Below are 57671 nucleotides of genomic sequence, written 5' to 3' on the forward strand. Positions count from 1 at the left end.
GCATGCCTTGTACTGGCATTGTCCTTCATGCCGGGCATGGTCTTCTGTTAAACCTATTCGTGGACTCGACGGCCAGTGATGGCCGCTTTTATTTTTTAACTCACATGATAGTTACAACATACAACAAGGTTTGAACTTAAATATCACCTCAGCGATTGTGCAGTCATCAGTCAATCAACGCCTAATCGTCGTAGTGTGATTGTCCTGCCCGGTATGCGCGGGTAGAATGCTTGCCGTTTGTCCATCGCGCCTGCGGGTGCCTGCCTCTGAGGAAACGTTATGCCTGTTACCACTTCACCTATTCTGGTGGCACTCGACTATCATGATCTCGACAGCGCGCTGCACTTTGTTGACCGAATTGACCCTAGCCAATGCCGCCTGAAAGTGGGTAAAGAGATGTTCACACTCTTTGGCCCCTCCTTGGTGAAAACCCTGCAAGCACGTGGGTTTGACGTCTTCCTGGACCTGAAGTTTCATGACATCCCTAACACCACCGCTCATGCTGTTGCGGCAGCAGCCGATCTCGGCGTGTGGATGGTGAATGTGCACGCCAGCGGTGGGGCACGCATGATGAATGCGGCACGTGAAGCCTTAGTGCCGTTTGGCAAAGATGCGCCATTGTTAATTGCTGTCACCGTGCTAACCAGTATGGATGAAGACGATCTTAAAGGACTGGGTATCACACTTTCACCGGCACAGCAGGCGGAGCGTTTGGCACGCTTAACTCGAGATTGTGGCCTGCATGGCGTAGTGTGTTCAGCACAGGAAGCAGCTCATTTCAAACAGGCCATCGGTCAAGACTTCGCTTTAGTGACGCCGGGCATTCGTCCTGCGGGCAGTGATGCTGGCGATCAGCGCCGTATCATGACGCCACAGCAGGCAAAACAAGCCGGTGTCGACTATATGGTGATTGGCCGTCCCATCACTCAATCTGCCGATCCGGCAGCGACATTAAGCACTATCCTGCAAAGCTTACAGGAGGCCTAATGGCTCAGGATAATCGACTGGTTTACTCCACTGATAGTGGCCGTATCACGCACGAAGAGGAAAAAGCGACACGTCCGAAAGGTGATGGCATCGTGCGTATCCAGCGGCAGACCAGCGGCCGTAAAGGCAAGGGCGTCTGTCTGATCACGGGCATTGACCTTGATGATGAAGCGTTAATCAAGCTGGCTGCAGAACTGAAGAAAAAATGTGGCTGTGGCGGTGCATTAAAGGATGGCGTCATCGAGATCCAGGGCGACAAACGTGATTTGTTGAAAACGTTACTCGAAGCGAAAGGTATGAAGGTCAAGCTGGCGGGTGGTTAAATTAGAGCGGGCCACACCCTGTGCGGCCCGTGATAAGTAGATGCGCTGCGTAGCCTGAATCAATATTGTTATTTAGTGGACTTGATGGCCGATAATACCGCCCACGGCTGCACCACCCACGGTGCCCAAAGCACTACCATTGGTCAGTACAGACCCACCAATAGCACCGGCACCCGCACCGATAGCGGTATTACGGTCTCGTTTTGACCAGTTAGAGCAGCCGCTCAGCGCGATAACCAGAGTGGTCGCCAGTACAGCCACGGTCAGACGTTTCATTGTTATTGTCATTACTTTCTCCTTGATTGTATGCACAGAGGCAACCCTCTAAGTATAGATGTTGCGCAACGAAGTACGTCATCCTGAGAAATTAAACGGTCCTTATTCTTGCCTACGTCATATGGCGTTCCGGCCCGCATCCGGCTTGAGACAAGCCTAAACAACGCGCACAGTTCCAAAAAGAGAAAACTCCGAATTCACGCCACACTTTTGGTGCCTCAGCGACTTTCCGCCTCTTTTACAGCGATTCACTCCATAACGTTTTTTCTCAGCGATCAGCACAATTCTGGTATGACTGTTTTTAGGAGAAGAATCATGCTGGAGTTGCTGAAACAGCAGGTGCTGGAAGCTAATCTCGATTTACCTCGTTATAACCTCGTGACGTTTACGTGGGGCAATGTGAGCGCAGTTGATCGCGAGCGGGGCTTAGTGGTGATCAAGCCATCGGGTGTGAAATATGAAAATATGAAACGCGACGATATGGTGGTAGTGGAACTGGAGAGCGGGAAGGTGGTGGAGGGAAGTTTGCGACCTTCTTCGGATACCGCCACACATCGCGCTCTCTATCTCGCTTGGCCTGAGATCGGCGGCATTGTCCATACTCATTCACGTCATGCCACCATTTGGGCACAAGCAGGGCGAGACATTATCGCCCTCGGCACCACGCATGCGGATGACTTTTACGGCACGATCCCCTGCACACGTGCGATGAAGCGTGAGGAGATTCAGCAGGATTATGAATGGAACACGGGGCAAGTCATCATCGAGGCCTTTGCTCAACGGCGTATCCAGCCCACTGCGGTTCCGGCTGCTCTCATCCATTCCCATGGCCCGTTCTCATGGGGTAAAGATGCGGAAGCCGCAGTTCACAGTGCAGTTGTATTGGAAGAAGTGGCTTATATGGCGCTGCATACTGAGCAACTGCGTGATGAACTCCCCCCGATATCGCAGAACCTACTTGATTTACACTATCTGCGCAAACATGGAAAGAACGCCTGGTACGGGCAAAACTAACACTTCTAGCTTGTCTTAGGCGCCTGTGGGCGCCTTTATTTTTTCTACATTAAAACTGGTATGGCGAGGTGCATCATAAAAGCAAAATGATCGACCGATAAAAATAAAACAACGTTTCATAAATAGTGCTGCGATCACTTTTTCCCCGACAGTCAGTGGTTATCTTGCTTGCCATGCCATCCGGCACATTGCAATGCACCTCCTTCTGGCTCAGTTAAGGTGACACTATTATGCATATCAAACGTGCAATCGATAAAATCCCTGGCGGCATGATGCTGATTCCGCTGTTTCTGGGGGCGCTTTGCCATACTTTTTCACCTGGCGCAGGTAAATACTTCGGCTCTTTTACCAATGGATTAATGACAGGCACCGTCCCCATTTTAGCGGTGTGGTTCTTCTGTATGGGCGCTTCAATTAAGCTCAGTGCTACGGGAACGGTATTACGCAAGTCGGGCACCCTGGTGCTGACGAAAATTGCGGTCGCGTGGATTATCGCGGCAGTTGCCTCGCGCGTGATGCCTGAAAATGGCGTGGAAGTCGGTATGTTTGCCGGATTATCGACGCTGGCATTAGTGGCAGCGATGGATATGACGAATGGCGGATTATATGCCTCCATCATGCAGCAATATGGCTCGAAAGAAGAGGCGGGGGCTTTTGTACTGATGTCACTGGAGTCTGGCCCGCTGATGACCATGGTGATCCTCGGAACGGCGGGAATTGCCTCCTTCGAACCGCATGTTTTTGTCGGGGCGGTATTACCGTTTATTATCGGCTTCGCACTCGGCAACCTCGACCCTGAGTTACGCGAGTTTTTTGGCAAAGCGGTACACACCTTGATTCCCTTCTTTGCCTTCGCGTTAGGTAACACCATCGACCTCGCGGTGATTGCTCAGACTGGGCTGCTAGGGATTCTATTGGGTGTGGCGGTGATCATCATCACTGGCATTCCGCTGATCGTGGCAGACCGTCTGATTGGGGGCGGAGATGGCACGGCTGGGATTGCTGCGTCAAGCACCGCAGGTGCGGCGGTGGCGACCCCCGTATTGATTGCGGAAATGCTGCCGCAGTTTAAACCGGTCGCCCCTGCTGCCACTGCACTGGTGGCAACATCGGTTATTGTGACTTCTGTATTGGTACCTATTATCACCGCAATCTATTCACGACGCGTTAAGCGTTCTCATGTTGCCGTAGGTCAACGCGCCGCAATAAAGTAAGCTTACTAATCTTTCCCCGGCCCTATGGTCGGGGATATCTCTGGATTTTACTTTATAAATCAATCTCTCATTTGGTCTGGCCTCACTCTGGATTACGCTGATGTTGCGTTTAACGCATCACATAACTAGAGGATGAAACTATGACAGTCATTAACCAACCAACTTGCAGATTGTTCACCGAAGTCGGACAAACCACCCAGCTTGCGGCCTACTATGAAGAGGGGCGACACACCATGTGGATGATGCTGCGTGCGCAACCGCGCCCGAGTTTCAACCACGAATTAATCGAGGAGATCATGAACCTGAGCTATGCCGCACAGCGCTCTGGCCTACCGATTGATTTTTGGGTAACGGGCTCGTTAGTACCGCAGATGTTCAATGCGGGTGGTGACCTGCGCTTCTTTGTGGAGTGCATTCGCAACAACCGTCGTGAAGCGCTGCGTGCTTATGCACGTGCTTGTGTGGACTGCATCCATTCCGCGGCGCGTGGCTTCGATACGGGAGCCGTCACGCTGGCCATGATCGAAGGCAGTGCGCTGGGAGGCGGATTTGAAGCGGCGCTGGCGCACCATTTCATTCTGGCACAGAACAGCGCTCGCATGGGCTTCCCAGAGATAGCCTTTAACCTGTTCCCCGGTATGGGAGGATACTCGCTGGTGGCGCGCCGCTCAGGCATGAAGTTAGCTGAAGAGCTGATTTGCGAAGGGGAGTCGCACAGTGCTGAGTGGTATGAGACGCGCGGCTTGGTCGACAAAGTCTTCCAGCCGGGTGACGCTTATCGTACCACGCGCACCTTTATCGATACCCTGCGTCCAAAGTTGAATGGCGTACGTGCCATGCTGAAGGCACGTCAGCGCGTGCTACAGCTTTCACGAGCAGAGCTGATGGATATTACAGAAGATTGGGTGGATTACGCCTTTACACTGGAGCCTAAAGACATTGCATACATGGAACGACTGGTACAGCTGCAGAACCGTCACAGCGCATCCCTGCGCAAAGCCGGATAATCGAGACCAGCGTTAAACGCGGGCAGGATGCTTAGCCAGCCAATGCCCGAGCTGTTCTGCGGGCATTGGTTTTGCATAATAATAACCCTGACGCCCATCGACACCGTTTGTCAGTACGAATTTTTCTTCGGCTTTAGTTTCAATACCTTCAGCAATCACCTGTAGCTCAAGAGCTTTAGCCACCGCAACAATGGCGCGCACCAGAGACTGCGCAACCGGTTGTTTATTGATATTACGCACAAAACTTTGATCCAGCTTAATGGCATCAATGGGCACACGAGCGAGTTGGGAAAGCGAAGAGTAACCCGTTCCAAAATCGTCGAGATGTACCTGAGCGCCCAACTCCTGAAACTGCTTCATCAACGTCAATGCGCCTGCTTCGTTCTCAATTAAGCAGCTTTCGGTGAGTTCGATATCAATCGGACATTCCGTTAAACCCGCTTCGCTCAGCGCCTGCTTCAGGTCGCTGTAAATACTCTGGTCAATGAGCTGTTTCGCCGAAACATTTACCGCCACGCGCAGATAGATGCCTTCGCTGCGCCATTTGATAATTTGTTGCAGTACATTCAACATCACCCAGCGTCCGAGAGGCACAATCAGCCCAGACTCTTCAGCGTAGGAGATAAAGTCACCTGGCGGGACCAGCCCGCGTTCGGGGGAGTTCCAGCGTACCAAGGCTTCAGCGCTGCGCACTTCGCCATCACCATCCAGTTTAGGTTGGTAGTAGACCACCAGCTGTTCCAGTTCCAGTGCTTTACGCAGGTTAGTATCAAGCCAGAGATACTCGAAAACGCGTTGGTTCATCTCATTGGCAAACACGCAGAATTTGCCGCGCCCATTCTCCTTGGCGTGGTACATCGCGGTATCGGCATTGCGAATCAAGCTTTCTCGATCTTCGCCATGCAATGGGGCGAGGGCGATACCGATTGAGCAACCGCTGTAAACTTCGATCAGGCCGATTCTGAACGGCTGGCGCAAACGCTCCAGAATACGAGAAGCCATGGCTTCCAGTGCGGCTTGGCTGGTGTGCTCCGCCAGCACCACGAATTCGTCACCGCCCAAACGAGCCAGCGTTTGATCTTTGCCCAGACAGCTAAGTATCGCCAACGACACGGCCTGTAACAGCTGGTCGCCGAACATATGGCCGTAGGCGTCATTGACCTTCTTGAAATTGTCTAAATCGAGATAAACGACACCGGTTTGACTACCATTTGCCAGTTCCAGTGCCAGACTAATCTGCTGGTGGATGGCGTTGCGGTTAGGTAAACCGGTGACGGTATCGGTATTGGCCAGGACTCTCAGACGTTCCTGAGCGCGTCGTTCCTCGGTAATATCCGTTCCTGAACAGATGAGGAAAATTTCATTTTTCCCACTACCACTGTGAACAAACTTATTACGAAACAGAAACAGTCGCTGGCCTTTTCTGGTTTTGATCCAGCGCTCCACTTCGTACGAATTACCGTCACGAAAGAACCCGGCAATGTTGCGCCGTGAAGCTTGCGCTTCTTGCTTGGTCATAAACAGTTGGAACACGTTACGTCCGATAACTTCCTGTTCTTTCAGGCCGGTATACTCTTCGCTTAACCGATTAAAACGCTGGATATTGCCGCGTTGGTCAAGGATTACAATCACGGAGTTGGCTTCAGACACAACCTGTTCGGCAAAGGACAAACCCAGCGTCAAATCACGCGCCACCGAAGAGGTGTCGCCCCATGCGGAAGAGGTGCCCGCCCAGGTGGACTGGTTGACTTTACGGCCGACGAAGTGCATCGGCACCGGCGAGCCATGCAGGGAAAGCGTCAGGTTGATGCTAGAGGTGATCACAGTCATCGCGCGTAGAAGACTGGCTTGCGCGGGAGTAAGGGGGACCGCCAGATTGGTATTGGCGTTCTCATCTTCGGCAAAATGCAGAGCATCGCTATCTGAAGTTAATCGCCAATGAGGGCTGGTTGTGCCAAACAAGGTGTATAGCAACGTTTGCCCTTGTTCATCGGTCATGGAAACTTCCTCCGGGGAAATGCTCAGCAGGCGGTATCTCATTATTTTAGCAACAGTATTCAACCTCCTGCGCCAGCACAAGATGCAAATCGAATATATTTTTGTTTTCACTAAAGAATGGCACGAAAAAGCCCCGAAAATCGGGGCTCAAAAGTTTAGCACGGACACTTGCCAAGTTTGCCTGCCTGGCTCGGAAAACGCGCTTCAAGGCAGTGGCGATGGAAAGCACGTTCATCCATTGGCGGCTGCTCTGGATGATGTTCACGCATATGTTTCAGATAAGTTTGATAGTCGTGAACACCAACCATTAAGCGAAAACTTTGCTGTAATCCCTGCCAGATACGCTGCCAGCGATTAAGAGTTTGCCCAGCCGCCTCGGTTACGATCGGTAAGCAGTGCTTGATATGCCAGTCACCAATGGGTTTTCTCCAGCGTAAAATGGACTCAGACATTTCGCACCTCCTTACGCAGCGAAACCTCAGACTCATGTGTGGTCGGCAGGTCACTGCGCAGCGCTCGGCGGATCACAAAGAAGGCAGAAATCAGCATGGTGACGGCCACCAGCATAAAGAAGCCGCACAGGGCCGCGTTTATTTGATTGCTAAACACGATAGTTTGCATATCCGCGACGGTCTTGGCCGGGGCAATGATCACACCCTCATCAATACCCTTACGGAACTTGTTGGCTTGTGCAAGAAAACCAATGGACGGCTTTTCATGGAAAATCTTCTGCCAGCCGGCGGTCATGGATGTCACGAACAGCCAGGCTGTCGGTAAAATTGTCACCCACGCGTAACGCTGTTTTTTCATTTTGAACAGCACGACTGTACCCAGAATCAGCGCCATTGAAGCCAGCATCTGGTTACCGATACCAAACAGCGGCCAGAGGGTGTTGATGCCGCCCAGAGGGTCGACCACGCCCTGATACACAAAGAATCCCCAACCTGCCACAGCCACGGTAGTACCGGCCATATTCCCTAACCAGGAACGGTTGTTGGCCATAGAGGGGACGACAGTACCGACAAGGTCTTGCACCATAAAACGACAGGCGCGAGTACCCGCATCTACCGCTGTCAAAATGAACAGCGCTTCAAACAGAATGGCGAAGTGATACCAAAAGGCCATCATCACGCGGCTGTTAAACACTTCGGTAATGATGTGTGCCATGCCCACCGCAAAGGTCGGTGCGCCCCCGGCGCGTGACAACACCGTGCTTTCACCCACATCACGGGCAATGCCGCTCAGCATCTCTGGCGTCACTACAAAGCCCCAACCGTTAATGACCTGTGAGGCGCTCTCCACGGTTGTTCCGATCAGCGCGGCGGGTGAGTTCATGGCGAAGTAGACGCCGGGGTCAAGCACCGATGCACAAATCAGCGCCATAATCGCCACGAAGGACTCCATCAGCATGGCGCCATAGCCGATAAAGCGAATGTGGCTCTCGCGTTCAACCAGTTTTGGCGTGGTTCCGCTGGAAACCAGCGCATGGAAACCGGAGATCGCGCCACAGGCGATGGTGATAAACAGGAACGGGAACAACGCGCCAGAGAATACCGGTCCGCTGCCGTCAATGAATTTGGTGACGGCGGGCATCTTCAGCTCTGGCATGGCGAACAGAATACCCACCGCGAGACCAATAATGACGCCGATTTTCAGGAAGGTTGAGAGGTAGTCACGTGGGGCCAGCAGCAGCCATACCGGCAATGAAGAGGCGACAAAGCCGTAGATCACCAGCACCCACGTCAGTTCCGTGCCCTTCAGCGTGAAAAGAGGGCCCCAGTAAGGATCGGCAGCGACATCACCACCATAAATAATCGCCGCCATCATCAGGACAAAACCAATAATCGAGACTTCAGCAATTTTTCCGGGGCGTAGGTAACGCATATACACGCCCATAAACAGCGCGATCGGAATCGTGGCGGCGATAGTAAACAGGCCCCACGGGCTGTTAGCCAGCGCTTTTACTACCACCAGCGCCAGCGCAGACAGAATGATGATCATCACGCCAAGCGCCCCCAGCATGGTGACCACGCCGGCAAAAGAACCGAGTTCCTGACGTGCCATTTCACCCAGTGAACGACCGTCGCGGCGAGTCGAGATGAACAGAATAAGGAAATCCTGCACGGCACCCGCCAGCATCACACCCACCAATATCCAGATAGTGCCAGGCAGAAAACCCATCTGTGCGGCGAGGATGGGCCCCACCAGCGGGCCAGCGCCGGCTATTGCGGCAAAGTGGTGACCAAACAGCACCCATTTGTTAGTGGGAACATAGTCGAGGCCGTCATTCAGGCGCTCAGCGGGGGTACGGCGACGATCATCCAGCTCGAAAATACGTTCTGCGATAAACAGGCTGTAAAAGCGATAGGCAATGCTGTAGCAGGCAACGGATGCAATCACCAACCAGATGGCGTTGACGTGTTCGCCTCGGCTCAGCGCCAGCATGGCAAACGCACCCGCACCAATTAACGCCACCGCTAACCAGATTAAACCGGTTTTGACGTTGTTCATGAGTTAACTCCTTGTAGAGACCGGGAAAATAAGCGATCGGATACAACAAGTTAAAAGTAATGTAATGAATTGTTAACGACAGGGATTCGGATCAGAAGTGTGAAGCAGAAGACAAATTTAACATTTGCTATGAGGGACAGGAGAAATTGCGGGATAACAGAGGTTATCCGCCGGGTTTCATGCTCAGGCAGCAGGGCGCGCCACGACACTACGGGTTTCCATGCGCACTTCAGCAAGGGTTACATCGATAATGTCAGTGACGCGGTAGGCCACTTCACCTTTAATCTGCACCGTGCCGCTCTCTTGTGAGCACACCAGCTCATCACGCACCGCGTGAATAAACGGAGCAGGGATAAAGGCAACAGCACCATTTTCCAACAGACGCACACGCATACCACCACGAGACACATCCATGATCTCCGCGCTGAACTTGCGGTCGGTGCCCGCAAAGGGAGAGAGAAAGCGTGCATACAGCCAGTCGCCGACGTCACGCTCAGCCATGCGGTTCAGGCGACGGCGCTCACTCATAATGGTGGTGACATCGTCATTTGGACGCGCAATGCTATCGCCACGCACAATCGCCTTAAGCAGACGGTGGTTGATCATGTCGCCGAACTTACGAATAGGCGAAGTCCAGGTAGCGTAAGCGTCGAGGCCAAGACCAAAGTGTGGTCCAGGCTCGGTGCCGACTTCGGCGAAACTCTGGAAGCGGCGGATACGGCTGTCGAGGTATTGCGTTGGCTGTGCATCGAGTTCACGACGCAACTGACGGAAACCTTCCAGCGTGGTGATCGCCTGCGGGTCAACGGTAATACCGTGTCCGGCCAGCACGCCAGCAGCCTGCTCAGCGTTCGCCAGATCAAAACCGCTGTGCAGGTTGTAGATACCGAAGCCCAGCTTTTCCTGCAGCACTTTGGCCGCACAGATGTTCGCCAGAATCATCGATTCTTCAACGATGCGGTTGGCAATGCGACGCGGCTCGGAAATGATATCCAGCACTTCGCCTTTTTCACCCAATACAAAGCGGTAATCAGGACGATCTTTGAATACCAGCGCGTGAGTTTGACGCCACTCGCTGCGCGCCAGACAAACACGATGCAACAGACGAATCTGCTCGGCAATCGCCTCGTTCTCTGGCTGCCAGCTTCCTGCGTTTTCCAGCCAGTCCGACACTTCGTCATAAACCAGCTTGGCTTTAGATTCGATCCAGGCTGCGAAGAAGTGAATTTCGCCTGTTACGCTGCCATCTGGCGTCAGTGTGACGCGGCAAGCCAGCGCCGGACGACGAACATGTGGGCGCAACGAACAAATATCATCGGACAGTTCGCGCGGCAGCATCGGGATATTGAAGCCCGGCAGATAGTTGGTGAAGGCGCGTTTCGACGCTAACTTATCCAGCTCACTGCCTTCTGCCACGTAAGCGGTGGGATCCGCAATGGCAATCGTCAGTAATAAGTTGCCGTCGGTTTTTTCTTCAACATACAACGCATCATCCATATCTTCAGTGCTGGCACTGTCGATGGTCACGAAGTTGAGAGCCGTCAGATCTTCACGCTGCAGGTGTTCGTCCAGCATTTCGCCGAAGCCCACTTCTGGCGCTTCGCGTTCCAGATTATGGCGTGACAGCGTGACCCACCACGGCGCGAGGTGATCGTCCGCGGTGACAATAAATTCGGTGAGTTCAGCATAGAAACCACGATCGCCTTTCAGCGGATGGCGGCGCATCTCTGCGACTGCCCAGTCGCCGTTCTGGAAATCATGCGTCACATCACGCGCCGCACGGCACTGAATGGCATCTTTAAGCAAAGGATGATCCGGCACAATCGACAGACGGTCGTCTTTTTTTTGCACCCGGCCAACAAAGCGGGTCAGGAAAGGCTCAATCAGGGTTTCCGGCTCAGCGCTCTCGCGATCTTTATCAGTGTGGATCACCGCAGAAATACGGTCACCGTGCATCACTTTTTTCATCTGCGGAGGGGGAATGAAGTAGCTTTTTTGACCATCGACTTCAAGGAAGCCAAAGCCTTTTTCCGTGCCTTTCACAACACCTTCGGCGCGCGGGGTTTGCGCGTGAAGCTTCTCTTTAAGCTGCGCGAGCAGCGGGTTATCCTGGAACATAATTTATTTAGTTTCGTGGCCTAAGAGCGGTGGACAGTTTTACGCGAATCAGGCCCGCGCGGCAAGGCCAAAACAGGCTAAAAAGCCGCTTTACGCGGCTTTTTACCTTCTAATAACGCTGAGGACTTAGGCGATGCGCTGCGTAGGAAGAGCCGCAGTTAATGCCAGCTTCACCGGCACCGATTTCGAGGTCGGTGTCCCGCTGCCGTCACCGTAGCTGGAGAGCGGCACCAGCGGGTTGGTTTCCGGATAATAGGCCGCGAGGTTACCGCGCGGAATGTTATACGGCACCAGCTTGAAGCCACTCACCCGACGCGTCAGGCCATCATTCCACAGCGTTTCAATATCCACCAACTGGCCTTCGCTGAAGCCGAGTGACGCCATATCATCCGGATGGATAAACACCACTTCACGCTGGCCATATACGCCGCGATAACGGTCATCGAGGCCGTAAATCGTGGTGTTGTATTGGTCATGCGAACGCAACGTCTGCAGCGTGAACGGCACTTCAACATCATTGCCCAGCTGCGGGAACAGCGAGGTTGGCAGGGCTGCCGCGCTGAACTCCGCCAGTTTGCTTGGCGTGTTGAAACGCAACTCTGCGGCAGCACTACCGAGGTAGAATCCGCCAGGAATATCACATTTGATATTGAAGTCGGCAAAGCCTGGAATGGTGGCGCCGATGTGATCGCGGATCACATTGTAATCATCCGCCATGCCCAACCAGTCAATCTTGTCACTGCCCAGCGTGGCGTGGGCAATACCGGCAACAATCGCGGTTTCGGAGCGCTGCGTGTCTGCCAGTGGGATTCCCACGCCTTCTGAGGCGTGCACCATGCTGAAAGAGTCTTCAACGGTGATGAACTGATTACCGCTGGCCTGACGATCGCGTTCCGTACGGCCCAGCGTCGGCAGAATCAATCCTTCGTGGCCTGGCACCAAATGGCTGCGGTTCAGTTTGGTGCTGATGTGCACCGTTAAACCGCAGTGCTGCAGCGCTTCTTCTGTTACCGGTGAATCCGGCGCAGCCGCTGCCAGATTACCCCCCAGGGCAATCAGCACTTTGACTTCATCACGCAGCATCGCACCCAGCGCTTCAACGGTGTTGTGGCCGTGTTCACGCGGCGGTTCGAAATCGAAATGCGCGCCCAGTGCATCAAGGAACGGCTTATTGGGTTTCTCGTCGATCCCCATGGTGCGGTTGCCCTGCACATTACTGTGACCGCGTACCGGACACAGGCCAGCCCCTTTTTTGCCCAGCTGACCAAACAGCAGCTGCAGGTTGGTGATTTCACGGACGGTATCAACCGAATGCTTATGCTGAGTCACCCCCATCGCCCAGGTGATGATGATGCGCTCAGCGCTCTGGTAGATTGCCGCCGCTTCTCGGATCTGTGCTTCGCTCAGACCGGATTGACGCACGATATCGTCCCAGCGAGTGTTATCTACGGCAGTCAGGTAACGCTCAATGCCATGGGTGTTGGCATCAATAAATGCCTGATCAAAAATACCCGGTTCACCCGCGGCTAAACGTTCACGCTGCACTTCCAGCAGGGTTTTCACCATGCCGCGAATCGCCGCCATGTCACCGCCAAGATTTGGCTGGTAATAGGCAGAGCTAATCGTACCCGCTTTGGAGGTGACGATTTCCAGCGGTTTTTGCGGATCGGCAAAACGCTCCAGCCCGCGCTCGCGCAGCGTATTAAACGTGACAATTTTGGCACCGTGATCGGCCGCGTGGCGCAGGCTGTGCAGCATGCGTGGATGGTTAGTCCCTGGATTCTGGCCGATAACGAAAATCGCATCTGCGTGGTCAAAGTCATCCAGGCGGATGGTGCCTTTACCAACGCCAATACTGCGTTTCAAGCCGGTGCCGCTGGCTTCATGGCACATGTTGGAACAGTCAGGGAAGTTATTGGTGCCCATCACGCGGCCAAACAGCTGGTAAAGCCATGAGGCTTCGTTACTGGCGCGACCGGAAGTATAAAGCTCCATCTGGTCGGGATGATCCATTGCCTTAAGATGTCGGGCAATCATCGCCAACGCATCATCCCAGCTAATCGGTTCATAGTGATCGGTGGCGCTGTTGTAGCGCATCGGATGCGTCAGGCGTCCCTGATACTCAAGGAAATAGTCGCTCTGTTGGTAAAGTGTACTCACGCTGTGTTGAGCAAAAAATTCAGGCTCAACCACGCGGCGGGTGGCTTCCCAGGTCACGGCTTTCGCGCCGTTCTCACAGAAACTAAACGTACTTTTGTTGTCGTCGCCCCATGCACAACCTGGGCAGTCAAAGCCGCGAGCTTTATTCATGCGCATCAAGTTACGCATATTTTTCAGGGCAGCTTTACTATCAAGGACAAAACGGGTGGTGGCTTCCAAAGAACCCCAGCCGCCAGCAGCGGCACGGTAGGGCTGAATTTTACGTTTAAATTTCATAGTCATTGCAGGCTTATTGTTTATGAATTGTTATCAGAATATGACTTCTGTTGGGGGAAAGTGTGCGACTGACAGCAAAAGTTGTCTAATTGAATGGTTTAATGGTGCGATAGACAGCGTTTATCGCTCAGAAGGATGCTGAAGCGTGACGCAGTTAAAATTTTATTGGCTGATTGACCGCCCAAAGACGTGCAATGCCGATAACTGACTAATAATTGCTCTTTCAATTGAGGAAAGGGCGCACCTCCATGAAGAATCTGGCCAGCCAAATTCATGCCTTCGGTAAAGCCTTAATGATGCCGATCTCCGTTATCGCCGCCGCCGGGATTTTTCTCGGGCTGGCTGCGGCGATGCAAAACCCTGCGGTCACTGGCGATGCCTTTGCCAATATGCAGGTACCGCAGTTGATCATCGGTTTTATCCGCAAAGTTGCTGCGGCGTTGTTTGCCAATCTGCCCGTCTTCTTTGCCGTGGCCAGTGCGATCGGCTTAGCAAGAGCAGAAAAGCCGACCGCTGCATTTGCTGCCGTCATTGGCTATATCTCGATGAACGTGGGCATTAACGCCACGCTGGCTGCGAAAGGATTGAACGCGCTAACCACCACGCCCGCAGCCTTGCAGCAGGCGGGTTTGGATCAAACCACCGCGATGATGACCTCCGCCGAGTACATCAATATGCTGGGGATTTTTACCTACAACATGAGTGTGTTAGGCGGGGTGATTGCGGGATTGATCACTGTGGCGCTGCATAACCGCTTTTATACCCAGCAACTGCCTACCGCGATCAGTTTTTTTGGCGGACGCCGCTTTGTGCCGATTGTAACCGTCGTGGTATTGCCACTAATTGGAGTGCTGCTGGCGCTGATTTGGCCCACTATTGGCCAAGGCATTGCGTGGGTGGGGCAGATGATTGGTAAAAGCGGTCAATATGGCGCATTTCTCTTAGGCACCGGTGAACGTCTGCTGATACCCACTGGTTTGCATCATATCCTCAACGAGACAGTGCGATTCACGCCGATTGGTGGCATGGCAACGGTGGATGGACAAACCGTTGTCGGTGCTCTGAATATCTTTAACAGTTCACTGACCCATCCCGGCGCTATTCCCGATGATACGGTGCGCAGTGCTACGCAGTTCCTTGCGCAAGGGAAAATTCCGGTCATGATGTTTGGCTTGCCCGCAGCGGCGCTGGCGATCTACCACACTGCGCGTCCAGAACATAAGCAGCGGGTTAAAGCGCTGGTACTGGCAGGTGCGCTCACCTCATTCACTACGGGCATCACCGAACCGCTGGAATTCTGTTTTATCTTTGTTTCACCGGTGCTCTATATCCTGCACGCTCTGTTAACCGGTTTGTCTTTTATGCTGATGTCAATGCTGCATCTGATGATCGGCAACGTACAGGGCGGCGCAATTGACTTGGTCGTTTTCGGTATCTTGGGCGGTAGTAAAACGCACTGGTGGTGGACGGTAGCCTTAGGCGTCATCTATGTACCTATTTACTACTATGGCTTCCGCTTTGTGATTACCCGGATGCGGGTAGAAACGCCGGGACGTGAATCGGATGAAGAGCCGCAGACGGCGCAGGTGGCGGCTGACGAGCGCACCCGAGTGATTATCAGCGGCCTCGGCGGTGAAGCGAATATCGAGGACGTCGATTGCTGCTTTACGCGTTTGCGGGTGCGTGTCAAAAAGATGAATGAAGTGGTGGATCAGACGCTGCTCACCACCGGCGCCAATGGCGTCAACCGGGTGAGCGACCACGATGTGCAGGTGATCTATGGCCCGCAGGTGGAAAAGATTGCTAATGAGGTAAAAAGTGCGTTAGGCGTGGCATAACACATTTAGTTACCACGCTAATAATAAAATTCGCAATCAATGTTAAATCTGCAGGCCCGATATTTGCGATGATGACTTCGCCCCTTCAAGAGCTAAGCCATTGCGAGTGCCGGAGATAAGCGCCGGGTGGGGCATTACATTTGTTACCCAAAGGCTGCCGTGAGGCGGCCTTTGTGCTTTTTAGGGCATGAGTTTGTTACCATAGCGCAACTGTGACTTCAGGGTGGATGCGGAAATCGACATCAAGCAATTGATTTATCTTTGCAATTTAGAGCGTGAACGCCATTTTGGTCGCGCCGCTGAGGCCAGTTTTGTCAGCCAGCCGACGCTATCGATGCGGCTGAAAAATCTTGAGCGCGAACTGGGATTATCGCTGATCAATCGCAGCAATAACTTCGACGGCTTCACGCCAGAAGGTGAGCGCGTGCTGACCTGGGCCCGCGAGATCGTGTCGGTGTATCAGGGCCTGAAGCTGGAGGTGGAATCCCTGAAGCATGGCGTGAACGGTACGCTGCGCCTCGGCGTCATGCCTCAATGCAGCGTCGCACTGCCCGCATTACTGAAAGCGGTGGAAGCGCGCTATCCCCAGCTCGATTATCGTGTGGCGGCAATGAGCGCCGACCAGCTATTAGAAGCTTTGAATAGCCACACGGTTGACGGTGGAATCGGATTTTTTGAGCTCACGTCGCTGCGTGAGTTACATTTTCAGACCGCGCTGTTGAAGGACCGTGGTGTGGAAGCCATCTTCAATCCAAACCATTTCCCAGCACTGCTTGAACAGGAAAGGCTGTCACTGGCGACACTGGCCGCGCAGCCTCTGTGCCTTGCGGAACCCACGCGCTACTTCCGCCGTTATCTTGATGGCCAGTTGCGTGAAACCGGCGTGCTTCCGCGCGTGATTGTTGAAAGTGCCTCGATCATGCAATTGATACAGAGCGCACAGGTGGGACTGGGGGTGATGGTGTCGCCCTGCGGCCATCTCTTACCCGAGATGTTGCAAAATCTGGCGCGTCGACCCATCGATATGGCACCCATGGGACGCCAGGCGGCGCTAGTGATCGCTGAGCCGGGTAGGGCATCACCACTGGCTCAGCATTTCTTCGATGAAGCACGGCGTCATTTGCTGGATTAACGCGCCTCGCCTAGCGCCATAAATAAACGATCCTGCCAGCTGGCAAATGCGACGGCCTGTAACAGCGTGAAAATGAGCTCGGTTCCCCAGCCTGCGTTCAGTAAGGGTTGCAGGTGAGCCGCACTAAAACGCTCTGGCAGACGAACCAGCTGCGCGCTGACATGAATGAGCGGTGTGTCCTCGCCGGCCTTATCGACGTCATGGAGTAGCGCTTCGCGCTGATCACCCGCCCTTTGATTGAATTGGCGATAGCAGCCCAGAATGCGCGCACTCACCGCCTGTGCCAGCGCTGCTTCATCCGTAAAATGGTCTTCCAGGCGTTGCTGCAATGTCGCCAAGCCATACAGTGCCTGTGCATCATGCACCAGCAACCACACGGCCTCGTCTAAATCTGCAAACCCTTGGCAAAATGTAATGGCAGCCAGCTGCTCGGCACTGGCATAGCGCAACTCAACCGGTTTCAGCGCGTGTAGCCACTCCGCTTGATGCGTCAACAATTTAACGTCGGCATCTGCCGGGGGAGAGACGCCAGGTATCCAGCGTACCGGCAAGCCCATCATCGCCTGTAACCCGGCCACCACGCGCGCCTGATAGCTGACAAAGCCCACCAGCTGATTGAGCGTCACGATATCTGGCTCAGTAAGTCCCACCGCGTCCAGTGCGCTAATGCTGGCTGCGTTAATTAATGCAGGCTGCATCGCCAGTTGGCGTGCATATTGCGTAATTTGCGTGAGCCGATTATTACTCTCCCGCGAAGAGTCGGGTCCTGGCAGCGGGTTGAGCCGCGCCGAGTAGTGATTACACAAACGCTGAACGCCAGCAACCTGCGCTACGGTAAGCGCGGTGCTGAGGCGATCATAAAGCGTCAAGGTATGTGTGAGTGAGGTACTCAGCGTGTCGGGCAGCAGGAGTTGGCTGAGGTCACGCGCCGCCAGTAAAGCGGGCTGAAAATGGTTCAATAAGGGTTGCAGCGCAGTGGCTTCCTGCTGCAAACCCAATAAAAAGCGATCTTCAACATAAGCAGCTTCGGGCACCAAGGGTGCGGTAGCTTGCGATTGCGGGCGAGTCTGGCTTTCATAAAACCAGTGATCATGGCCGGGAGAACGGCGTTGTTCCATGGTCATTCCTTGCGCGAAAAACGGACTTGGCATGCGACGGGCAAATCTGAAAAGCGCATCGCCACCAAAGGGCTAGCTTATCGTCGCTGAAGCACTGTCTGCGGCAAAAGAATGATGGGGAATAATTTATAGCGGGTGAGTATAAGGGGGATGTGTAGGGGCGCACCGGGGTACGCCCAAGGGCGGCTGGATAGCCGCCGCTACATTATTTCAGTTCCAGCTCGTTCATTGCGGCAATGCTGAAGCCGCCATCAACGTGTACCACTTCACCGGTGATACCACCCGCCAGATCGGAACACAGGAAGGCCGCAGAGTTACCCACGTCTTCAATAGTTACGGTACGACGAATTGGGGTAACGGCTTCACAGTGAGCCAGCATCTTACGGAAATCTTTGATGCCAGACGCCGCCAGAGTACGGATTGGACCCGCAGAAACGGCGTTCACACGCGTACCTTCTGGACCCATCGCGTTTGCCATATAGCGTACGTTAGCTTCCAGAGACGCTTTAGCCAGACCCATTACGTTGTAGTTAGGGATAGCACGCTCTGCACCCAGGTAAGACAGGGTCAGCAGGGCTGAATTCGGGTTCAGCATCGCACGGCACTCTTTCGCCATTGCCACAAAGCTGTAGGCAGAGATGTCATGAGCGATTTTAAAGCCTTCACGGGTAACGGCGTTCACGTAGTCACCATCCAGCTGATCGCCAGGTGCGAAACCGATTGAGTGAACGAAACCGTCAAATTTCGGCCAGGTTTTTGCCAGTTCGGTGAACAGCGCAGTGATGCTCTCGTCTTCTGCCACATCGCACGGCAGAACAATGTCTGAACCCAGATCTTTAGCAAACTCTTCCACACGACTTTTCAATTTGTCGTTCTGGTAGGTGAAAGCCAGTTCTGCGCCCTGTTTGTGCATCGCCTGTGCAATACCGTAGGCAATGGAGAGTTTACTGGCAACGCCAGTAATCAGAATGCGCTTACCGGAAAGAAAACCCATAGCTGTAATCCTTATGGTCATTGTTGTTGGCGGTCGCAATGATTAAAAAGTAGGCGACCGACGTTAATCGACGTGCGGATTCTAGCACGTCTCTCTCAAATGCGGTAAACCGCACCGCGTTTTCCGCGATGCGGTGAACAATCAACGTACTCTGCGCCAGGCCTCTGCGGTCAGTGCTTCACCAAAATGGCTGGAGATGAGACGTTTCGTCAGATCGTGCAACGGCGAGGCCAGCACATCGGCCGTACCACCACGCTCAACCACTTCACCCTGATGCATTACCAGCACCTGATCGCTGATGTGTTTCATCATGCCCAGGTGCTGAGTCACATAAATATAAGCGATACCGTGTTTTTCCTGCAGTTCCAGCATCAGATTCACCAGCTGCGAGCGCATGGTCATATCCAGCGAGGCGAGGGCCTCGTCGGCGACAATGACTTTGGGCTGCAAGATTAAGGCGCGCGCCAGCGCCAGACGCTGTTTTTGTCCGGGGGCCAGCATATGTGGATAATACCCGGCGTGGTCGCGTAGCAACCCGACCTGGCGCAGCGTGGCAATAATGCGTTTTTCCCGCTCCTCATCGTCGAAATCGGAGTTCAGACGCAGTGGAAAATCGAGGATTTGACTAACACGTTGTCGTGGGTTCAGGGACGTTGACGGGTCCTGAAAAATCATGCGAATGCGCTGGCTGCGATAGCCGTAATCGCCATACTCCAGCGGATGATCGTCGATCAGCATTTCGCCTTCGGTGGGTTCCACCATGCCGCTCAGCATTTTGGCGAGCGTCGATTTTCCAGAGCCGTTCTCGCCTATCACCGCCAGCGTTTGCTTCTCACGCAAAGTGAAACTCACCCCCTTCACCGCTTCAACGTGTTGGCGGCGAAACAGCCCGGTGCGATAGCGGTAAGTTTTACTCAGATTACGCACTTCAAGCAGGGTTTCCATGCTTACTGGCCCTCCGTATTTAACGGGAAGTGACAGGCAAACAGGTGCGTTTTATTTCCGGTAAGACGCGGTGTCTCTATACATTTGCGCTGCGCATAGGGGCAGCGCGGGCCGAGACGGCAACCAATTGGCAAATGTTCCAGCGAAGGAATTGCACCCGACAGGGTATTCAGTCGACTTTTGTGCGGTAACGCACTGCCGAAATCGGGCATCGCACGGATCAGCGCTTGAGTATAAGGGTGATGCGGTGTGTCCATTAAATCTTCGCTTTGAGCTGTTTCAACGGTCTGGCCGCAATACATCACATTAATCCGATCCGCCCACTGGCTCATGGTGCGCAGGTCATGGCTGATCAGCAGAATCGTGGTGTTGTTGTTCTGATTCAGACGGCTCAACAAACGAAATATCTGTGCCTGAGTCGTTGGCTCCATGGCGTTGGTCGGTTCATCCGCAATCAGCAAGCGTGGCTGATTGGCCAGCGCGATGGCAATCATCACTTTCTGGCACTCCCCATCCGTTAGCTCGTAAGGAAAGCTGCGCATGATGTCTTTGTGATCTTTAATGCCGACGCGGTGCAACAACTCAATCGCGCGGGCCTTGCGCCAGAACCACAGACGTTGATACCAGTGACCTTTGAACGTCCAACGTGGGATTGCCTGCATTAACTGGCGACCAATGCTTTCGGAGGGATCAAGACAAGCCTGCGGTTCCTGGAAAATCATCGACACGTTATGGCCGACAATGCGGCGTCGCTCACGCGGCGAGAGGCGCAGCAGATCGATATCGTCAAACACCATGCGGTCGGCGGTTACGCGCCAGTTATCCTTAGTGACGCCGCAAATCGCTTTCGCAATCAGGCTTTTGCCCGATCCGGATTCACCCACCAGTCCGCGCACTTCCCCTTCACTCAGCGTGAGGTTGATCCGGTCTACGGCTTTCACCGGGCCTTCTGAAGTCATGAATTCGATAGTGAGATTACGAATATCAAGTAGCGGCATTATTCAGCTCCCGCTTCTACGGCGCGACGGACGCCGTCGCCCAGCAGGTTAACAATTAATACGCTGACCATCAGCGCCACACCCGGCAGCATCACGGTCCAGGGGGCCACATAGATCAACTCCAGTGCGTCGCCCAGCATCGCGCCCCATTCGGGCGAGGGCAGTTGCGCACCCAGATCGAGGAAACCGAGCGCTGCGATATCCAGAATCGCCATCGACAGCGAGCGTGTGAACTCACTCACCAGCAGCGGCAACACATTAGGCAGCACCGCGTTCCAGAGAATATTCAGGTTACGTGCGCCATCAAGACGTAGAGCCACCACGTACTCTTTTTCCATCTCATCATGCACTGCAGTATAGATCTCACGCACCAGACGCGGAATGATGGCGAGAAACACCGCCAGCATTGCATGTTCCAATCGCGGGCCTAAAAACGCCACCACAATGATCGCCAGTAACAGCGAAGGTATCGACAGTAAGGTATCCAAAACGTGATTCATCACCGCGGAGCGCAATCCGTGGGTAATTCCTGCCAGCACGCCAAGCACCAGCGCGCAAATGGCCGCCAATGTGGTGACTAGAGTGGCCGAGCCGACAGTCGGTGCTACACCGCTCAACAGGCGGCTGAGCACGTCACGCCCTAAATCGTCGGTGCCAAGAAAGAAGGAGACATCACCATAGCGCGACCACGACGGCGGGAGTAACTGATAACCGAGGAATTGCTGGTCAATGCCATAAGGCGACAACAGGCCACCAAACAGGCACAGGAACAGCAGAGTGCCGAATCCGTACAAGCCAATCATGCCGCTGGTATCGCGATAAAAACGCTGCCAAAACAGACGAAACGGACTGGGTAACCGTTTCTCTGCATAAATATCATCGTAAGGCATACCATTCCTTGTGTTTCAGCGGATTGAGTGCCGCACCGAGAATATCTGACAGTACACTGACCAGAATCACCAGGCCGCCGACCACCATTACGCCAGCAGAAATGGCCGCATAATCCTGTTGGCGAATCGCATTAATTAGCCAGCGCCCAATGCCAGGCCAGTTGAACACCACTTCGGTGATCATCGCTAGCGTCAGCATAGTGGAGAATTGTAAGCCGAGGCGTGGGATAACGGGTGGCAATGCGTTGTGCAGCACATGTCGACGGATGACGGTGAACCGTGATAATCCGCGAGTGGCCGCTGCTTTAACATAGTTTTTATCCATCACGTCGCTGGTGCTGCTGCGAAGCAGACGGATGACTTCGGTGGTGGGTGCCACCGCCAGCACAATCACCGGTAAAATCATATGCGTGAGCACGCTGATCAACATTTCATGACGCCAGGGAGAAGGGCTCAGCCAGGCATCTATAAGTGCAAAGCCGGTGATGTTTTGTACCGGATAGAGTAAATCGAAGCGTCCTGAAACCGGGAGCCAGCCGAGGGTCAGAGAGAAGAACAGGGTAAACAGCAGCGCCAGCCAGAAAACCGGCATAGAGAAGCCGAGCAAGGCCAGTGCGCTAATGGCCTTATCCTGCCATTTTTTGCGCATCACGCCCGCACAGATCCCCAGCGGAATGCCCACCAGCAGCGCCAGCATAAAGGCCAGCACGCACAGCTCCAGTGTGGCGGGGAAGACTTCACGCAGCTGCACGTCAATTGACTGGCCGTTAGTACTGGAGACACCAAAGTCGAATTGCAGCAGTCCTTTAAACCAGAACCACCAGGCATCGAACAACGAAGCGCCTTCCAGCGGGGCATTGGGCGTAAAATAGCTGAGGCTAAAACTCACCAGTGACAGTAAAAACAGCGTGATGAGCAGCAGCAATAGCCGGCGCAATATGTAGATGATCATGCTTACTCCTCGCTGCTTTCATCGCGGTAAACCCCGGCAAACGAGGCATTACCAAAGGGACTCAGCACTAAACCTTTAATATCATGACGATAGGCTTGCAAGCGCAACGATGAAGCCAGCGGCAATACAGGCAATTCCTGCGCCAAAATTTGCTGTGCCTGATCGTAACTATCGATACGGGCTGACAGTTGCTGCGACAGCAGGGCACGCTGCAGCGCTTCATCAAAGGCGGGTGAACACCAGTGCGCGAAGTTGGTTTGCGAGCGGATAGCCGCGCAGCTGAGCAACGGCCGGAAGAAACTGTCTGGATCGTTACTGTCGGTTGCCCAGCCGGTCAGGGTTAAATCATGGTTCATCGCCATCAGCTGCGCTTCCTGGAAGCGGCCTTCAACCGGTGCGATAGTGACGCGAACGCCGATCTGCGCCAAATCTGCTTGCAGCAGTTCGGCGGTTTTTAACGGGCTGGGGTTCCATGATTGTGACGTGGTCGGCACCACTAAACGCAGGTGCAAATCTTCAATACCCAACGCTTTCAGCTCTTCACGCGCTTTAGCCGGATTGTACTCCGTGACGCGGGCATCATTGTCGTAGGCCCAAGACGCCCGTGGCAGAATCGATGCGGCGGTCTCAGCGGTGCCGTAATAGATCGATTCCATCAGGCGCTCATTATTGATTGCTAATGCCAGCGCATGGCGCACTTCAGGACGATCCAGCGGGGGTTTACGGGTGTTAAATGCCAGATAAGCGATGTTCATGCCTGGGCGTAAGGTCATGCGCAGACGTGGGTCATCACGCAGAATCGACAGTTGGCTGGCGGCGGGATAGGCCAGAACATCGCATTCGCCGGTCAGCAGTTTCGATAGACGCCCAGTGCCACCCACACCCAGATCGATCACGACTTGCTGCAAACGGGGTACGCCTCGCCAGTACTGTGGATTACGCGCCAGCCGCAGGTACTGCCCAGTACGATACTCACTTAACTGGAACGGACCGGTGCCCACCGGTTCACGGTCCAATCTTTCCTGCTGGCCTTTTGCCGTGAGTTTATCGGCATATTCCTGCGACAGAATCGGAGCGTAATGTGTGGCGATATGCCAAAGGAATGAGGCATCAGGGCTATTTAGGCGGATTTCCACCGTATCGTTATCCAGCTTCTTCACACTTTGCACAGAATCGGAAAACTGCAGGCTATCAAAATACGGATAACTGCCGCCGTTCACGTTATGCCACGGGTGCTGACGGTCAAACATGCGCGCAAAACTGAACACCACATCATCAGCGTTCATTTTACGCGTGGGTTTGAACCAGTTGGTATGCTGGAACGACACATCTTTTCGCAGATGGAAACGGTAAGTCGCACCGTTATCGCGGACTTCCCAACTTTGTGCCAGGTCAGGAATTAAGCGATAGGTATAAGGGTCAACATCCAGCAGGCGGTCGTATAACTGCGCTGCAAGGGTATCGACCACCAGACCGCTGCTCACCATCTGCGGATTGAAGGTGTTCACCGTGCCATTCACGCAATAGACAAAGCCGCTGTTACGGATGTTATCCGTTGGCGCGGCCAGCGCAGACGCACTCAATACGCTGAGACTTAGCAGCAGCGAAGTTAGTAATTTGGGCATAGAACTCAACGATTCTGAGGCAATAGCGAGAGTGTATCGCAAAGGTCACACACTCCCCAAATCCACGATCAATCTGCGCTGTTTTTCACCGAATTGGTGGCGGGATAATCACAACGTTAGTGTGGAAATGAGAAAAATTCTCAATTAGGGCTTTACAGATGATAATAAGAATGATTATTATTCTTCTGCGCTTCGACGGTGGCTCTACCGAAGAAGAGCACGACATTGCTCACATTGCTTCCAGTATTAAGTTGCCCGTACTTTATAGTACGGGCTTTTTTTTCTTCCTGATTTGCACTGCTGCTGCGTTGGCTACGCTCAGCCACACCGGTCACATACTGATGTATGCTCTCGGGGATGTCTTCACTTGCCGCCTTGCATCAGCACAAATCAGTTTGAAAAAACACCTCTGCGGTTTTTGTAAAATCAAAAGCCGCACAATCTGTAGCGGCGCGATTTATCGCGCGTTTTTGACTTAACGCCGCTCACTCCTCTTCACGCACCTGAATGCCGTGCTTCTTCATCATTGCGCGCAGTTGGTGGTAGGTCACGCGCAGTAACTCTGCGGCGCGGCGCTGGTTATATTTCGCCTGCTGCAAGCTGGCCTCCACTAACTCACGCTCCTGCTGGTTTTGCCACTGGCGAAGATCGAGCGGCAGGGTGGGTAAGCCGCTGACGCTGGGTTCGGCGATAATATCGGGTGGCGCGCTGCGGGGGGCAAACGGGTTGATGATGATGTTATCCAATTGCTCGTCAACGCTATGATGGCGATACACCGAACGCTCCACCACATTTTTCAACTCACGCACGTTGCCCGGCCAGTTGTGACTGAGCAGCGCCAGTTGCGCGCGTTCACTAAAGCCGGGGAAGAGTGGCATGCTCAGCTCACGACACATCTGAATGGCAAAATGTTCAGCCATCACCAAAATGTCGCTGCGACGTTCACGCAGCGGAGGCAGTTGCACCACATCGAAGGCGAGGCGATCGAGTAAATCGGCACGAAACTTTCCGGCCGCCGCGAGCGCGGGCAAGTCTTCATTGGTGGCGCACACCAAACGCACATTGACCTGCAAGGATTGATTACCGCCAACGCGTTCTAACTGACCGTACTCGATCACGCGCAGCAACTTCTCCTGAACCAGCATCGGTGCGGTTGCCAGTTCATCAAGAAATAAGGTTCCGGTATCGGCGCGTTCAAAACGGCCCAGGTGGCGTTTCTGTGCGCCAGTGAACGCGCCGGCTTCATGGCCGAAAAGTTCGGAATCCAGCAGATTTTCATTTAAGGCTGCGCAGTTCAGGGAGATGAAGGGGCCTTGCCAGCGATCGGAAAGATAGTGCAGGCGGCTGGCAATCAGCTCTTTACCGGTGCCACGCTCACCAATCACCAGCACCGGTTTTTCCAGCGGTGCGAGGCGGGAAACCTGCTCCAGCACTTCCAAAAAGTTATTGGATTCACCTAAAAGATTGTCGTTACCTGATGCCATGATGAATTTCGCCACGAGTTAATCAATTTCACTACCATAGTGGATGATCCAGCGAATGTAAAATCTGCAATCCTCTAAAAATCAAGGCATTAAAAGTTGGCATGGTCTTTGTATTAAGTAACCCTGTATTGCACAACCACATGACAAACAGAGGAACATCATTATGGGTATTTTTTCTCGTTTCGCCGACATCGTGAACGCTAACATCAATTCCCTGCTGGAGCGCGCCGAAGATCCGCAGAAACTGGTACGCCTGATGATTCAGGAAATGGAGGACACGCTGGTGGAAGTTCGATCCACCTCCGCACGCGCACTCGCTGAGAAAAAACAGCTGTCGCGCCGCATTGAGCAGGCGGAAATCCAACAGGCTGAATGGCAGGAAAAAGCCGAACTGGCGATTAATAAAGGTAAAGAAGATTTAGCGCGCGCCGCCTTAATCGAAAAACAGAAACTGACTGATTTGATTGCCTCGCTGCAGCAGGAATCGACGCAAGTTGAAGAAACACTGGAACGCATGAAGGGTGAGATTGGTGAGTTAGAGAAAAAGCTCACAGAAACCCGCGCTCGTCAGCAAGCACTGACGCTGCGTCATCAAGCGGCTTCCTCTTCTCGCGATGTACGTCGCCAACTTGATAGCGGCAAACTGGATGATGCGATGGCACGTTTTGAATCGTTTGAACGCCGCATCGATCACATGGAAGCTGAAGCGGAAAGTCAGCGCTTCGGTAAGCCTAAAGGTTTAGATCAGGAATTCGCCGAGCTGAAAGCTGATGATGAAATCAGCCAGCAGCTGGCTGCGCTGAAAGCCAAAATGAACCGCAGTGAGTAAGTAAGACGGGCCTGCCATCAGGCCCGTGCATAAAGGTGTACCTGAAAAAGGAAAATCAATGAGCGCACTATTTTTAGCCATACCCTTAACGATCTTTGTGCTGTTTGTCGCACCGATATGGTTATGGCTGCATTACAGCAACAAACGCAACGGTGGCGCGGAACTGTCATCCAGCGATATGCAGCGTCTACAACAGCTGACGCAAGAAGCACGCCGTATGCGTGAACGCGTTGATGCACTGGAAGCCATTCTTGATGCCGAGCATCCAAACTGGAGGCAACCATGATGAATGGCCGCAAGCTGTGGCGTATCCCGCAACAGGGGAAAATTCGCGGCGTCTGCGCCGGTCTGGCGGAGTACCTCGATATACCGGTGCGACTATTGCGCGTGATTGTGGTGCTGTCGCTATTTTTCGGTCTGTTCATGTTTACCGTCGTGGCGTACTTCATTCTTGGCTTCGTTCTGGATGAAAAGCCGTTAGATGCGCCTGACCAGCGAACGCCCACGGCACGTGACCTGCTGGATGAGCTGGATTCCGCGTTGAAAAGCGACGAACGCAACGTGCGAGAGATTGAACGCTACGTCACCTCTGAAACCTTCAGCGTGCGTAGCCGCTTTCGCCAGATCTGATTTATTCTCCGGGCCCGTGTGCGGGTCCGCTTCCCCGCATATTCTTAGAGGTGGACATGTATAATCAGCGTTTTACTGCTCTGCGCCGCCACGCAACACCTGCGTTGAAGTCGGCGGGGAAATTCATCATCATCAGTGCAGTAACCTATGGGCCCGGCGGCTTGGCTGGCTGGGCAGTAAAATCGGTGGCGCGTCGCCCGTTGCGCCTGTTACTGGCGGCCGCCCTGGAACCGTTGCTGAGCAAGGCGTTTAAACGCCTGTCAGCACGTTTCATCAGGGAGAGCGATGAAAAGACTGCAAAATGAACTGACGGCGTTGATGAACCGCGGTGTTGACCGCCATCTGCGCCTTGCGGTAACTGGCCTCAGCCGCAGCGGTAAAACCGCCTTCATCACTTCGCTGGTCAACCAGCTTCTCAATGTCCACAGCGGTGCGCGTTTGCCGCTGTTCTCTGTGGTGCGCGAAGAGCGCCTGCTCGGCGTAAAGCGCGTACCGCAGCGCGAACTCGGCACGCCACGCTTTACCTATGATGAAGGCTTAGCCCAGTTGTACGGCACACCTCCGGTTTGGCCAACGCCCACGCGCGGTGTGAGCGAAATGCGGCTGGCGCTGCGTTACCGCCCTCAACAATCGTTGCTGCGCCATTTTAAAGACACCGCTACGCTTTATCTGGAGATCGTCGATTATCCCGGCGAATGGCTGCTCGATCTGCCGATGCTGGCACAGGATTATCTGAGCTGGTCGCGTCAGATGATGGGACTGCTGCAGGGCGACCGCCAGCAGTGGTCGGCACACTGGCTCAGCCTTTGTCAGGATCTCGACCCGTTTGCACCGGCTGATGAAAATCGTCTGGCAGCCATTGCCACGGCCTGGACCGATTATTTGCACCAGTGCAAACGTGAAGGACTGCATTTTATTCAGCCGGGCCGTTTTGTCTTACCGGGTGATATGGCGGGCGCTCCGGCACTGCAATTCTTCCCGTGGCCGCAAGTGGAGGAAATGCACGCCAGCAAATTGCTACAGGCACCAGCTGGCAGCAACTTTGCCATGCTGCAACAGCGCTTCAATTATTACTGCCAGCATGTGGTAAAAGGCTTCTACAAAAATTATTTCCTGCGCTTTGACCGCCAAATCGTATTGGTGGATTGCCTGCAACCGCTGAACAGCGGCCCGCAAGCCTTTAATGACATGCGACTGGCGCTCACCCAACTGATGCAAAGCTTCCATTACGGTCAGCGTACGTTGTTCCGCCGGCTGTTTTCACCGGTGATTGATAAGCTGTTATTTGCCGCCACCAAAGCCGACCATATTACCGCCGACCAGCACGCCAATATGGTGTCGCTGTTACAACAGTTGGTGCAGGATGCGTGGCAAAACGCTGCGTTTGAAGGCATCAGCATGGATTGTATGGGGCTGGCATCCGTGCAGGCCACGGAAAGCGGCTTGGTGGATCATCGCGGCGAAAAATTGCCAGCACTGCGTGGTCATCGGCTCAACGATGGCGAAGCGCTGACCTTCTATCCTGGCGAAGTGCCCCCGCGTTTGCCGGGCCATCAATTCTGGCAACAGCAGGGCTTTCAATTTGAACAGTTCCGGCCGCAGCAGCTCGATGTTGATCGGCCGCTGCCGCACATTCGCATGGATGCCGCGCTGGAATTTTTACTTGGAGATAAATTGCGATGAGCGACGAAACCCCACTCAAACCTCGGATTGATTTTGCGCGCCCGCTTGAAGATGAAGCACAACAACCGCTGCGTCCGGCACAGACGTTCAGTGCAGAAACGGAGCGGGCATTTTTGGCTACCGCAGAAACCGAACCCCTGGAAGAAGGTGAGGGCGAAAAGGTGGTTGAAGCGGCGCTGCGTCCGAAGCGTAGTGTTTGGCGTAAAATGGTCGGTGTTGGGCTGGCAATTTTCGGCGTCAGCGTTGTCGCGCAGGGTGTTCAGTGGTTGCATGATGCGTGGATAACGCGTGACTGGTTCTCTCTGGGCACGGGTGTCGCCGGTGGATTAATTGTGGTCGCCGGCGCGGGTGCGTTGATTGGCGAATGGCGACGTCTTTATCGCTTACGTCAGCGGGCAGAAGAGCGCGATATTGGACGCGAATTGCTGCACAGTCACGGTATTGGCAAGGGCCGCGCATTTTGTGAGAAGTTGGCGCAGCAGGCGCAACTGGATCAGGCTCATCCTGCGTTACAACGCTGGCATGCCGCGCTGCATGAAACTCATAATGACCGCGAAATCGTGCTGCTCTATGCGCAATTGGTGCAACCGGTGTTGGATCGCCAGGCACATCGCGAAATCAGCCGTCACGCGGCGGAATCCACCTTAATGATCGCGGTCAGTCCGCTGGCGCTGGTGGACATGGCGTTTATTGCCTGGCGTAACCTACGACTGGTCAATCGCATCGCCGCGATTTACGGCATCGAACTCGGTTACTTCAGCCGCATCCGCCTGTTCCGTTTGGTGCTTCTCAATATGGCCTTTGCCGGGGCATCAGAACTGGTACGCGAAGTGGGGATGGACTGGATGTCACAGGACATTGCGGCACGGCTATCAGCTCGCGCCGCACAAGGGATTGGTGCGGGGTTGCTCACCGCACGTCTCGGCATCAAAGCGATGGAATTATGCCGGCCACTGCCTTGGCTGGAAGATGATAAACCCCGCCTGGGTGACTTCCGCCGTGAACTCCTGACGCAGTTGAAAGAATCCCTGATTAAAAACGGGGATAAAGCAGGCAAGCCTGCTAAATAATTCGCTGACGTTCACCTTTCACGCTGCTGATGGCGTGAAAGGTGAAATTATCTGTGTTAATTGTGATTTTCGACGGGATTATTGAGGGTTGTTCCGTTACACTTCTTCGCGTCACCTGCCTCAAGCTGTCAACTTTTCATGACAGCCCCCTTCTGAGGCGCTGCAAGTTAGCGTATTATCTCTAAAATCAAAACCTGACTAAGGCTCATCGCAATGCGTTTGGAAGTTTTCTGCCAGGACCGCATCGGTCTGGCGCGCGAGCTACTCGACCTGCTGGTTGCGCGCAACATCGACTTGCGCGGTATTGAAATTGCGCCCTTTGGTCGCATCTATCTCAATTTTTCCGCTCTGGAATTTGAACCCTTCAGTAATCTGATGGCGGAAATTCGTCGTACACCAGGCGTGACAGATGTGCGCACTGTGAGCTACATGCCTTCTGAACGCGAGCATCGCGCCTTGAGCGCATTACTGATTGCGATGCCAGAGCCGGTGCTCTCTATCGATCTAAAGTGCAAAATCGAACTGGCCAACCCGGCAGCGCAGAGTCTGTTTAATCTCGATGAACAGAAGTTACGTAATCAGAATGCCGCCACGCTAATCACCGGTTTTAACTTCCAACGCTGGATTGAGAACGAACGCGTGGAGGCACAGGCACAGCACGTGGTGATTCAGGGGCGTGATTTCCTGATGGAAGCGCGACCGATCTATCTGACGGAAGAGGAAGGGCAAAGCGATCAGCCAGTGGGCGCGATGATTACGTTGAAATCTACCGCGCGCATGGGTCAGCAACTGCAAAATCTTACCGTCACCGATGAATCTGAATTTGATCATATCGTTGCGGTCACGCCGAAAATGCGCCAGGTAATCGATCAGGCACGTAAACTGGCGATGCATGATGCGCCGCTGCTTATCGTCGGCGATACCGGTACGGGTAAAGACATGCTGGCGCGAGCCTGCCATCTGCGTAGCGCTCGCGGTAAAAAACCCTTCCTCGCGCTGAACTGTGCATCGCTGCCAGATGATGTCGCAGAGAGCGAACTGTTTGGTCACGCTGCAGGCGCTTACCCTAATGCACTGGAAGGCAAAAAAGGCTTCTTTGAACAGGCTAACGGCGGCTCAGTTTTGCTCGACGAAATCGGCGAAATGTCACCGCGCATGCAGACCAAACTGCTGCGTTTCCTCAACGATGGCACGTTCCGTCGGGTGGGCGAAGAGCATGAAGTGCATGTCGATGTCCGCGTGATTTGTGCCACGCAAAAGAATCTGATTGAGCTGGTGCAGCGTGGTGAATTCCGTGAAGACCTGTTCTATCGTCTGAACGTGCTGACGCTGAATTTGCCACCGCTGCGCGAACGTCCGCTGGATATTTTGCCGCTAACCGAGATGTTTGTGGCACGTTTCTCTGATGAGCAGGGTTTACCTCGGCCTCGTCTCTCACCGCAGCTGGTGCCATTCCTGACGCGTTATAACTGGCCAGGCAATGTGCGTCAGCTGAAGAACGCACTGTATCGCGCATTGACCCAGTTGGAAGGCTACGAACTGCGTCCGCAGGATATTGTGTTGCCGGAGCAGGCGTTAGATGTGTCGCTGGGTGAAGAAGCTATGGAGGGCTCACTGGATGATATTACCAGTCGTTTTGAACGCTCAGTGCTGACGCGCCTTTATCTCTCTTATCCCAGCACGCGCAAACTGGCGAAGCGACTTGGTGTATCGCATACCGCGATTGCTAACAAACTGCGTGAATACGGGTTGGGGCAGAAGCGTAACGAAAGCGAGTAAGTGCACATTCCGTAGCTACCGCTTGACGTGCAAGACGGTAGCTACGATACCTGCGATCTGGCATCCCGGTTTGCAAATGTGCACTCATCCAGGCATTCAGATGTCTACCTGACTTCCTTCTCGCTTAAACACCGGAATCTCACTGAGCATTGCGGAAACGTTGATGCGTTGCCCGCCTTGATAGCATTCACCATTGCGGTCAATCCATTGCTCACCAGCTGGCAGCCACACTCCACGTTCACGCTGACCCGCATGCAGTACCGGTGCCACCAGAATGTCGCGGCCCAGCAGATATTGATCTTCCACTTGCCAGCTCTCTGGCTGCCGCGGGTAGTGATAGAACAGCGGGCGCATAACCGGATCGCCATGCTCGTGGGCCTCGCGCATCAGGCCATCAATATAAGGGCGCAGCCGCTCACGTTGCATCAGGCAACTTTTCATCAGCGCGTAATTCTCCTCACCGTAACTCCATACCTCATTGGGTGAGCCACTGTTGCATTGGGCAATACCGTCGCGCCAGGCTTCTGCTGGCGCAATCTGCGGTTCTCGATAACCATGGAGACGCATCACCGGACAGAATACCGCCCACTGGAACCAACGGATCAACAGTTCATGAAAGGCCGGGTCATGGATGTTACCGCCCTGAAAACCGCCAATGTCAGTGGTCCACCACGGAATACCTGCCATCGCCATATTGAGTCCAGCAGTGAACTGGTTGCGTAAGGAATGGAACGAGGAGTGAACGTCACCTGACCAGGCAAGCACGCCGTAACGCTGGCTACCCGCCCAGGCGCAGCGCACCAGATTGACAATCTCGCTCTCACCCTGCTGTTGCAGCCCTTCATAAAATCCGCGGGCAAACAGCTGCGGATAAATGTTTCCCACTTCCTGTACCGGTCCCAGGTGATAGCGGTAGTTATCAAAATCGTAGGCACGATACTCCGGCTCCGCTTCATCGAGCCAGAAAGTACGGATGCCATGGTCATAATAATTGCGCTTAACTTCCTGCCAGACGAACTCGCGTGCGGCGGGATGCGTGGCGTCAAAAAAGGTGGTATTGCCCAGAAAATCGAGATTCACTGATACGCCGCGCTCGCTGTTAACCAGCAATCCTTTGGATTTCATCACACGATAGTTATCACTGCGACTGTCGACCGTGGGCCACACCGACACCATGGTTTCGATACCCATTTCCTTGAGTTCCTGAACCATGGCACGCGGATCCGGCCAGTCTCGTGCGTCGAAACACCAGGTTCCCTGATTTGGCCAGTGGAAAAAATCGATGACAATGACCGAGAGCGGCAACTGCAGGCGGCGATACTCGCGCGCCACCTCCAGCACTTCCTGCTGAGTGCGATAGCGCAGTTTGCACTGCCAGAAGCCGGTGGCGAAGGTAGGCATCATCGGTGCTGTACCGGTAGCGCGGCCATACTGGCGCACGATTTCAGCCGGTGTATCGCCTGCGGTGATCCAGTAATCCATCTGGTCGGTGACTTCGGCCTGCCAGCGCGTACCGTTTTTACCAAAAGTCACTTCGCCGATGGCTGGGTTATGCCACAGCAAGCCGTAGCCAAGATTGGACACCATGAACGGCACGCTGGCCTGCGAGTTACGCTGTGCCAGCTCAAGCGTGCAGCCTTTCAGGTCGAGACAATCCTGTTGATACTGGCCCATGCCATAGACTTTCTCTTCCGCACGCGCTTCAAAGCGCACGCTGAGCTGATATTTCCCACCAGGAATCGGTCGAAAGGTGCGAGCATCCAGTTTCAGGGCGCTGATGTATTTGTCCTGACTCTTTTCACTCGCACCGATGCCTACGGTGCTGCGCTGACGCCAGAACTCCTCCAGCAGCAGTTCTCCATGCTGATTGTAAAAAGCCAGCTGGCCGCGAATATTCAATGTGGCGGTAATGTTTCCGTTACGCAGGCTGAGAGATTCAGGCTCTTGCTGGATCTCCACCTCACAGGCTGCAGGCGATAGCAATGCCCAGTCATGATCAATCAGATCGGGCTGACAAGTGGCTCGTACTCGCAGGCTATGCGCGCCCCAAGGTTCGATGACCAGCGTCTGGCGGTCAAATGTCCAGACAATACGCTGGGATTCGGCGCGTAATTCGCTCATGACAACTCCTGTGATTGTAAAAGGGGGGAGGCAGTTGCAGCCGGTTGGGCTGACACTTTGTTCTGATTGATGGTGCGCATGGTGGCATCGTTAAGTTTGTAACCGCGCATCGCTAGCGCGCTTAACAGCGACAGCAGGCCGGGGACGACTGAAAACAGCGCCACGATGGCCATCATAGCGGCGGGCTGCTGATGCGGTGCTTGAGCAACGTAACCGCTCAGTCCAAGTGTCCAGCCGACTATCGCGCCGCTGATGGCCATGCCCATTTTCAACACGGCGAGCAGGGTGGAGAAGACGGTGCCATCGAGGCGCTTACCCTGGCGATATTCACCGTAATCCACGACGTCGGCCATCATCACCCACATCAGCGTGGTGGTGACTTGATAGAAGCTGGAGACGATAAAGGTCATGCCAACCAACAGCACCAACGAACCAGGCAGGAACACAATACTGATACTTAACACGCCGGCAGTGATGGCGCTGAGGGTAAAGGCGGTGATTTTGTTCAGGCGGCGCGTCAGCAGTTTTGCCAGCACGCTACCGACGCTTTTGCCGACAATATGCGCAGCTAACAGCCACATGAAGAGGCCGGCATTACCCAGAAAATAGGTGACGTAATACATCATCGCGCCTAGCCTGACCACGCCGAACGAGATATTGCAGAACACCAATAACGCGACCACTCGCCATTGATCGTTACGCAGCAAATCGCGCAAATCAGCGAGAAAATTGCCATGGTTGGCGGGAGCATGGATTCGTTCGCGGGTGTTAAGGAAGCAGATAAAAAACAGCAGAGTTGCCAGCGTCGCCATAATCGACATCGCCGCGAAGTAACCGTCCAGTTTATTACCGCCGCCCAGCCAGGTGGCGAGTGGAATCATCAGGAACGTGGACATCGCGCCGCCCAGCGTTGCAAGGAAAAATCGCCATGATTGCAGCGAGATGCGCTGATTATCATCGGCGGTGATAATCGCCCCCATTGAGCAGTAAGGAATATTGATAGCGGTGTACATCAGCATCATCAGGCTGTAAGTCACGGCGGCGTAAATCATTTTTCCAGAGAGCGACAGACTCTCCGGTACCGCATAAATCAACATACAACTGACACCGAACGGCACCGCCAGCATCAATAACCAGGGACGGAATTTGCCCCAGCGCGAACGCGTTCGGTCAGCAACCATCCCCATCGCCGGATCGATCACCGCGTCAGCAACGCGCGCCAGTAAAAACAGCGTGCCAACAAAGATCGCAGGCAGGCCAACCACATCGGTGTAGTAAAAGGTGAGAAAAATAATGACGTTATCAATGGCAATATGGCTGGCCATATCACCCAGACCGTAACTGATTTTTTCTTTAATGGATAAACTTGCTTGCATAAAGACTCCCGCCTGTCTTTGAATCGCTTAAGGGCAATTGACGGTTAGTTATAGGTAGCGAACCGGATGGGAACAATTGCGGGATTTGTTACGGGGTTTATGTTTTTTAATTAATGTGATACGGGTAACAAGAATCACATAAAAATAAAAAGTGGCGTTAGAAAATACAACGTATCAATATGGATCAATAGTTTAAAAAAATGGCGGTGTTAATGGCGCCATAAAAAAAGCACCGAATAATTAATCATTCGGTGCTTTTTATTCGGCCTCAATAACGGGCTTTTTAAACGGGCAAGATTACTTCAGTGCAGCCAGTGCCGCATCGTAGTTAGGCTCTTCGGTGATTTCGTTCACCAGTTCGCTGTAAACCACTTTGTCATTCTCATCCAGCACTACCACGGCACGTGCAGTCAGGCCTTTCAGTGGGCCATCAGCAATCGCTACGCCGTAATCTTCTTTAAACTCAGCACCACGCAAGGCTGACAAGGTCACCACATTGCTGACGTTTTCCGCGCCGCAGAAACGAGACTGCGCAAACGGCAAGTCAGCAGAGATGCACAGCACTACGGTATTATCCGCTTCGCCTGAGCGCTCGTTGAACTTACGCACTGATGCGGCACATACACCGGTATCAATACTTGGGAAAATATTCAGAACTTTGCGTTTACCTGCATACTTAGAAAGGGATACGTCGCTAAGGTCTTTAGCCACCAGGCTGAAAGGTTTAGCTTGTTCGCCAGCCTGCGGGAAGTGACCTGCAACTGGGACCGGGTTGCCCTGGAAGTGAACATTCTGAGACATATGATTTCCTTTTAGCGAAGAATTAATCTGGCATTTTACCTGCCAGAGCAGATATAGCGTTTGTTTATGACATAATTTTGAAGGGTTTACGAGCGCATTTCGCAGCGAAAACCGAGGCGACGCGCAATTAAGTGATGGATTTAAGGAGAAATAATGAGAACAGTGAAGAGTTATCCGGAAGCCTGGCCGTTGCATTCGCCGTTTGTTATTTCTCGTGGAAGTCGGACGGAAGCCCATGTGGTAGTGGTCGAAATTGAGCAGGACGGTTTGAAAGGTATCGGTGAAGCCACACCTTATGCGCGTTATGGTGAGAGTGAGACCTCTGTGCTGCAGCAAATTGCGGCGCAACTGCCCGCAATACAAAACGGCATGACCCGTACGGAACTTCAACATGCGTTACCCGCCGGCGCTGCGCGTAACGCCCTGGACTGCGCGTTGTGGGATCTCGAGCGTCAGCAGCAGGGTAAAACATTGCAGGCATTATGTGGCGTTCACCTCGCGTCTGACATCACCACTGCGCATACGGTCAGTATTGATACACCAGAAGCTATGGCGAGCAGTGCGCTGGCGCTTTGGCAAAACGGCGCAAGTCTGTTAAAGATCAAACTCGATCATCATCTGATCAGCGAACGTTTAGTCGCGATTAGAACCGCGGTGCCGGACGCCACCTTAATTGTTGATGCCAATGAGTCATGGCATGTAGAAGGGCTGGCGGCGCGTTGCCAGTTGCTGGCGGATCTCAACGTCGCGATGCTTGAACAACCGCTTCCTGCTGCCGAAGATGCTGCGCTCAGCCATTTTGTCCACCCGTTACCCATTTGTGCCGATGAAAGTTGCCATACGCGTGAGCAGTTGGCACAGCTGAAAGGGCGCTATGACATGGTGAACATCAAGTTGGATAAATCGGGTGGATTAACCGAAGCGCTGGCGTTAGCCATTGAAGCACGACAGCAAGGGTTTGCCGTGATGCTGGGCTGTATGCTGTGTACCTCACGTGCAATCCGCGCTGCACTGCCACTGACCCCGATAGCAAAATTTGCCGATCTGGATGGCCCAACCTGGCTGGCAGCCGATGTTGAGCCATCACTACACTTCGAACATGGCGTGCTTAAACTCGCGGCTGCCAACGTAGCAGATTAATCATCGCTTCCAGATACACTTCAGTGGCTTCATCAACGGAAATTGGCGGCATCTCGGCGGTAATACACAACAAGCCGAGATCGTCGCACCAGCTGCCGAATGATCCCGGCGTGGCGTAGCCCACACTGCTCACGACCGGTAGCTGGGTTTGTTCCGCCAGCCATTGTGCCAATGCGCTGTGGTGCGGATCGTCAATGCAAGCCAGCGGTTCATGCCATGAGACAACCCATTGCGGCTTGATGTGATGGATCAGTTGGCATAACGCCTGCGTTTCGGGTTCTGAAGCGGGGGTAGCTCCGGTAGAGAGCACCACGTCGCGCTCATCGGCAGCGCTATTCCAGCGGTAAACGGTATCGCCGTTTTTCCAGTTGGCTGCTGGGAAGTTACGATTGAGATCCACACCGTTAGCATTGGCGCGAAGGCCGAGCTGACATCCATCAGGATTGACCGCCAGCACCACATGATGTCGACGCAAAGCCTCCGGTAGCGTACGCATTGCACCAGACAATGTGGCCACCGCGGCATTCTCGTCACCGTGAGTACCGGCAATAATTAAGCCACTCTCTGCATCGGCAGCAGGGGCAGGGAACCACAACAGCGGCGCACCCAGCACCGACTGACCATACTGTTGCCAGGCAGCGTCCAGCTTGCCGCGCAAGGGACGTGGATGATGTGACGACATGACATTCCTCTCTGAAAGCGTGCAATTCAGACAACCTGCATCAGGCTGACATTCAAAATTAAAAGTGTGACCGGAATCCAGCCTCAACATAACGGTAATCAGCGCGAGGGGAAATAGCTATATATCAATCAGCAATTTGCGATAAAGTGCCAAAAGTTGCTGGCGACACAAACTTCTTCGCAGTCGCCATTTTTTGGGTAAAGGAGTGGTGATGAAATTAACTTTCCGCAATACGCTGGCCGCCGTTTTAATTGCTGGCGCAATCTCACCCGTTTTTGCTGCCAATGTGCCTTCGGGGGCGCAGCTGGCAAGTACGCAAGAAATTGTCCGCCATATTAAAGATGAACCCGCCTCATTAGATCCTATGAAGGCAGTCGGATTGCCCGAAATTCAGGTGATGCGCGATCTGTTTGAAGGGCTCACCAATCAAGATGCCCACGGCAAAATCGTGCCAGGTGTCGCGCAAAGCTGGAACAGTAGCGATAACAAAACCTGGGTCTTTACCTTACGAAAAGACGCGCGCTGGTCGAATGGCGAGCCGGTGACGGCTCAGGATTTCGTTTATAGCTGGCAGCGTTTGGTTGAGCCTAAAAACAGTTCACCTTTTGCCTGGTTTGCTGCGCTGAGTGGCATCGAAAATGCCGACGCCATCACTAAAGGCCAAATGAGCGCAGACAAACTCGGTGTCATCGCGACGGATGCTACGCACTTAAAAGTGACATTGTCACGACCTGTGCCGTGGTTCCCTGCTATGGTGGCGAATGCCGCGATGTATCCTGTCCCGCAAAAAGTTATTGAGGAAAACGGTGATGGCTGGACCTCTCCTGGCAAGCTGATCGGTAATGGCGCATATCAACTGCAAGACCGAGTGGTGAATGAGAAAATCGTGCTGGTGCGTAATCCGCACTACTGGGATGACAGCCATTCAGTCCTGACTAAAGTGACCTTTATCCCCATCAATGAAGAGTCGAGCGCGACTAAACGTTATCGCGCGGGGGACATCGATATCACCGAATCCTTCCCGAAAAATATGTACGCGCTGCTGAAAAAAGAGCTGCCGGGCCAGGTGTATACGCCGGATCAGTTGGGGACCTATTACTACGCCTTCAATACGCAGAAAGGCCCAACCGCTGATGTCCGCGTGCGTAAAGCGCTGTCGTGGAGCATTGATCGTCGGATTATCGCTGAGAAAGTGCTGGGAACCGGCGAGAAGCCAGCCTGGCAATTCACTCCGGATGTCACCGCAGGCTTCACGCCGCAGCAAAGCTATCTGCAACAGCATAGCCAGCAAGAGTTGAATGCACAGGCGAAAGCATTGTTGAGCGCGGCGGGTTATGGCCCTGGCAAACCGCTGCATCTCACGCTGCTCTACAACACTTCTGAAAGCCACCAGAAAATTGCTATCGCGGTGGCTTCTATGTGGAAGAAGAATCTCGGTGTGGACGTCACGCTGCAAAATCAGGAATGGAAAACCTACATAGATAGCCGTAACACCGGCAGCTTCGACGTTATCCGTGCATCCTGGGTCGGCGACTATAATGAGCCTTCCACTTTCCTCAGTTTGCTGACCTCCAGCCACAGCGGCAATATCGCGCGTTTCCACAGCGCGGATTATGATGCGGTATTAGCCAAGGCCAGTCAGGAGACTAACCCGGCGGCACGGAACAGTGATTACAACAAAGCTGAGCAGATCATCGCCGATCAAGCGCCGATCGCGCCGATCTATCAATACACCAATGGTCGATTAATCAAACCGTGGGTGAAGGGCTATCCGATTACCAACCCGGAAGACGTTGCCTACAGCCGCGAATTGTGGATTGAGAAGCATTGATGTAGAGATTACACATCATGGTAGCGGCACGATTTATCGTGCAGATTTGTCCAGTGGTCTGCTGACATACGCGAAATAGAGGACGCCGCTACCGATCACACCCTCTCAATTATTTGTCACCTTTGCTCACAGCCTGATGATTGCAACTCGTCTGCACCACGCTAGACTGTATCGTATTGATTTTGATAGTGAGGCGAGTAAGTGAACGTCATTGAAGGAAAAGCGTTAAAAGTTTCTGATGCCATCATCTCCTGCCAGCTTGATGGCAAAGGTGGCGTGATTGCCATTGAAGACAAAGATGTCATCAACTGTGAGCAACCCTGCTGGTTACACCTCAATTATACCCAGCGTCAAAGTGCCGAGTGGCTGCAAAATACCCCGCTGATCCCAGATTCAGTGCGTGATGCCTTAGCGGGCGACAGTATGCGACCGCGCGTGACGCGCTTGGGCGATGGCTTCATGATTGTGCTGCGAAGTGTCAATCACAACGCCGATTCGCGCCCTGACCAACTGGTGGCGATGCGCGTATTTATTAATGACAAGCTGATCGTTTCTACGCGCCGCCGTAAAGTCTACGCCATTGATGAAGTGCTGGCCGATCTTCAAAACGGCAATGGTCCAGTTGATGGTGGTAGCTGGCTAGTGGATGTGTGTGATGCACTGACCGATCACGCCAGCGAATTTATCGAAGAGATGCACGATAAAATCATTGAGCTGGAAGATGCGTTGATGGATCAGCAAGTCCCTGCACGCGGAGAACTGGCACTGTTGCGTAAGCAATTAATTGTTATGCGCCGTTATATGGCCCCCCAGCGAGATGTTTATGCGCGGCTGGCGAGCGAAAAACTGCCGTGGATGAACGATGACGATCGGCGCCGTATGCAGGATGTGGCTGACCGTTTAGGTCGCGGGCTGGACGATCTCAATGCAGGTGTGGCCCGTACCGGCATTCTGGCCGATGAAGTGGCATCATTGCTCGCTGAATCGATGAACCGTCGCACTTATACCATGTCTTTGATGGCGATGATTTTCCTGCCTGCGACATTCCTGACGGGATTATTTGGCGTTAACCTCGGGGGCATTCCTGGCGGCAGTTGGCCGCTCGGTTTTACCGCATTCTGTGTGTTGCTGCTCGCGATGGTCGTCGGTGTCGCGATATGGCTGAAAAGGCGCAAATGGTTGTGATGTTAACACCGCGTTATCGTAAGGTAACTCGCTGTTAAATAAGGTTGAGTAGACAAAAAAGCGTCAAAAACCTGATCGATATCAAGAAGTGGATCGCGTTACAGGGGCAAACTCTCTCTCGCAGGTGAATGCAACGTCAAGCGATGGGCGTTGCGCTCCATATTGTCTTACTTCCTTTTTTGAATTAATGCATAGCACATTTGATTCGTACGACGCCGGCCTATCCGCCGGCTTTTTTTTGCCCGCTTGGCTTGGTTCAGCTTCCTTTCCTATGCTTAAAGGACATTCAGCAACAAGGAGAAAGGGCATGCGAGAACTGATTTCGAGTGAACCTATCCCAACCGATCCACCTCCCATCCCTGAGCCGATTCCTCATCCACAGCCGATTCCGGAACCCGATCCACCTTATGACCCCGAGTTTCCACCGATTATCGATCCACCGCCTCACCGTTAATAAAAAAGGCGCAGAGCCGAAGCACTGCGCCTTTTTCCAATATGAGAAGCGTTACTTAATTTCTAACACGTCCAGACGTACACTCAGTTCTGCTGCGTCTTCATCTTCGGGCTGCCAACCAACAGGTTGAACCGGCAGGGTTTCACGGTCAAAGCCAATATCACCGCCGTTCACAACGTCATCGCCGTGCTTGATCCCTTTAAAATCAAAAAGATTAATGTCAGCCATATGCGAAGGCACGATGTTTTGCATCGCGCTGAACATGGTTTCAATGCGGCCAGGATAGCGTTTATCCCAGTCGCGCAGCATATCGGCCACGACCTGACGCTGGAGGTTAGGCTGAGAACCACACAGGTTGCACGGAATAATGGGATATTGACGTGCTTCCGCAAAGCGGATGATGTCCTTCTCACGGCAGTAGGCCAGCGGGCGGATAACGATGTGTTTGCCATCATCGCTCATCAGCTTCGGTGGCATACCTTTCATCTTGCCGCCGTAGAACATATTCAGGAACATGGTCTGCAAGATGTCATCACGGTGGTGGCCGAGCGCAATCTTGGTACAACCCAATTCCGTGGCAGTGCGATAAAGAATACCGCGACGCAGACGTGAACAGAGCGAACAGGTGGTTTTACCTTCTGGAATCTTCTCTTTAACGATCGAGTAAGTGTCTTCAGTGACGATTTTGTATTCGACACCGAGTTCTTCCAGATACGCAGGCAAAATATGCGCTGGGAAGCCAGGCTGTTTCTGGTCCAGATTCACCGCCACCAGTGAAAAATTTACCGGCGCGCTCTGCTGCAAATTGCGCAGAATTTCCAGCATGGTGTAGCTGTCTTTACCACCAGACAGGCAAACCATGATGCGATCGCCTTCTTCAATCATGTTGAAATCAGCAATGGCTTGTCCCACGTTACGACGTAGGCGCTTCTGAAGCTTGTTCAGATTGTATTGATTTTTCTTCGTTACTTCTTGATTTTCTGACATTATTTTCACGCTTGAGAGTGAAGGTAAGGGCCGTTGGCGGCTGAAAAATGCTTCAGCGGCAATAAACCCCTCTAACATGAGTGCGTATGGTACGGATTGCGGCCGCGAATGCCAGATCTGATGCGATCTCTTTTACGGTTTCGCACCGAGTGCTTGCAATAAAAGCGAGAACAATCTGCCCATTTATTGATCTGGATAAATATTATGCAGCGATACGCCTGACAGGATGGATGAAGCGTTTTTTTTAGTTTCTAAAGGTGAGGAGAGGCAGATGCAAACGTACGATATGGTGTTTGAAGAAGCGTGCCGGCTAGTCGGGCAGTGCTATCTGGAGTTGGCTCAGCGCGGATCTGCAACAGAGAAAGAGGTGGTAGCGACCGAATTGCGTAACTTGCAGCTTCGCTATCGTGAATTAACCGGTTCACCCAATCGCGCGGTGGAGATGGCGATCATTCAGCTTCAGCCTTGTTAAATTTAAAGAAGCCCGGCCTAAAAAGCCGGGCTTCTCTCATCTACTCACTTTTCTCCGCTTTACCGGCCATCTCTGCCAACCGCTGATAACGCTGATGAGCGGCTTCGGTCGCTTCTTGCCACAGTTGGCTGGCGGCTTCCGGTTGCCGGGTTTGCAACTGACGGAAGCGTTGTTCATTCATCAATGCTTGTTCCAGTTCCGAGGTCGGCGGACGCGAATCCAACGCGAGCGCGGCTTTGCCCTGTTCAGCACGACGCGGATCATAGCGATAAAGCGGCCAGAATCCGCTGGTGGTCAGCAGCCGCATCTGCTCGTGGCTGTACGCCAGGTCATAACCGTGCTCCTCACAAGGACTGTAAGCGATGATCAATGACGGACCAGGCCAAGCCTCCGCTTCCTGAATCGCTTTAACCGTTTGATTAAGCTGCGCACCAAGCGATATCTGGGCAACATAAACATGCCCATACAGCAAGGTAGACATACCCAAATCTTTGCGCGCTTTGCGTTTTCCTTGTTCACCAAACTTGGTGACGGCCCCAAGCGGCGTGGCTTTGGATGCCTGACCGCCGGTGTTGGAGTAACACTGGGTGTCGAGCACCAGCACATTAACGTTCTCATTCAGGCTCATCACATGGTCAAGGCCACCATAACCGATGTCATAGGCCCAGCCATCGCCACCAATCAACCAGACTGATTTCTCTACTAACGCATCGGCAATATCTTTTAATGCATCGGCTTCTGGTGATGATGATGCTTTCAATTGCGTACGCAGTTCGACAATCTGTTCACGGCGCAAAGAGGGGGTGACATTGTCACCTTTTAACGCTTCAACCAGCGAGGCCGGTAACTGCGGTGCGCATTGGTCGAGCAGACGCAGCGCGCGCTGCTTCTGTTGATCAACACTGAGGCGGAATCCAAGGCCGAATTCAGCGTTATCTTCAAACAGTGAGTTCGCCCATGCCGGGCCGCGACCTTCGGCGTTGGTGGTGTAAGGTGTGGAAGGCAGATTGCCGCCATAAATTGACGAGCAGCCGGTGGCGTTAGCAATCAGCAAACGGTCGCCGTACAGCTGTGTCAGTAGCTTGATGTAGGGTGTTTCGCCACAACCCGAACAAGCGCCAGAATATTCGAACAGAGGAGTAATCAGTTGCGAAGTGCGAATATCAATACGCTCAAGCTGCTCTGCTGTGATCTCCGGTAAGGCGAGGAACGCATCGTAATTCGTCTTTTCAGTTTCGACATGTTCAAGGCGTGACTGCATGTTAATCGCTTTGATCGCGGGATTCTGACGATCGCTGGCCGGGCAGACCTCGACGCACAGGTTGCAACCGGTGCAGTCTTCTGGTGCAACTTGCAGCACATATTTTTGTCCGCGCATGTCGCGTGATTTTACATCCAGCGAGGCGAGTGACGCCGGTGCGGATTCGAGCGCTTCAGGAACCACCACTTTGGCGCGAATCGCTGAGTGCGGACAGGCCGCAACGCAATGATTGCACTGTGTACACAGATCCGGCTGCCAGATGGGGATCGCTTCGGCGATATTGCGCTTCTCCCACTGCGTGGTGCCGACGGGCCAGGTGCCATCCGGTGGAAGCGCTGATACCGGCAACTTGTCACCCAGACCTGCCAGCATCGCCGCGGTCACGGTTTTAACGAAATCCGGCGCGCGATCAGACACCACCGGTGGGCGATGTGGGCTGCGATGATCAACGGGCTGAAGCGGCACCGCTTCTAACGACTGCTGAGCCATTGCCAGTGCTTGCCAGTTACGTTGCACCAACTCTTCCCCTTTGCTGCTGTAACTGCGTGCAATCGCGTTTTGCAGTTCGGTTAATGCACTGTCACCGGGTAGAATTTTTGTGAGCTGAAAGAATGCCATCTGCATAACGGTATTGATGCGCGCGCCCAACTGGCATTCACGTGCAATGCGCGCTGCGTTAATCACGTAGAAATGCGCTTGCTTATCGTTGAGCTGGCTTTGTACTTCCTGCGGCAAACGCGACCACACTTCATCAGCAGCATAGGGAGTATTAAGCAGGAAAATCCCGCCTGGTTTTAGCTGATCGAGCATCGAATACTGATCAATAAATTGCAGCTGATGGCAGCCGATAAAATCAGCCTGCTGCACCAGATAGGCGGATTGAATCGGATTTTCACTCACGCGCAGATGCGAAACAGTCAGGCCCCCGGCTTTTTTCGAGTCGTAGACAAAATAGCCCTGAACATGCCACGGCGTGGCGTTGCCGATAATCTTTAGATTATTTTTACTGGCGCTCACGCTGCCATCACTGCCCAACCCGTAGAACAGCGCTTCCAACCGCGCACGATTCGGCACGATATTGCTTTCCATGGGCAGGGATAAGTGCGTGACGTCGTCGTAAATGCCTACGGTGAAGCGTGCGGGAGGCTGCTCACGTTGCAGGGCGCGGAACACAGCCAACACAGCATCTGGCGCGAACTCTTTGGAGGATAAACCATAGCGCCCACCTATCACGCGAGGCAGCGAGGGGCGCTCGCCCCGGCTGTAGGCTTCTGCCAGCGCCGTCATCACATCAAGGAACAGCGGCTCACCGAGCGCTCCCGGCTCTTTAGTGCGATCCAGTACCGCAATGCGCGCAACAGAAGACGGCAAAGTGTCAATCAGGTGTGTGGCCGAGAACGGGCGATAGAGGCGCACTTTCACCAAACCCACTTTCTCGCCGCGTTGCAGCATGACATCAATAGCTTCTTCGGCTGTTCCACAACCGGAGCCCATCATCACTATCACGCGATCCGCTTGAGGGTGACCATAATACTCAAAAGGTCGATAATGCCGGCCGGTGTCAGCACCAAATGCGGCCATGGCGGCTTCAACATGGCCGGTACAGGCGTCATACCAGCGGTTCGTCGCCTCGCGTGACTGGAAATAGGTATCGGGGTTGGCTGAGGTGCCGCGAATGGTGGGGTGGTCCGGTGTCAACGCCCGTGCACGGTGATTAGCGATAGCTTGTGCGGGCATCAGCGCCTTCAAGGTTTCATCGCTGATCGGCACAATTTTATTGATCTCATGTGAGGTGCGGAAACCGTCGAAGAAGTGAATAAAAGGTACGCGACTGTTGAGTGAGGCCATTTGAGAAATCAGAGCGAAATCCTGCGCCTCCTGAACGCTGGAAGCACAGAGTTGCGCGCAACCGGTCTGGCGCACCGCCATCACGTCCGAATGATCGCCAAAGATGGAAAGGGCATGGGTGGCCACCGTACGCGCCGCAACGTGCAGTACAAAGGGGGTAAGTTGTCCTGCCAGCTTATACAACGTGGGGATCATCAGCAGCAGGCCCTGTGATGAGGTAAAGGTGGTGGAAAGGGCGCCGGTTTGCAATGCGCCATGCACGGTGGCAATGGCGCCGCCTTCGGACTGCATCTCGACCACGCGTGGGATATCGCCCCAGATGTTACGGCGGCCTTCCCCTGACCAGCTATCTGCCAGTTCAGCCATAGTCGAACTGGGGGTGATCGGATAGATGGCAATCACTTCACTGGTGCGGAAAGCGACCGAGGCCACGGCACCGTTGCCGTCGATGGTAATCATAGAACATCCTTTGCTATGCTGATAATCCCATAAAATTTACGGGGGTAATGATTCAGTTTAGCAAAGCGCGGAGTCAGGACTTTTTCATCTGTGTGGTGATCAGAGGTGAACGCACAGACATCTAAGGTTGCTGTTTTTTACATCATCTCTAGCGAGTGAACCCCTTTGATCTCTATGACTTTGTCATAAATGGTGTGCATGGGCGCCCTGCGTGACAATGTCACCTCTACGCTTAATTCACACAAGCCACTCTCTTCGTCCCGATTGACTACCGCGATATGGCCATAGCGCAAATTCTCGCGTTGAAGCACTAATAGAACCAGCGGCACGCTTTTAGGTTTTAAATGCACCAGTAGCGTGTGGTGGCGACCAATCAGCAAATGACTGAGACGGCGGAAGGTTTCAAGCACCACCAGCGCCAGTACGGTTCCGTAGATGCCGATCTCATACATGCCGCTACCGATGACCAGGCCAATGGCAGCCGTCACCCATAACCCTGCGGCCGTGGTCAAACCCTTGACGATCTGTTTTTGGATGATGATGGTGCCAGCGCCGAGGAAACCCATGCCGCTAACCACCTGTGCGGCAATACGGCTGGGATCGAGCGCCACATGGTCGCTAGTGAGCATGTCGGAGAAGCCATATTTGGACACCAACATGAACATGGCGCTGCCAATCCCCACCAGGATATGAGTGCGTAAACCCGCTTCTTTGGCACGCATCTGACGTTCAAGGCCAATTAACCCGCCAAGAATTCCGGCAAGGGCAATTCGAATTAGCATGTCAGTTAACATTATTCCTCCTTAGGTGTTGATAAGTTTTAATAAATTTCTCAGGAAAGGACGAATGTGCTCAATCAGGATAATTCTGCTTGCAAAAGATGATATTAAATTTTGTAAAAAGCTGTTTCGGCTATCGACCCTTTAACGTCCCTGACATATGCTGGTGGCTCTTTTGCGCCCAATATCCCCGGAGCCCAACCGATGAAAGCCGCTACTTTACTGCTGGCCGGTGCAGCACTGTTACTTTCTGCCTGCAGCAGCAACAGTGATGACGAACCACCGCAACAGGCCACCGCTGCACACGTCCAACCGCATGTTGTTATGGCATCCATGGCTGAAGTGAATTGTAGTAATGCCGGGGGTACATTGGCGTTTTCACGTCAGTTAGATGGCTCACGCATTGGAATGTGCCAACTGACCAATGGTCGTCGCTGCGACGAGCAGGCCTTAATGGGTGGAAGTTGCGCCCGCTGATGCAGGCGCAAGGCAATTAAACGGTGACTTGATTCGGGCTAGTTTCACCGCGTCCAAGCTGCTGTAAATTGCTGAGCGTAGTTTCCGAAATCGCCGTTAACGCTTCGGCGGTCAAGAATGCCTGATGTCCGGTGAACAGCACGTTATGACAGGCTGACAGGCGACGGAAGATATCGTCCTGAATCACATCATTCGATTTGTCCTCAAAGAACAGGTCGCGTTCATTTTCATACACATCCATTCCCAGCGAACCAATCTTCTGCTGTTTCAGCGCATCAATCGCTGCTTGTGAATCAATCAAGCCACCACGGCTGGTGTTGATGATCATCACGCCGTCTTTCATTTGGCTAAATGCGTGTGCATTTAATAAGTGATGGTTTTCTGGCGTCATTGGGCAGTGCAATGTGATCACATCGGATTCAGCAAACAGCGTTTTCAGGTCGACATATTCTGCCCCCAGTTCCTGAGCTGCTGCACTTGGGTAGGGATCAAACGCCAACAGGCGCATGCCAAAGCCTTTCAGAATCCGCATCGTTGCGACACCGATTTTGCCGGTACCAATCACGCCCGCAGTTTTGCCGTGCATGTTGAAGCCGGTTAAGCCATCCAGTGAGAAGTTGGCGTCACGCGTGCGCTGATAGGCGCGATGAATGCGACGGTTAAGTGTCATCATCAATCCCACGGCATGTTCTGCCACAGCTTCTGGCGAGTAGGCCGGCACACGCACCACTTGAAGGCCAAGCGCTGCCGCGGCTTCCAGGTCAACGTTATTAAAACCGGCGCAGCGCAGCGCAATAAATTTCACGCCCAGTGCCGCCAGCTCTTCCAGCACCACCTTGCTACCATCGTCATTAACGAAGATGCACACCGCATCGCAGCCTGCTGCGTTCTTCGCCGTGGCTTCACTGAGCAGGAAGTCAAAGAACTGCAGCTCAAATCCAAAGCTCGCATTGACGTGTTCAAGGTATTTCTGGTCGTAGTGTTTGGTGCTGTAAACCGCAACTTTCATTGTTTCGCTCCTGAAAAATGCAACGTCGGTATCACAACAGAATAACGTTTTCCGCGTAGCTTTGCTGTTCTTCAGCCAGGCTATTAAGCTAACACCTTCATTTAGCGGGCATAACATGACATCATCTCTGTCAGGATTGCGTAAAGAACAGGAACGTTAGCTGCCATGACGCGGGGCCTTCGTCGAACACTTGCTGCGCTGCTGGCGCTGATACTGCTACTGTTGGGATTATTGTTGTCACTGACACAATGGTTACCCCGGTTGGCCGGAGTTTGGCTGCCTGAAAATACCCGTGTCGAGTTGAACGGTTCGCCGCGTTGGCATCAAGGTGGCGTGCATTTCCCCGAAGTTCGCTACCTGGCGGGTGATTGCGAGCTGGCGAAAGTTGAGGATGCCGCGCTAGGCTGGCATCACCAACGCTGGCAGCTTAATGCTCACGCTGTGCAGCTCAACAGTGACTGTCTGCAAGCGTTGCCGCAGGGCAGCGCCACCAATGCGCCTCGCAGTCTGGCTGAATGGCAGCAGATGTTACCGGGCGCAGATATCCACCTTGATCAACTGAGCATTTTGCCGTGGCAACAATACTCAGGACGTTTTGATCTCACTTTGGATAAGGATGCGCAGCAATTACGTTATCAAGGCGATAACCTAAGCCTTAATGCCCGTTTGCAAGGGCAGCAATTGCATATCGCACAGCTTCAGCTCAACCATCCTCTGTTACCCAAGCCGCTTGATCTGCACGGTGATTTAACCCTACCGACCTTCGCCAACGGATTACCGGTTGCGGGTGAACTCAACGGTGAAGTGAATGTTGCGCAGTGGCCGCGGCCGCTCACGGTGGCGCTTAACTGGCAACAGCAGCAGGGTACGCTGATGGTGAATCAACAGGGTGACGAACAGCCGCTTTTGCAACTGCCGTGGCAGGTTGATGCCCAGCAGATTCGTATCACTCAAGGTCAGTGGCGCTGGCCACAGGCGAACCAGCCACTCTCTGGTGGGATGGCGCTAACGCTGGATAACTGGCAACAAGGACTGGAAAACACCCAAGTCAGCGGCCGCTTTAATTTGCTCACGCAAGGGCGTGGCGGTAAAGGGAACCTGGTGCTAAGCGTGGGGCCGGGCACACTGAGCCTGACCGACAGCAACTTACCCTTCCAACTGACCGGTGAGAGCAAATTTGCCGAGCTGCAGCTTTTTGGCAGTATGCCCGGGGTACTACACGGCATGCTGACCGATCCGCAGGTGAGTTTAAAGCAGGGGGCATTGTTGCGTTTACGGGGGCGTTTGCTTTCCACTCTAGAAGTGGATGAAGCGCGCTGGCCACTGGCGGGAGTTACCCTTGCCTCGGGCGGCATTAATGGGCGCTTGCAGGCGATTCTTAAGGCCCACGATCCCAGCTTTGGCCGCTTTAACGTGCATCTTGACGGCCGCGCCAGCGATTTCTGGCCGGACAGCGGACGCTGGAATTGGCGTTACTGGGGCGAGGGGGAGATGGCACCGCTGAATGCTAAATGGGACGTTAAGGGCACGGGTAGCTGGTTAGATACCTTAATCAGCCTCGATACGCTTGATACCGGTTTTGATCAACTGGCCTATGGCATGGTGCAGGTGGATAAACCCCGACTGACCCTTTCAGCTCCCGTGCGCTGGCAGCGCGATCTTGCGCATCCCGCCTTCACCGGGGGATTCACGTTGAAGTCTGGACAAACCCAGTTCAGCTATGGCGGCTGGCTCCCTCCCTCCGAGTTAAATTTTGCAGCAAAAGGCAGTGATCCCAGCCGGTTTAACTGGCGTGGGCAACTGACAGCGGAGGACATTGGCCCGGTACGCGTGCATGGGCGCTGGGATGGAGAACGTCTACGCGGCGAAGCCTGGTGGCCTGCCCAGTCGCTGACGGTATTTCAACCGCTGTTGAGCAGCGATCTGAAAATGCGCATTCAGTCTGGTGAACTCCGCGCGCAAATGGCCTTTTCTGCTGCCAGCAAGCAGGGCTTCGAAGCGGGCGGGTTCTGGGCCGTGAAACAGGGTAGCGTGTGGATGCCGGACAGTGAAATCAATGGCATCGATTTCTCACTGCCTTTCCGCCTTAAAGATCATCAATGGCAACTTGGACGCCGTGGCCCGGTTTCGCTGCGTATTGCCGAAGTCAAAAACCAGTTTGCCCTCCAGAATATTACCGCCGATTTGCAAGGCCATTATCCATGGCAGGAGCGCCAGCCGCTCACGCTGAGTAATGTGAACCTCGATCTGCTTGGCGGTCATGTCAGCATGCCTGAGTTGCGCATGCCGCAGCATGAGCCTGCCCGTGTCTCACTACGCGAGATCAACCTCAGCAAGCTGATTACCGCCATCAAACCCAAACAGTTTGCCATGTCGGGCAAGGTCAATGGCGAGTTGCCGCTGTGGGTGAATAACCCACAATGGCTGATTGAAAAGGGATGGATTGCCAACAGTGGGCCGCTCACCTTCCGTATGGATAAAGATATGGCCGATGCGATTGTCAGCAATAACTTTGCCGCTGGCGCAGCGATGGACTGGTTGCGCTACATGGAAATTTCCCGATCCTGGGCGACGATTGACCTGGATAACTTTGGCAATTTGACGATGCAGTCAGAAGTGAAAGGCACCAGCCAGTTTAGTAATCGCCGCCAGTCGATCAATCTCAACTATCGGCATCAGGAAAACCTGTTCCAGCTGTGGCGCAGCCTGCGCTTCGGCGATAATTTGCAATCATGGGTGGAGCAAAATGCCACCCTGCCATCCAAGAAGGATCCCCAACCATGAGCCTCAGGGCATTGCTGTTACTGGTGCTATTGCCAATCACGGGTTGCGTGCCGCGTATTGAAGTGGCAGCACCGAAAGAGCCGATCACTATCAACATGAATGTGAAGATTGAACATGAAATTCACATCAAAGTGGATAAAGACGTGGAAGCGCTGCTGAAAAATCAGAGCGGGCTGTTTTGAGGAGGAGCAGTATGAGACTCAAAGGGATCATATTGATTCTGGCGCTACTGCTAGCGCCATCAGCGTGGGCATTGACGCTGGACGAAGCGCGACAGCAGGGGCGTGTGGGAGAGACATTGAGTGGTTTTATCGCCGCGCGGCAACAGGATGATGAAACTCTGGCACTGGTTAAACGCATCAATGAGGGGCGTTCGCAGCAGTATCAGCGTGTGGCGCAGCAGAACAACCTGACCACCAGTGAAGTGGCACGCATCGCGGGAGAAAAACTGGTGAGCCGTGCCGGCAGCGGTGAGTATGTTCGTGGGATTAACGGGCAGTGGTTACGTAAGTAAAAGCCAGCACGCAATCAACCCAAACCTTTGTCGGCTGCGGCCTCACCGACAGATGCGCAATCAAGGGGGCCTGCAACACCTCCCACCTTTCAGGCACAAAAAAGCCGGGCACTCAGGCCCGGCAACGATGGCATCATACCCATTATTCTCGGGTATTCATCACGTTCTCAATGATTACGCAGCAACAATTTGCTTGATGGCGTCTTTTGCATCGTTAGCGGCTTTGGTCGCCACTTCAGGACCATAAGCAATGCCTTCCGCGAACACGAAGTTCACGTCAGTGATACCGATGAAGCCGAGGAACAGTTTCACGTAAGGGGTCAGCAGGTCGGTTGGGGTGTCTTTGTGGATACCGCCACGGCTAGACAGGATCACAGCACGTTTGCCGGTCACCAGGCCTTCTGGGCCTGCTTCGGTATAACGGAAGGTCACGCCAGCGCGGGCAATCAGGTCGAAGTAGTTCTTCAGCTGAGTTGGGATGTTGAAGTTGTACATCGGAGCAGCAATAACCACAGTGTCATGCGCTTGCAGTTCAGCAATCAGCTCGTCAGACAGCGCCAGCGCTTCTTGCTGACGTGGAGACAGCGGAGCATCGGAAGGACGCAGTGCGCCAACCAGCTCACCATCCAGTACCGGAATTGGCTGAGCAGCCAGGTCGCGTATGGTAACGTCGTTACCTTTAGCGCGTGCTTCTTCAGCGTAGAAGTCAGCCAGTTGGTTTGACTGAGAGTAACCAGCGAGGATGCTTGATTTCAGAACTAAAACTTTGCTCATGGTATTTTCCTGTGCGTGACGCGGTTGGCTTACCGCTCAATGCGTTACACTCTACGGAGTTCCTCCGCGAGGTAAAAGCGCAATATTTCGAGACCTATGTTCGAAATTATTGAATAAGGTCGCACGTCCGGTCAGGTGAGGTTTTCCAGAGTGTGCTATCATGCCGCACAATAATTGATTGAATCCGCCGGGAAATTTAAGCCGGCATCGAGCGCACATTGTCAGGCTCGCCGCGACCACAGGTAACACATCACTATGTCATCATCCGTCACTTCTCCTTTAGCCCCACTTTGGACGCGGCTCGATAATCTGACGCTGCGCGATCGCCAGCGTTTGCAACGGCGTCTGCACGGTGCCGCCAAGGTGAAAAATCCTGCTGCACAACAAAACATTGTGACCGAACTGGAGCCAGAATTCGTGGCGGCCGAGCATCGGATTGCCCAGCGCCGGGCTGCCACCCCGCGCATTACGTTCCCAGAAAACCTGCCGGTCAGCCAAAAGCAGCAGGAAATTGCTGAGGCGATTCGCGATCATCAGGTGGTGATTGTGGCGGGTGAAACCGGTTCGGGAAAAACCACGCAGTTGCCGAAGATCTGTCTGGCGCTGGGACGCGGTGTCAAAGGGTTGATTGGCCACACCCAGCCGCGCCGTCTGGCGGCGCGTACCGTGGCAAACCGCATCGCTGATGAACTGGAAACCTCGCTGGGTGGGACGATTGGCTACAAAGTACGTTTTAACGATCAGGTCAGCGACACCACGCAAGTCAAACTGATGACCGACGGTATTCTGCTGGCAGAAATCCAGCAGGATCGCCAGTTACTGCAATATGACACCATCATCATCGATGAAGCGCACGAACGCAGCCTGAACATCGACTTCCTGCTGGGCTATTTACGCGAGCTGTTACCGCGCCGCCCAGACCTGAAAGTGATCATTACCTCAGCCACCATCGATCCGCAGCGCTTCTCGCGCCACTTCAATCATGCACCGGTGATTGAAGTCTCAGGCCGAACTTACCCGGTGGAAGTGCGCTACCGTCCGATTGTGGAAGATGCTGACGATACCGATCGCGACCAGCTGCAGGCGATTTTTGATGCCGTTGATGAGTTGGGTCATGAGAGCCGTGGCGATATCCTGATCTTTATGAGCGGTGAGCGTGAAATTCGCGATACCGCCGATGCGCTGATGAAGCGCGATATTCCGCATACCGAAATCCTGCCGCTGTATGCGCGCCTGTCAAATGCCGAACAGAATCGCGTGTTCCAGTCGCACAGCGGACGTCGTATTGTGCTGGCAACCAACGTGGCAGAAACGTCACTGACGGTGCCGGGCATTAAGTATGTTATAGATCCCGGCACCGCGCGCATCAGCCGTTACAGCTATCGCACTAAAGTGCAGCGCCTGCCGATTGAGCCGGTTTCACAAGCCTCTGCCAATCAGCGTAAAGGGCGTTGTGGTCGTGTCTCAGAGGGGATCTGTATTCGTCTTTATTCGGAAGACGATTTCCTCAGCCGCCCAGCGTTCACCGACCCGGAAATCCTGCGTACTAACCTGGCGTCGGTTATTCTGCAAATGACGGCGCTCGGCCTTGGTGATATCGGCGCCTTCCCGTTCGTTGAAGCGCCCGACAAGCGCAATATTCAAGATGGCGTGCGTCTGCTGGAAGAGTTGGGTGCCATCACACTCAGTGAAGATGAAACCTACAAGCTGACGACGTCGGGCCGCCAGTTGGCGCAGTTGCCGGTGGATCCGCGCCTGGCACGCATGGTGTTGGAAGCGCAAAAATTTGGTTGCGTGCGTGAAGCGATGATCATCACTGCGGCGCTCTCAATTCAAGACCCGCGCGAACGTCCGAGCGACAAACAGCAGGCTTCGGATGAGAAACATCGCCGATTTGCCGATAAAGAGTCCGATTTCCTGTCATTTGTGAATCTGTGGAATTATCTGCAAGAGCAGCAGAAAGCGCTGTCGGGTAATCATTTCCGTCGTCAGTGTAAAACCGACTTCCTGAATTACTTACGCGTGCGCGAGTGGCAGGACATCTATACGCAACTGCGTCAGGTGGTGCGTGAGCAAGGTATGCCTGTTAACAGCGAGCCCGCGCCGTACCGAGAAGTGCACTGCGCATTGCTGACGGGCTTGTTGTCGCATATTGGCCAAAAAGATAATGAGAAGCAGGAGTTCACCGGTGCGCGCAACGCCCGCTTCTCCATCTTCCCCGGTTCCGGCCTGTTTAAGAAGCCGCCGAAGTGGACTATCGTGGCGGAACTGGTGGAAACCAGCCGCTTGTGGGGCCGCGTGGCGGCACGTATCGATCCCGAATGGATCGAACCGCTGGCGCAGCACCTGATCAAGCGTAGCTATAGTGAACCGCACTGGGAGAAAGCTCAAGGTGCGGTGATGGCGACGGAGAAAGTGACCCTTTATGGCCTGGCGATTGTGCAGGCGCGTAAGGTCAACTACAGCCGAATCGATCCTCAACTCAGTCGTGAGTTATTTATCCGTCATGCGCTGGTTGAAGGCGATTGGCAGACGCGGCATGCGTTCCTGCGCAACAACCTGAAGTTACGCAGTGAAGTGGAAGATCTGGAACACAAATCGCGCCGCCGTGACATTCTGGTGGACGACGAAACGCTGTTTGCCTTCTACGATCGCCGCATCGGCAGTGAAGTGGTATCGGCACGCCATTTTGATAGCTGGTGGAAGCAGGCCAGCAAAGAGAATCCCGACCTGCTGAATTTTGATAAGCAGATGCTGATCAAAGATGGCGCGGATAAAGTCAGTCAGTTGGATTACCCGAACTTCTGGCATCAGGGCAACCTAAAGCTGAAGCTGAGCTATCAGTTCGAGCCAGGCGCTGATGCGGATGGGGTGACGATCCACATTCCGCTGCCGCTGTTGAATCAGGTGGAAGAGAGCGGCTTCGAGTGGCAAATTCCAGGCGTGCGCCGCGAGTTAGTTATCGCGTTAATCAAGTCGTTACCAAAGCCAACACGTCGCAATCTGGTGCCTGCGCCCAATTATGCCGAAGCTTTCCTCGCTCGGGTTACGCCGCTGGAATTACCGCTGTTAGATGCGTTGGAGCGTGAATTCCGTCGTATGACCGGTGTTACCATTGAGCGTGAAGCCTGGCAGTGGGATCAGGTGCCCGATCACCTGAAAATGACCTTCCGCATCGTGGACGAGCACAATCGCAAACTGCAGGAAGGCAAAGATCTGCATCAGCTTAAACAGGTGTTGAAAGGCAAAGTCCAAGAGACGCTGTCTAAAGTGGCGGATGATGGCTTGGAACAGAGCGGTTTGCACATCTGGAGCTTTGGCGATCTGCCGCAGAGTTATGAACAGAAGCGCGGCAGTTATCAGGTCAAAGCCTGGCCTGCACTGGTGGATGAAAAGGACAGTGTCGCCATTCGCCTGTTCGACAGCGAGTTGGAGCAACAAAAAGTGATGTGGCGCGGTCAGCGCCGCTTACTGCTGCTGAATATCCCCTCGCCGATCAAATATCTGCATGAAAAGTTGCCGAACAAAGCCAAGTTGGGTTTGTACTTCAATCCCTACGGTAAAGTGCTGGATTTAATTGATGATTGCATTGCCTGTGGCGTAGACAAACTGATGGCACAAGCGGGCGGTCCGGCGTGGCAACAGGATAACTTTGAGCAACTGCGTGACAAAGTCCGAGCGGAACTGAATGAAACTGTGGTGACCATCGCCAAACAGGTCGAACAGATTCTGACAAGCGTGTTCAATATCAACAAGTTCCTCAAGGGGCGGGTGGATATCTCGCTGGCTTTGGCACTGTCCGACGTCAAAACGCAAATGAGCGGGTTGGTGTATCGCGGCTTTGTCACGGGCAATGGCTATCAGCGATTGGGTGACACGCTGCGTTATCTGCAAGGCATTGAACGGCGTCTGGAGAAATTGCCGGTCGATCCACACAGCGACCGTGCGCGGATGCTTAAAGTACAGGCGGCTGAACAAGCATGGCAGAGTTGGCGTAACAAATTGCCACCGCAGCGTCAGGATGATGCCGAAGTGCAGGCGATTCGCTGGATGTTAGAAGAGCTAAGGATCAGCTACTTTGCGCAACAGTTAGGGACGCCTTTCCCGATTTCTGAGAAACGCATTTTGCAGGCAATGGAACAGATTAGCTGACGAGTGAGAAGGGCCGTTACTGCTTTCTTTGTTGAGCGGTAGCGGCGCAATCTTATTCACGTCTTTCAGCAGCAATGCCGCTAAAGGTACGCGCGATAAATCGCACCGCTCCAATGAAAACACCCTCAGTTCGAAGGCGTTATTTTGCTAATTCTTCCAGGCTATCTTTAAACGAGGTCACCGCAATGGCTCGGTTATCAGCACGATAACGATCGGCTGGAGCGGGGGCGGAACTCTGCACCGCAATCAACTGCCAGCCATCTCCATTTTTCAGCAACAGCGGTGAGCCACTGTCTCCCGGCAGCGTATCGCATTGATGCGATAGCACGGCACGCTGTGCCCAGCCAGTAATCAAACAATCGCTGTGTGAATAGAGTGTATCGAGATGGTCCGCTGGGTAACCTGCCTGCGTCACTTTGCGATCTGTGGTTTTCAGCGCATCAGTTAAATCGCTACGGGAACCGTCAAATAACGGAATTGGCACAATGCCAGACGGCGGGTTATGCAAAATAACTAACCCATAATCGTAAGGTGCTGCGCCCGGTGGCACAATCCAACCTTCACCATCGGCCTGTAATTTACGTGCTAAAGAGGGTTCAACCCGCGCATCGATGTCATGAATTTCGTAACGCCAACCTTTCGCGCCAGCCATAAAACGCAGGGCAACGGGCTTATCGAATTTGCCAGGAGGAGCCAGTAAGCAGTGACCGGCAG

At 53.7% G+C, this 57671-nt stretch carries 50 protein-coding genes (2 of these 50 cut by a window edge); 26 read left to right on the forward strand and 24 right to left on the reverse strand.

Translation table 11 applies throughout. The features are described 5' to 3' along the window. The 3 genes from lapB to yciH form a co-directional block, all read left to right on the forward strand. Positions 1 to 79, forward strand: the end of a protein-coding gene (gene lapB, locus HA51_RS08755) for a lipopolysaccharide assembly protein LapB (protein ID WP_084934156.1). It extends 1091 nt beyond the left edge of the window; 79 of the gene's 1170 nt are visible here — the last part of the coding sequence; the start codon falls outside the window, past its left edge; its stop codon occupies positions 77 to 79. Positions 80 to 279: 200 nt separating this feature from the next. Continuing rightward, complete coding sequence (gene pyrF / locus HA51_RS08760; RefSeq protein WP_084934157.1) at positions 280 to 987, forward strand: orotidine-5'-phosphate decarboxylase; 708 nt, start codon at positions 280 to 282, stop codon at positions 985 to 987. Further along, a complete protein-coding gene (gene yciH / locus HA51_RS08765) occupies positions 987 to 1310 on the forward strand; it encodes a stress response translation initiation inhibitor YciH (RefSeq protein WP_084934158.1) in 324 nt (107 codons plus the stop codon). The genes pyrF and yciH overlap by 1 nt, the downstream gene beginning before the upstream one ends. A 72-nt stretch (positions 1311 to 1382) precedes the next feature. Here yciH and osmB read toward each other — a convergent pair whose 3' ends face one another. Next, complete coding sequence (osmB, locus tag HA51_RS08770; RefSeq protein ID WP_084934159.1) at positions 1383 to 1598, reverse strand: osmotically-inducible lipoprotein OsmB; 216 nt, start codon at positions 1596 to 1598, stop codon at positions 1383 to 1385. 303 nt (positions 1599 to 1901) lie between these two features. On the opposite strand from osmB, the gene araD reads away from it, so the two are divergent. The 3 genes from araD to HA51_RS08785 all read left to right on the forward strand — a co-directional run bounded on the left by araD (position 1902) and on the right by HA51_RS08785 (position 4821). Continuing rightward, the gene (araD, locus tag HA51_RS08775; protein WP_084934160.1) at positions 1902 to 2600 is read left to right on the forward strand and encodes an L-ribulose-5-phosphate 4-epimerase; all 699 of its coding nucleotides are present in this window, start codon (positions 1902 to 1904) and stop codon (positions 2598 to 2600) included. Between the two features lie 230 nt (positions 2601 to 2830). Beyond that, positions 2831 to 3814, forward strand: coding sequence for a 2-keto-3-deoxygluconate transporter (gene kdgT / locus HA51_RS08780; protein ID WP_084934161.1), 984 nt, complete (start codon positions 2831 to 2833; stop codon positions 3812 to 3814). A gap of 140 nt (positions 3815 to 3954) precedes the next feature. After that, on the forward strand, positions 3955 to 4821 hold the full coding sequence (locus HA51_RS08785) for a crotonase/enoyl-CoA hydratase family protein (RefSeq protein WP_034821448.1): 867 nt from the start codon (positions 3955 to 3957) through the stop codon (positions 4819 to 4821). Between the two features lie 12 nt (positions 4822 to 4833). Here HA51_RS08785 and pdeR read toward each other — a convergent pair whose 3' ends face one another. The 5 genes from pdeR to HA51_RS08810 all read right to left on the reverse strand — a co-directional run bounded on the left by pdeR (position 4834) and on the right by HA51_RS08810 (position 13884). Beyond that, entirely contained in the window at positions 4834 to 6819 is a 1986-nt protein-coding gene (gene pdeR / locus HA51_RS08790; RefSeq protein ID WP_084934162.1) for a cyclic di-GMP phosphodiesterase, read from the reverse strand. 155 nt (positions 6820 to 6974) lie between these two features. Beyond that, complete coding sequence (locus HA51_RS08795; RefSeq protein ID WP_084934163.1) at positions 6975 to 7271, reverse strand: YbdD/YjiX family protein; 297 nt, start codon at positions 7269 to 7271, stop codon at positions 6975 to 6977. Then, the gene (locus HA51_RS08800; RefSeq protein ID WP_084934164.1) at positions 7264 to 9330 is read right to left on the reverse strand and encodes a carbon starvation CstA family protein; all 2067 of its coding nucleotides are present in this window, start codon (positions 9328 to 9330) and stop codon (positions 7264 to 7266) included. Before HA51_RS08800 ends, HA51_RS08795 begins: the two co-directional genes overlap by 8 nt. A gap of 183 nt (positions 9331 to 9513) precedes the next feature. Further along, the gene (locus HA51_RS08805) at positions 9514 to 11448 is read right to left on the reverse strand and encodes an exoribonuclease II (protein ID WP_084934165.1); all 1935 of its coding nucleotides are present in this window, start codon (positions 11446 to 11448) and stop codon (positions 9514 to 9516) included. Between the two features lie 126 nt (positions 11449 to 11574). After that, positions 11575 to 13884 carry an FdhF/YdeP family oxidoreductase gene (locus HA51_RS08810; protein ID WP_084934166.1) on the reverse strand — a complete coding sequence of 770 codons (2310 nt, stop codon included), beginning with the start codon at positions 13882 to 13884 and terminating at the stop codon, positions 11575 to 11577. Between the two features lie 248 nt (positions 13885 to 14132). Here HA51_RS08810 and HA51_RS08815 point away from each other — a divergent pair, with 248 nt between their 5' ends. Together HA51_RS08815 and HA51_RS08820 are read left to right on the forward strand one after the other, a co-directional pair. Next, a complete protein-coding gene (locus HA51_RS08815) occupies positions 14133 to 15722 on the forward strand; it encodes a PTS transporter subunit EIIC (protein WP_084934167.1) in 1590 nt (529 codons plus the stop codon). Between the two features lie 235 nt (positions 15723 to 15957). Further along, complete coding sequence (locus tag HA51_RS08820) at positions 15958 to 16854, forward strand: LysR family transcriptional regulator (protein WP_084934246.1); 897 nt, start codon at positions 15958 to 15960, stop codon at positions 16852 to 16854. Here HA51_RS08820 and HA51_RS08825 read toward each other — a convergent pair. The 7 genes from HA51_RS08825 to sapA all read right to left on the reverse strand — a co-directional run bounded on the left by HA51_RS08825 (position 16851) and on the right by sapA (position 24376). Further along, positions 16851 to 17972, reverse strand: a complete 1122-nt coding sequence (locus HA51_RS08825; protein WP_084934168.1) for a CMD domain-containing protein — start codon at positions 17970 to 17972, stop codon at positions 16851 to 16853. The genes HA51_RS08820 and HA51_RS08825 overlap by 4 nt on opposite strands. A gap of 205 nt (positions 17973 to 18177) precedes the next feature. Further along, positions 18178 to 18966 (reverse strand): enoyl-ACP reductase FabI, encoded by a 789-nt coding sequence (gene fabI / locus HA51_RS08830; RefSeq protein WP_007892455.1) that lies wholly within the window; start codon positions 18964 to 18966, stop codon positions 18178 to 18180. A 141-nt stretch (positions 18967 to 19107) separates the two neighbouring features. After that, a complete protein-coding gene (gene sapF, locus HA51_RS08835) occupies positions 19108 to 19911 on the reverse strand; it encodes a putrescine export ABC transporter ATP-binding protein SapF (protein ID WP_084934169.1) in 804 nt (267 codons plus the stop codon). Between the two features lie 2 nt (positions 19912 to 19913). Continuing rightward, complete coding sequence (sapD, locus tag HA51_RS08840) at positions 19914 to 20909, reverse strand: putrescine export ABC transporter ATP-binding protein SapD (RefSeq protein ID WP_084934170.1); 996 nt, start codon at positions 20907 to 20909, stop codon at positions 19914 to 19916. Further along, positions 20909 to 21799, reverse strand: coding sequence for a putrescine export ABC transporter permease SapC (gene sapC / locus HA51_RS08845; RefSeq protein WP_084934171.1), 891 nt, complete (start codon positions 21797 to 21799; stop codon positions 20909 to 20911). The genes sapD and sapC overlap by 1 nt, the downstream gene beginning before the upstream one ends. Beyond that, positions 21786 to 22751: a putrescine export ABC transporter permease SapB gene (sapB, locus tag HA51_RS08850; protein WP_084934172.1), complete on the reverse strand. Its 966-nt coding sequence runs from the start codon at positions 22749 to 22751 to the stop codon at positions 21786 to 21788. The genes sapC and sapB overlap by 14 nt, the downstream gene beginning before the upstream one ends. A gap of 2 nt (positions 22752 to 22753) precedes the next feature. Next, complete coding sequence (sapA, locus tag HA51_RS08855; protein WP_084934173.1) at positions 22754 to 24376, reverse strand: ABC transporter substrate-binding protein SapA; 1623 nt, start codon at positions 24374 to 24376, stop codon at positions 22754 to 22756. Positions 24377 to 24546: 170 nt separating this feature from the next. Here sapA and HA51_RS08860 point away from each other — a divergent pair, with 170 nt between their 5' ends. Further along, positions 24547 to 24855 carry a hypothetical protein gene (locus HA51_RS08860; RefSeq protein WP_084934174.1) on the forward strand — a complete coding sequence of 103 codons (309 nt, stop codon included), beginning with the start codon at positions 24547 to 24549 and terminating at the stop codon, positions 24853 to 24855. Positions 24856 to 24861: 6 nt separating this feature from the next. On the opposite strand, the gene pspF is transcribed toward HA51_RS08860, so the two are convergent. Further along, complete coding sequence (gene pspF / locus HA51_RS08865) at positions 24862 to 25860, reverse strand: phage shock protein operon transcriptional activator (protein ID WP_084934247.1); 999 nt, start codon at positions 25858 to 25860, stop codon at positions 24862 to 24864. Positions 25861 to 26023: 163 nt separating this feature from the next. Here pspF and pspA point away from each other — a divergent pair, with 163 nt between their 5' ends. The 7 genes from pspA to tyrR all read left to right on the forward strand — a co-directional run bounded on the left by pspA (position 26024) and on the right by tyrR (position 31851). Beyond that, a complete protein-coding gene (pspA, locus tag HA51_RS08870; RefSeq protein ID WP_084934175.1) occupies positions 26024 to 26689 on the forward strand; it encodes a phage shock protein PspA in 666 nt (221 codons plus the stop codon). A 58-nt stretch (positions 26690 to 26747) separates the two neighbouring features. Further along, complete coding sequence (pspB, locus tag HA51_RS08875; protein ID WP_084934176.1) at positions 26748 to 26975, forward strand: envelope stress response membrane protein PspB; 228 nt, start codon at positions 26748 to 26750, stop codon at positions 26973 to 26975. Next, entirely contained in the window at positions 26972 to 27319 is a 348-nt protein-coding gene (pspC, locus tag HA51_RS08880; protein ID WP_084934177.1) for an envelope stress response membrane protein PspC, read from the forward strand. The genes pspB and pspC overlap by 4 nt, the downstream gene beginning before the upstream one ends. Positions 27320 to 27375: 56 nt before the next feature. Continuing rightward, the gene (pspD, locus tag HA51_RS08885) at positions 27376 to 27624 is read left to right on the forward strand and encodes a phage shock protein PspD (RefSeq protein WP_084934178.1); all 249 of its coding nucleotides are present in this window, start codon (positions 27376 to 27378) and stop codon (positions 27622 to 27624) included. Beyond that, entirely contained in the window at positions 27605 to 29002 is a 1398-nt protein-coding gene (locus HA51_RS08890) for a YcjX family GTP-binding protein (RefSeq protein WP_084934179.1), read from the forward strand. The genes pspD and HA51_RS08890 overlap by 20 nt, the downstream gene beginning before the upstream one ends. After that, positions 28999 to 30072: a YcjF family protein gene (locus HA51_RS08895; protein ID WP_084934180.1), complete on the forward strand. Its 1074-nt coding sequence runs from the start codon at positions 28999 to 29001 to the stop codon at positions 30070 to 30072. The genes HA51_RS08890 and HA51_RS08895 overlap by 4 nt, the downstream gene beginning before the upstream one ends. Before the next feature lie 213 nt (positions 30073 to 30285). Continuing rightward, entirely contained in the window at positions 30286 to 31851 is a 1566-nt protein-coding gene (gene tyrR / locus HA51_RS08900) for a transcriptional regulator TyrR (RefSeq protein WP_084934181.1), read from the forward strand. Between the two features lie 96 nt (positions 31852 to 31947). Here tyrR and HA51_RS08905 read toward each other — a convergent pair whose 3' ends face one another. The 3 genes from HA51_RS08905 to tpx all read right to left on the reverse strand — a co-directional run bounded on the left by HA51_RS08905 (position 31948) and on the right by tpx (position 36149). Next, entirely contained in the window at positions 31948 to 33972 is a 2025-nt protein-coding gene (locus tag HA51_RS08905) for a glycoside hydrolase family 31 protein (RefSeq protein ID WP_084934182.1), read from the reverse strand. Continuing rightward, a complete protein-coding gene (locus tag HA51_RS08910; RefSeq protein WP_084934183.1) occupies positions 33969 to 35348 on the reverse strand; it encodes a glycoside-pentoside-hexuronide (GPH):cation symporter in 1380 nt (459 codons plus the stop codon). Before HA51_RS08910 ends, HA51_RS08905 begins: the two co-directional genes overlap by 4 nt. 297 nt (positions 35349 to 35645) lie before the next feature. After that, positions 35646 to 36149: a thiol peroxidase gene (tpx, locus tag HA51_RS08915; protein ID WP_084934184.1), complete on the reverse strand. Its 504-nt coding sequence runs from the start codon at positions 36147 to 36149 to the stop codon at positions 35646 to 35648. Positions 36150 to 36302: 153 nt separating this feature from the next. Between tpx and ycjG the strand changes: the two genes are divergently transcribed. Beyond that, on the forward strand, positions 36303 to 37289 hold the full coding sequence (gene ycjG / locus HA51_RS08920; RefSeq protein ID WP_084934185.1) for an L-Ala-D/L-Glu epimerase: 987 nt from the start codon (positions 36303 to 36305) through the stop codon (positions 37287 to 37289). Here ycjG and mpaA read toward each other — a convergent pair. Further along, a complete protein-coding gene (mpaA, locus tag HA51_RS08925; RefSeq protein WP_084934186.1) occupies positions 37258 to 37971 on the reverse strand; it encodes a murein tripeptide amidase MpaA in 714 nt (237 codons plus the stop codon). The genes ycjG and mpaA overlap by 32 nt on opposite strands. 211 nt (positions 37972 to 38182) lie before the next feature. Here mpaA and HA51_RS08930 point away from each other — a divergent pair, with 211 nt between their 5' ends. The 3 genes from HA51_RS08930 (at position 38183) to HA51_RS27190 (ending at position 41441) form a co-directional block, all read left to right on the forward strand. Then, entirely contained in the window at positions 38183 to 39802 is a 1620-nt protein-coding gene (locus HA51_RS08930) for a peptide ABC transporter substrate-binding protein (protein WP_084934187.1), read from the forward strand. A 201-nt stretch (positions 39803 to 40003) separates the two neighbouring features. Next, a complete protein-coding gene (gene zntB, locus HA51_RS08935; RefSeq protein WP_084934188.1) occupies positions 40004 to 40987 on the forward strand; it encodes a zinc transporter ZntB in 984 nt (327 codons plus the stop codon). 307 nt (positions 40988 to 41294) lie between these two features. Then, entirely contained in the window at positions 41295 to 41441 is a 147-nt protein-coding gene (locus tag HA51_RS27190) for a hypothetical protein (RefSeq protein WP_169718780.1), read from the forward strand. Between the two features lie 51 nt (positions 41442 to 41492). Here HA51_RS27190 and ttcA read toward each other — a convergent pair whose 3' ends face one another. Beyond that, positions 41493 to 42428: a tRNA 2-thiocytidine(32) synthetase TtcA gene (ttcA, locus tag HA51_RS08940; protein ID WP_084934189.1), complete on the reverse strand. Its 936-nt coding sequence runs from the start codon at positions 42426 to 42428 to the stop codon at positions 41493 to 41495. Positions 42429 to 42699: 271 nt separating this feature from the next. Here ttcA and HA51_RS08945 point away from each other — a divergent pair, with 271 nt between their 5' ends. Then, positions 42700 to 42900: a DUF2767 family protein gene (locus tag HA51_RS08945; protein ID WP_034821329.1), complete on the forward strand. Its 201-nt coding sequence runs from the start codon at positions 42700 to 42702 to the stop codon at positions 42898 to 42900. A gap of 40 nt (positions 42901 to 42940) precedes the next feature. Here HA51_RS08945 and nifJ read toward each other — a convergent pair whose 3' ends face one another. Both nifJ and HA51_RS08955 read right to left on the reverse strand, forming a co-directional pair. After that, the gene (gene nifJ, locus HA51_RS08950; protein WP_084934190.1) at positions 42941 to 46468 is read right to left on the reverse strand and encodes a pyruvate:ferredoxin (flavodoxin) oxidoreductase; all 3528 of its coding nucleotides are present in this window, start codon (positions 46466 to 46468) and stop codon (positions 42941 to 42943) included. A 137-nt stretch (positions 46469 to 46605) separates the two neighbouring features. Continuing rightward, positions 46606 to 47262 carry an MgtC/SapB family protein gene (locus HA51_RS08955; RefSeq protein ID WP_084934191.1) on the reverse strand — a complete coding sequence of 219 codons (657 nt, stop codon included), beginning with the start codon at positions 47260 to 47262 and terminating at the stop codon, positions 46606 to 46608. Positions 47263 to 47451: 189 nt separating this feature from the next. Here HA51_RS08955 and HA51_RS08960 point away from each other — a divergent pair, with 189 nt between their 5' ends. Further along, on the forward strand, positions 47452 to 47724 hold the full coding sequence (locus HA51_RS08960) for a putative hemolysin (protein WP_084934192.1): 273 nt from the start codon (positions 47452 to 47454) through the stop codon (positions 47722 to 47724). 16 nt (positions 47725 to 47740) lie between these two features. Here the strand turns inward: HA51_RS08960 and HA51_RS08965 are convergent, their stop codons facing one another. Then, positions 47741 to 48733: a 2-hydroxyacid dehydrogenase gene (locus HA51_RS08965; protein WP_084934193.1), complete on the reverse strand. Its 993-nt coding sequence runs from the start codon at positions 48731 to 48733 to the stop codon at positions 47741 to 47743. A gap of 165 nt (positions 48734 to 48898) precedes the next feature. On the opposite strand from HA51_RS08965, the gene HA51_RS08970 reads away from it, so the two are divergent. Genes HA51_RS08970 through HA51_RS08980 form a run of 3 tightly spaced genes read left to right on the forward strand, consistent with a single transcriptional unit; the run spans position 48899 to position 52031 of the window. Beyond that, positions 48899 to 51517, forward strand: coding sequence for a YdbH family protein (locus HA51_RS08970; protein WP_084934194.1), 2619 nt, complete (start codon positions 48899 to 48901; stop codon positions 51515 to 51517). Then, complete coding sequence (locus tag HA51_RS08975) at positions 51514 to 51699, forward strand: YnbE family lipoprotein (protein ID WP_084934195.1); 186 nt, start codon at positions 51514 to 51516, stop codon at positions 51697 to 51699. The genes HA51_RS08970 and HA51_RS08975 overlap by 4 nt, the downstream gene beginning before the upstream one ends. Positions 51700 to 51710: 11 nt before the next feature. After that, the gene (locus tag HA51_RS08980) at positions 51711 to 52031 is read left to right on the forward strand and encodes a YdbL family probable chaperone protein (RefSeq protein WP_084934196.1); all 321 of its coding nucleotides are present in this window, start codon (positions 51711 to 51713) and stop codon (positions 52029 to 52031) included. A gap of 174 nt (positions 52032 to 52205) precedes the next feature. Here the strand turns inward: HA51_RS08980 and azoR are convergent, their stop codons facing one another. Beyond that, on the reverse strand, positions 52206 to 52805 hold the full coding sequence (gene azoR, locus HA51_RS08985) for an FMN-dependent NADH-azoreductase (protein ID WP_084934197.1): 600 nt from the start codon (positions 52803 to 52805) through the stop codon (positions 52206 to 52208). A 255-nt stretch (positions 52806 to 53060) separates the two neighbouring features. On the opposite strand from azoR, the gene hrpA reads away from it, so the two are divergent. Next, positions 53061 to 56957 (forward strand): ATP-dependent RNA helicase HrpA, encoded by a 3897-nt coding sequence (gene hrpA, locus HA51_RS08990; RefSeq protein ID WP_084934198.1) that lies wholly within the window; start codon positions 53061 to 53063, stop codon positions 56955 to 56957. A gap of 139 nt (positions 56958 to 57096) precedes the next feature. Here the strand turns inward: hrpA and HA51_RS08995 are convergent, their stop codons facing one another. Then, positions 57097 to 57671: the 3' portion of a trypsin-like serine peptidase gene (locus tag HA51_RS08995; protein WP_084934199.1), read on the reverse strand. The gene runs 232 nt beyond the window's last position; only the last 575 of its 807 coding nucleotides appear in the window; its start codon lies beyond the right edge, outside the window; its stop codon occupies positions 57097 to 57099.

Source organism: Pantoea rwandensis, assembly GCF_002095475.1.
GTDB classification, from domain to species: domain Bacteria; phylum Pseudomonadota; class Gammaproteobacteria; order Enterobacterales; family Enterobacteriaceae; genus Pantoea; species Pantoea rwandensis.

What these genes read in the sequence shown, in the direction of transcription:
- pyrF (WP_084934157.1), top strand. Translation starts at nt 280, where the DNA reads ATGCCTGTTACCACTTCACCTATTCTGGTGGCACTCGACTATCATGAT.
- yciH (WP_084934158.1), top strand. Translation starts at nt 987, where the DNA reads ATGGCTCAGGATAATCGACTGGTTTACTCCACTGATAGTGGCCGTATC.
- osmB (WP_084934159.1), bottom strand. Translation starts at nt 1,598, where the DNA reads ATGACAATAACAATGAAACGTCTGACCGTGGCTGTACTGGCGACCACT.
- araD (WP_084934160.1), top strand. Translation starts at nt 1,902, where the DNA reads ATGCTGGAGTTGCTGAAACAGCAGGTGCTGGAAGCTAATCTCGATTTA.
- kdgT (WP_084934161.1), top strand. Translation starts at nt 2,831, where the DNA reads ATGCATATCAAACGTGCAATCGATAAAATCCCTGGCGGCATGATGCTG.
- HA51_RS08785 (WP_034821448.1), top strand. Translation starts at nt 3,955, where the DNA reads ATGACAGTCATTAACCAACCAACTTGCAGATTGTTCACCGAAGTCGGA.
- pdeR (WP_084934162.1), bottom strand. Translation starts at nt 6,819, where the DNA reads ATGACCGATGAACAAGGGCAAACGTTGCTATACACCTTGTTTGGCACA.
- HA51_RS08795 (WP_084934163.1), bottom strand. Translation starts at nt 7,271, where the DNA reads ATGTCTGAGTCCATTTTACGCTGGAGAAAACCCATTGGTGACTGGCAT.
- HA51_RS08800 (WP_084934164.1), bottom strand. Translation starts at nt 9,330, where the DNA reads ATGAACAACGTCAAAACCGGTTTAATCTGGTTAGCGGTGGCGTTAATT.
- HA51_RS08805 (WP_084934165.1), bottom strand. Translation starts at nt 11,448, where the DNA reads ATGTTCCAGGATAACCCGCTGCTCGCGCAGCTTAAAGAGAAGCTTCAC.
- HA51_RS08810 (WP_084934166.1), bottom strand. Translation starts at nt 13,884, where the DNA reads ATGAAATTTAAACGTAAAATTCAGCCCTACCGTGCCGCTGCTGGCGGC.
- HA51_RS08815 (WP_084934167.1), top strand. Translation starts at nt 14,133, where the DNA reads ATGAAGAATCTGGCCAGCCAAATTCATGCCTTCGGTAAAGCCTTAATG.
- HA51_RS08825 (WP_084934168.1), bottom strand. Translation starts at nt 17,972, where the DNA reads ATGGAACAACGCCGTTCTCCCGGCCATGATCACTGGTTTTATGAAAGC.
- fabI (WP_007892455.1), bottom strand. Translation starts at nt 18,966, where the DNA reads ATGGGTTTTCTTTCCGGTAAGCGCATTCTGATTACTGGCGTTGCCAGT.
- sapF (WP_084934169.1), bottom strand. Translation starts at nt 19,911, where the DNA reads ATGGAAACCCTGCTTGAAGTGCGTAATCTGAGTAAAACTTACCGCTAT.
- sapD (WP_084934170.1), bottom strand. Translation starts at nt 20,909, where the DNA reads ATGCCGCTACTTGATATTCGTAATCTCACTATCGAATTCATGACTTCA.
- sapC (WP_084934171.1), bottom strand. Translation starts at nt 21,799, where the DNA reads ATGCCTTACGATGATATTTATGCAGAGAAACGGTTACCCAGTCCGTTT.
- sapB (WP_084934172.1), bottom strand. Translation starts at nt 22,751, where the DNA reads ATGATCATCTACATATTGCGCCGGCTATTGCTGCTGCTCATCACGCTG.
- sapA (WP_084934173.1), bottom strand. Translation starts at nt 24,376, where the DNA reads ATGCCCAAATTACTAACTTCGCTGCTGCTAAGTCTCAGCGTATTGAGT.
- HA51_RS08860 (WP_084934174.1), top strand. Translation starts at nt 24,547, where the DNA reads ATGATTATTATTCTTCTGCGCTTCGACGGTGGCTCTACCGAAGAAGAG.
- pspF (WP_084934247.1), bottom strand. Translation starts at nt 25,860, where the DNA reads ATGGCATCAGGTAACGACAATCTTTTAGGTGAATCCAATAACTTTTTG.
- pspA (WP_084934175.1), top strand. Translation starts at nt 26,024, where the DNA reads ATGGGTATTTTTTCTCGTTTCGCCGACATCGTGAACGCTAACATCAAT.
- pspB (WP_084934176.1), top strand. Translation starts at nt 26,748, where the DNA reads ATGAGCGCACTATTTTTAGCCATACCCTTAACGATCTTTGTGCTGTTT.
- pspC (WP_084934177.1), top strand. Translation starts at nt 26,972, where the DNA reads ATGATGAATGGCCGCAAGCTGTGGCGTATCCCGCAACAGGGGAAAATT.
- pspD (WP_084934178.1), top strand. Translation starts at nt 27,376, where the DNA reads ATGTATAATCAGCGTTTTACTGCTCTGCGCCGCCACGCAACACCTGCG.
- HA51_RS08890 (WP_084934179.1), top strand. Translation starts at nt 27,605, where the DNA reads ATGAAAAGACTGCAAAATGAACTGACGGCGTTGATGAACCGCGGTGTT.
- HA51_RS08895 (WP_084934180.1), top strand. Translation starts at nt 28,999, where the DNA reads ATGAGCGACGAAACCCCACTCAAACCTCGGATTGATTTTGCGCGCCCG.
- tyrR (WP_084934181.1), top strand. Translation starts at nt 30,286, where the DNA reads ATGCGTTTGGAAGTTTTCTGCCAGGACCGCATCGGTCTGGCGCGCGAG.
- HA51_RS08905 (WP_084934182.1), bottom strand. Translation starts at nt 33,972, where the DNA reads ATGAGCGAATTACGCGCCGAATCCCAGCGTATTGTCTGGACATTTGAC.
- HA51_RS08910 (WP_084934183.1), bottom strand. Translation starts at nt 35,348, where the DNA reads ATGCAAGCAAGTTTATCCATTAAAGAAAAAATCAGTTACGGTCTGGGT.
- tpx (WP_084934184.1), bottom strand. Translation starts at nt 36,149, where the DNA reads ATGTCTCAGAATGTTCACTTCCAGGGCAACCCGGTCCCAGTTGCAGGT.
- ycjG (WP_084934185.1), top strand. Translation starts at nt 36,303, where the DNA reads ATGAGAACAGTGAAGAGTTATCCGGAAGCCTGGCCGTTGCATTCGCCG.
- mpaA (WP_084934186.1), bottom strand. Translation starts at nt 37,971, where the DNA reads ATGTCGTCACATCATCCACGTCCCTTGCGCGGCAAGCTGGACGCTGCC.
- HA51_RS08930 (WP_084934187.1), top strand. Translation starts at nt 38,183, where the DNA reads ATGAAATTAACTTTCCGCAATACGCTGGCCGCCGTTTTAATTGCTGGC.
- HA51_RS27190 (WP_169718780.1), top strand. Translation starts at nt 41,295, where the DNA reads ATGCGAGAACTGATTTCGAGTGAACCTATCCCAACCGATCCACCTCCC.
- ttcA (WP_084934189.1), bottom strand. Translation starts at nt 42,428, where the DNA reads ATGTCAGAAAATCAAGAAGTAACGAAGAAAAATCAATACAATCTGAAC.
- HA51_RS08945 (WP_034821329.1), top strand. Translation starts at nt 42,700, where the DNA reads ATGCAAACGTACGATATGGTGTTTGAAGAAGCGTGCCGGCTAGTCGGG.
- nifJ (WP_084934190.1), bottom strand. Translation starts at nt 46,468, where the DNA reads ATGATTACCATCGACGGCAACGGTGCCGTGGCCTCGGTCGCTTTCCGC.
- HA51_RS08955 (WP_084934191.1), bottom strand. Translation starts at nt 47,262, where the DNA reads ATGTTAACTGACATGCTAATTCGAATTGCCCTTGCCGGAATTCTTGGC.
- HA51_RS08960 (WP_084934192.1), top strand. Translation starts at nt 47,452, where the DNA reads ATGAAAGCCGCTACTTTACTGCTGGCCGGTGCAGCACTGTTACTTTCT.
- HA51_RS08965 (WP_084934193.1), bottom strand. Translation starts at nt 48,733, where the DNA reads ATGAAAGTTGCGGTTTACAGCACCAAACACTACGACCAGAAATACCTT.
- HA51_RS08970 (WP_084934194.1), top strand. Translation starts at nt 48,899, where the DNA reads ATGACGCGGGGCCTTCGTCGAACACTTGCTGCGCTGCTGGCGCTGATA.
- HA51_RS08975 (WP_084934195.1), top strand. Translation starts at nt 51,514, where the DNA reads ATGAGCCTCAGGGCATTGCTGTTACTGGTGCTATTGCCAATCACGGGT.
- HA51_RS08980 (WP_084934196.1), top strand. Translation starts at nt 51,711, where the DNA reads ATGAGACTCAAAGGGATCATATTGATTCTGGCGCTACTGCTAGCGCCA.
- azoR (WP_084934197.1), bottom strand. Translation starts at nt 52,805, where the DNA reads ATGAGCAAAGTTTTAGTTCTGAAATCAAGCATCCTCGCTGGTTACTCT.
- hrpA (WP_084934198.1), top strand. Translation starts at nt 53,061, where the DNA reads ATGTCATCATCCGTCACTTCTCCTTTAGCCCCACTTTGGACGCGGCTC.